This is a genomic window from Actinosynnema sp. NPDC002837, from assembly GCF_040295345.1.
Classification (GTDB): Bacteria; Actinomycetota; Actinomycetes; order Mycobacteriales; family Pseudonocardiaceae; genus Actinosynnema.
On sequence record NZ_JBEOVG010000063.1, the window covers coordinates 1 to 53149 of the forward strand.

Annotated in this window: 48 protein-coding genes, 1 pseudogene and 1 riboswitch; of the genes and pseudogenes, 28 read left to right on the plus strand and 21 right to left on the minus strand. The window is 72.1% G+C overall.

The features are described 5' to 3' along the window. Positions 1 to 63: 63 nt before the first annotated feature. The 4 genes from ABTZ99_RS31580 to ABTZ99_RS31595 all read right to left on the minus strand — a co-directional run bounded on the left by ABTZ99_RS31580 (position 64) and on the right by ABTZ99_RS31595 (position 5678). The gene (locus tag ABTZ99_RS31580) at positions 64 to 1227 is read right to left on the minus strand and encodes an acyl-CoA dehydrogenase family protein (RefSeq protein ID WP_498784428.1); all 1164 of its coding nucleotides are present in this window, start codon (positions 1225 to 1227) and stop codon (positions 64 to 66) included. 3 nt (positions 1228 to 1230) lie between these two features. Then, on the minus strand, positions 1231 to 3147 hold the full coding sequence (locus ABTZ99_RS31585; protein WP_499616540.1) for an acetyl/propionyl/methylcrotonyl-CoA carboxylase subunit alpha: 1917 nt from the start codon (positions 3145 to 3147) through the stop codon (positions 1231 to 1233). A gap of 20 nt (positions 3148 to 3167) precedes the next feature. Further along, positions 3168 to 4772, minus strand: coding sequence for a carboxyl transferase domain-containing protein (locus ABTZ99_RS31590; protein WP_498784430.1), 1605 nt, complete (start codon positions 4770 to 4772; stop codon positions 3168 to 3170). Positions 4773 to 4889: 117 nt separating this feature from the next. Continuing rightward, positions 4890 to 5678 carry an SGNH/GDSL hydrolase family protein gene (locus ABTZ99_RS31595; protein WP_498784432.1) on the minus strand — a complete coding sequence of 263 codons (789 nt, stop codon included), beginning with the start codon at positions 5676 to 5678 and terminating at the stop codon, positions 4890 to 4892. Positions 5679 to 5869: 191 nt separating this feature from the next. Between ABTZ99_RS31595 and ABTZ99_RS31600 the strand changes: the two genes are divergently transcribed. Together ABTZ99_RS31600 and ABTZ99_RS31605 are read left to right on the plus strand one after the other, a co-directional pair. Next, positions 5870 to 6454: an SACE_7040 family transcriptional regulator gene (locus tag ABTZ99_RS31600; protein ID WP_498784434.1), complete on the plus strand. Its 585-nt coding sequence runs from the start codon at positions 5870 to 5872 to the stop codon at positions 6452 to 6454. A 152-nt stretch (positions 6455 to 6606) separates the two neighbouring features. After that, positions 6607 to 8757, plus strand: a complete 2151-nt coding sequence (locus ABTZ99_RS31605; protein WP_499616458.1) for a phospholipase A2 — start codon at positions 6607 to 6609, stop codon at positions 8755 to 8757. A gap of 15 nt (positions 8758 to 8772) precedes the next feature. Here ABTZ99_RS31605 and ABTZ99_RS31610 read toward each other — a convergent pair. From ABTZ99_RS31610 to ABTZ99_RS31625, 4 genes and pseudogenes are all read right to left on the minus strand, one after another. Further along, positions 8773 to 9621 (minus strand): annotated as a pseudogene (locus ABTZ99_RS31610) (acyltransferase family protein); the annotation flags it as partial. Then, entirely contained in the window at positions 9618 to 10292 is a 675-nt protein-coding gene (locus ABTZ99_RS31615) for an alpha/beta hydrolase (RefSeq protein ID WP_499616461.1), read from the minus strand. The pseudogene ABTZ99_RS31610 and the gene ABTZ99_RS31615, both read right to left, overlap by 4 nt. Positions 10293 to 10355: 63 nt before the next feature. Then, the gene (locus tag ABTZ99_RS31620) at positions 10356 to 11003 is read right to left on the minus strand and encodes a response regulator transcription factor (RefSeq protein ID WP_498784440.1); all 648 of its coding nucleotides are present in this window, start codon (positions 11001 to 11003) and stop codon (positions 10356 to 10358) included. Then, positions 11000 to 12115: a sensor histidine kinase gene (locus ABTZ99_RS31625; RefSeq protein ID WP_499616464.1), complete on the minus strand. Its 1116-nt coding sequence runs from the start codon at positions 12113 to 12115 to the stop codon at positions 11000 to 11002. Before ABTZ99_RS31625 ends, ABTZ99_RS31620 begins: the two co-directional genes overlap by 4 nt. Positions 12116 to 12343: 228 nt before the next feature. Between ABTZ99_RS31625 and ABTZ99_RS31630 the strand changes: the two genes are divergently transcribed. The 4 genes from ABTZ99_RS31630 to rdmE all read left to right on the plus strand — a co-directional run bounded on the left by ABTZ99_RS31630 (position 12344) and on the right by rdmE (position 17339). Beyond that, complete coding sequence (locus tag ABTZ99_RS31630; protein WP_498784444.1) at positions 12344 to 12844, plus strand: hypothetical protein; 501 nt, start codon at positions 12344 to 12346, stop codon at positions 12842 to 12844. A 131-nt stretch (positions 12845 to 12975) separates the two neighbouring features. Further along, the gene (locus tag ABTZ99_RS31635) at positions 12976 to 14535 is read left to right on the plus strand and encodes a cellulose binding domain-containing protein (RefSeq protein WP_499616467.1); all 1560 of its coding nucleotides are present in this window, start codon (positions 12976 to 12978) and stop codon (positions 14533 to 14535) included. Positions 14536 to 14737: 202 nt separating this feature from the next. Beyond that, the gene (locus ABTZ99_RS31640) at positions 14738 to 15754 is read left to right on the plus strand and encodes a Gfo/Idh/MocA family protein (protein WP_499616470.1); all 1017 of its coding nucleotides are present in this window, start codon (positions 14738 to 14740) and stop codon (positions 15752 to 15754) included. Between the two features lie 43 nt (positions 15755 to 15797). Further along, positions 15798 to 17339, plus strand: a complete 1542-nt coding sequence (gene rdmE, locus ABTZ99_RS31645; protein ID WP_499616473.1) for an aklavinone 12-hydroxylase RdmE — start codon at positions 15798 to 15800, stop codon at positions 17337 to 17339. Positions 17340 to 17395: 56 nt separating this feature from the next. Here the strand turns inward: rdmE and ABTZ99_RS31650 are convergent, their stop codons facing one another. Further along, positions 17396 to 18667, minus strand: a complete 1272-nt coding sequence (locus ABTZ99_RS31650; protein ID WP_498784452.1) for an MFS transporter — start codon at positions 18665 to 18667, stop codon at positions 17396 to 17398. Positions 18668 to 18847: 180 nt separating this feature from the next. On the opposite strand from ABTZ99_RS31650, the gene ABTZ99_RS31655 reads away from it, so the two are divergent. The 7 genes from ABTZ99_RS31655 (at position 18848) to ABTZ99_RS31685 (ending at position 24055) form a co-directional block, all read left to right on the plus strand. Beyond that, a complete protein-coding gene (locus ABTZ99_RS31655; protein ID WP_498784454.1) occupies positions 18848 to 19201 on the plus strand; it encodes an SSI family serine proteinase inhibitor in 354 nt (117 codons plus the stop codon). Positions 19202 to 19492: 291 nt separating this feature from the next. Beyond that, the gene (locus ABTZ99_RS31660; protein WP_499616477.1) at positions 19493 to 21406 is read left to right on the plus strand and encodes an ABC1 kinase family protein; all 1914 of its coding nucleotides are present in this window, start codon (positions 19493 to 19495) and stop codon (positions 21404 to 21406) included. 31 nt (positions 21407 to 21437) lie between these two features. Further along, positions 21438 to 22199, plus strand: a complete 762-nt coding sequence (locus ABTZ99_RS31665) for a hypothetical protein (RefSeq protein WP_499616480.1) — start codon at positions 21438 to 21440, stop codon at positions 22197 to 22199. Next, complete coding sequence (locus tag ABTZ99_RS31670; protein ID WP_499616482.1) at positions 22192 to 22506, plus strand: transcriptional regulator; 315 nt, start codon at positions 22192 to 22194, stop codon at positions 22504 to 22506. Before ABTZ99_RS31665 ends, ABTZ99_RS31670 begins: the two co-directional genes overlap by 8 nt. After that, entirely contained in the window at positions 22503 to 22988 is a 486-nt protein-coding gene (locus ABTZ99_RS31675) for a glutathione peroxidase (RefSeq protein WP_498784462.1), read from the plus strand. Before ABTZ99_RS31670 ends, ABTZ99_RS31675 begins: the two co-directional genes overlap by 4 nt. Beyond that, positions 22985 to 23416, plus strand: a complete 432-nt coding sequence (locus tag ABTZ99_RS31680) for a hypothetical protein (protein WP_499616485.1) — start codon at positions 22985 to 22987, stop codon at positions 23414 to 23416. The genes ABTZ99_RS31675 and ABTZ99_RS31680 overlap by 4 nt, the downstream gene beginning before the upstream one ends. A 213-nt stretch (positions 23417 to 23629) precedes the next feature. Then, entirely contained in the window at positions 23630 to 24055 is a 426-nt protein-coding gene (locus ABTZ99_RS31685) for an NUDIX hydrolase (RefSeq protein ID WP_499616488.1), read from the plus strand. A 276-nt stretch (positions 24056 to 24331) separates the two neighbouring features. Here the strand turns inward: ABTZ99_RS31685 and ABTZ99_RS31690 are convergent, their stop codons facing one another. Next, positions 24332 to 25696 (minus strand): L-serine ammonia-lyase, encoded by a 1365-nt coding sequence (locus tag ABTZ99_RS31690; RefSeq protein WP_499616491.1) that lies wholly within the window; start codon positions 25694 to 25696, stop codon positions 24332 to 24334. A 4-nt stretch (positions 25697 to 25700) separates the two neighbouring features. Further along, positions 25701 to 26081, minus strand: coding sequence for a glycine cleavage system protein GcvH (gene gcvH, locus ABTZ99_RS31695; RefSeq protein WP_499616494.1), 381 nt, complete (start codon positions 26079 to 26081; stop codon positions 25701 to 25703). Positions 26082 to 26206: 125 nt separating this feature from the next. Next, positions 26207 to 26301: riboswitch (glycine riboswitch) on the minus strand. 195 nt (positions 26302 to 26496) lie between these two features. Between gcvH and ald the strand changes: the two genes are divergently transcribed. From ald to ABTZ99_RS31725, 6 genes are all read left to right on the plus strand, one after another. Further along, on the plus strand, positions 26497 to 27603 hold the full coding sequence (gene ald / locus ABTZ99_RS31700) for an alanine dehydrogenase (protein WP_498784470.1): 1107 nt from the start codon (positions 26497 to 26499) through the stop codon (positions 27601 to 27603). Positions 27604 to 27946: 343 nt separating this feature from the next. Beyond that, on the plus strand, positions 27947 to 28129 hold the full coding sequence (locus tag ABTZ99_RS31705) for a hypothetical protein (RefSeq protein WP_123745591.1): 183 nt from the start codon (positions 27947 to 27949) through the stop codon (positions 28127 to 28129). A 5-nt stretch (positions 28130 to 28134) separates the two neighbouring features. Next, positions 28135 to 28509 (plus strand): hypothetical protein, encoded by a 375-nt coding sequence (locus ABTZ99_RS31710; RefSeq protein WP_498784472.1) that lies wholly within the window; start codon positions 28135 to 28137, stop codon positions 28507 to 28509. 48 nt (positions 28510 to 28557) lie between these two features. Beyond that, positions 28558 to 29754 carry an ABC transporter ATP-binding protein gene (locus ABTZ99_RS31715; protein ID WP_499616499.1) on the plus strand — a complete coding sequence of 399 codons (1197 nt, stop codon included), beginning with the start codon at positions 28558 to 28560 and terminating at the stop codon, positions 29752 to 29754. Next, a complete protein-coding gene (locus ABTZ99_RS31720) occupies positions 29754 to 30626 on the plus strand; it encodes an ABC-2 transporter permease (RefSeq protein ID WP_498784476.1) in 873 nt (290 codons plus the stop codon). The genes ABTZ99_RS31715 and ABTZ99_RS31720 overlap by 1 nt, the downstream gene beginning before the upstream one ends. Positions 30627 to 30721: 95 nt before the next feature. Beyond that, complete coding sequence (locus ABTZ99_RS31725) at positions 30722 to 34477, plus strand: ABC transporter ATP-binding protein (protein WP_499616503.1); 3756 nt, start codon at positions 30722 to 30724, stop codon at positions 34475 to 34477. Between the two features lie 58 nt (positions 34478 to 34535). On the opposite strand, the gene ABTZ99_RS31730 is transcribed toward ABTZ99_RS31725, so the two are convergent. Continuing rightward, positions 34536 to 34862, minus strand: a complete 327-nt coding sequence (locus ABTZ99_RS31730; protein WP_499616506.1) for a rhodanese-like domain-containing protein — start codon at positions 34860 to 34862, stop codon at positions 34536 to 34538. Positions 34863 to 34947: 85 nt separating this feature from the next. Here ABTZ99_RS31730 and ABTZ99_RS31735 point away from each other — a divergent pair, with 85 nt between their 5' ends. The 3 genes from ABTZ99_RS31735 to ABTZ99_RS31745 all read left to right on the plus strand — a co-directional run bounded on the left by ABTZ99_RS31735 (position 34948) and on the right by ABTZ99_RS31745 (position 37786). Further along, entirely contained in the window at positions 34948 to 35532 is a 585-nt protein-coding gene (locus ABTZ99_RS31735; protein ID WP_498784490.1) for a TetR/AcrR family transcriptional regulator, read from the plus strand. 75 nt (positions 35533 to 35607) lie between these two features. Further along, positions 35608 to 36210 (plus strand): TetR/AcrR family transcriptional regulator, encoded by a 603-nt coding sequence (locus ABTZ99_RS31740; RefSeq protein ID WP_499616509.1) that lies wholly within the window; start codon positions 35608 to 35610, stop codon positions 36208 to 36210. 85 nt (positions 36211 to 36295) lie between these two features. Continuing rightward, positions 36296 to 37786 carry an FAD-dependent monooxygenase gene (locus ABTZ99_RS31745; RefSeq protein ID WP_499616511.1) on the plus strand — a complete coding sequence of 497 codons (1491 nt, stop codon included), beginning with the start codon at positions 36296 to 36298 and terminating at the stop codon, positions 37784 to 37786. Positions 37787 to 37843: 57 nt separating this feature from the next. Here ABTZ99_RS31745 and ABTZ99_RS31750 read toward each other — a convergent pair whose 3' ends face one another. Continuing rightward, on the minus strand, positions 37844 to 38329 hold the full coding sequence (locus tag ABTZ99_RS31750; RefSeq protein ID WP_499616513.1) for an SRPBCC family protein: 486 nt from the start codon (positions 38327 to 38329) through the stop codon (positions 37844 to 37846). Next, the gene (locus tag ABTZ99_RS31755) at positions 38326 to 38685 is read right to left on the minus strand and encodes an ArsR/SmtB family transcription factor (protein ID WP_498785674.1); all 360 of its coding nucleotides are present in this window, start codon (positions 38683 to 38685) and stop codon (positions 38326 to 38328) included. Before ABTZ99_RS31755 ends, ABTZ99_RS31750 begins: the two co-directional genes overlap by 4 nt. 370 nt (positions 38686 to 39055) lie before the next feature. Here ABTZ99_RS31755 and ABTZ99_RS31760 point away from each other — a divergent pair, with 370 nt between their 5' ends. From ABTZ99_RS31760 to ABTZ99_RS31770, 3 genes are all read left to right on the plus strand, one after another. Next, entirely contained in the window at positions 39056 to 42754 is a 3699-nt protein-coding gene (locus ABTZ99_RS31760; protein ID WP_499616516.1) for a multifunctional oxoglutarate decarboxylase/oxoglutarate dehydrogenase thiamine pyrophosphate-binding subunit/dihydrolipoyllysine-residue succinyltransferase subunit, read from the plus strand. Between the two features lie 72 nt (positions 42755 to 42826). Beyond that, a complete protein-coding gene (locus ABTZ99_RS31765; RefSeq protein WP_360788852.1) occupies positions 42827 to 43006 on the plus strand; it encodes a DUF6104 family protein in 180 nt (59 codons plus the stop codon). A gap of 176 nt (positions 43007 to 43182) precedes the next feature. Further along, complete coding sequence (locus tag ABTZ99_RS31770) at positions 43183 to 43719, plus strand: hypothetical protein (protein ID WP_498785680.1); 537 nt, start codon at positions 43183 to 43185, stop codon at positions 43717 to 43719. A 233-nt stretch (positions 43720 to 43952) separates the two neighbouring features. Here the strand turns inward: ABTZ99_RS31770 and ABTZ99_RS31775 are convergent, their stop codons facing one another. Continuing rightward, a complete protein-coding gene (locus tag ABTZ99_RS31775) occupies positions 43953 to 44945 on the minus strand; it encodes an aldo/keto reductase (RefSeq protein WP_498785682.1) in 993 nt (330 codons plus the stop codon). A 146-nt stretch (positions 44946 to 45091) separates the two neighbouring features. Here ABTZ99_RS31775 and ABTZ99_RS31780 point away from each other — a divergent pair, with 146 nt between their 5' ends. Together ABTZ99_RS31780 and ABTZ99_RS31785 are read left to right on the plus strand one after the other, a co-directional pair. Further along, positions 45092 to 46471, plus strand: coding sequence for an O-antigen ligase family protein (locus ABTZ99_RS31780; RefSeq protein ID WP_499616519.1), 1380 nt, complete (start codon positions 45092 to 45094; stop codon positions 46469 to 46471). Beyond that, positions 46468 to 46914, plus strand: coding sequence for a hypothetical protein (locus ABTZ99_RS31785; RefSeq protein WP_498785686.1), 447 nt, complete (start codon positions 46468 to 46470; stop codon positions 46912 to 46914). Before ABTZ99_RS31780 ends, ABTZ99_RS31785 begins: the two co-directional genes overlap by 4 nt. A 223-nt stretch (positions 46915 to 47137) precedes the next feature. Here the strand turns inward: ABTZ99_RS31785 and ABTZ99_RS31790 are convergent, their stop codons facing one another. Continuing rightward, positions 47138 to 48031 (minus strand): LysR family transcriptional regulator, encoded by an 894-nt coding sequence (locus tag ABTZ99_RS31790; RefSeq protein ID WP_499616522.1) that lies wholly within the window; start codon positions 48029 to 48031, stop codon positions 47138 to 47140. A gap of 70 nt (positions 48032 to 48101) precedes the next feature. Here ABTZ99_RS31790 and ABTZ99_RS31795 point away from each other — a divergent pair, with 70 nt between their 5' ends. Further along, positions 48102 to 48980 carry a dihydrodipicolinate synthase family protein gene (locus tag ABTZ99_RS31795; RefSeq protein ID WP_499616525.1) on the plus strand — a complete coding sequence of 293 codons (879 nt, stop codon included), beginning with the start codon at positions 48102 to 48104 and terminating at the stop codon, positions 48978 to 48980. On the opposite strand, the gene hutI is transcribed toward ABTZ99_RS31795, so the two are convergent. The 5 genes from hutI to ABTZ99_RS31820 form a co-directional block, all read right to left on the minus strand. Further along, a complete protein-coding gene (gene hutI / locus ABTZ99_RS31800; RefSeq protein ID WP_499616528.1) occupies positions 48940 to 50082 on the minus strand; it encodes an imidazolonepropionase in 1143 nt (380 codons plus the stop codon). The two genes, ABTZ99_RS31795 and hutI, sit on opposite strands and share 41 nt — an antisense overlap. Positions 50083 to 50229: 147 nt before the next feature. Next, positions 50230 to 50415, minus strand: coding sequence for a DUF397 domain-containing protein (locus ABTZ99_RS31805; RefSeq protein WP_499616531.1), 186 nt, complete (start codon positions 50413 to 50415; stop codon positions 50230 to 50232). Positions 50416 to 50427: 12 nt separating this feature from the next. Further along, positions 50428 to 50610 (minus strand): Scr1 family TA system antitoxin-like transcriptional regulator, encoded by a 183-nt coding sequence (locus ABTZ99_RS31810; protein ID WP_499616543.1) that lies wholly within the window; start codon positions 50608 to 50610, stop codon positions 50428 to 50430. After that, a complete protein-coding gene (locus ABTZ99_RS31815) occupies positions 50607 to 51875 on the minus strand; it encodes a formimidoylglutamate deiminase (protein ID WP_499616534.1) in 1269 nt (422 codons plus the stop codon). Before ABTZ99_RS31815 ends, ABTZ99_RS31810 begins: the two co-directional genes overlap by 4 nt. Further along, the gene (locus ABTZ99_RS31820; protein ID WP_499616537.1) at positions 51872 to 53050 is read right to left on the minus strand and encodes an allantoate amidohydrolase; all 1179 of its coding nucleotides are present in this window, start codon (positions 53048 to 53050) and stop codon (positions 51872 to 51874) included. The genes ABTZ99_RS31815 and ABTZ99_RS31820 overlap by 4 nt, the downstream gene beginning before the upstream one ends. Between the last annotated feature and the right edge of the window lie 99 nt (positions 53051 to 53149).

Below are 53149 nucleotides of genomic sequence, written 5' to 3' on the forward strand. Positions count from 1 at the left end.
GCCCCGGGTGTCCACCCCCCCGCCCGGGTGCCCGCCGCCACCGGCGCACCCGCGCGGGCTGGGTCAGGCGGCCGGCGGGAGGCCCAGTTCGCGGGCGATCAGCATCTTCTGCACCTCGCTCGTGCCCTCGCCGATCTCCAGGATCTTCGCGTCGCGGTAGAAGCGGCCCACCGGGTACTCGTTCATGAACCCGTACCCGCCGAAGATCTGCGTCGCCTCACGCGCGTTGTCCATCGCCGCCTCCGACGACACCAGCTTCGCGATCGCCGCCTCGCGCTTGAACGGCTCGCCGCGCAGCATCTTCGCCGCCGCCTGGTAGTACGCCAGCCGCGCGGTGTGCGTGCGCGCCTCCATCTCGGCGATCTTGAACTGGATGGCCTGGTACTCGCCGATCCGGTGCCCGAACGCCTCGCGCTGCCCCGCGTACTTCAGCGACTCGTCCACGCACCCCTGCGCCAGGCCGACGCCGATCGCCGCGATCGCCACCCGGCCCTCGTCCAACGTCTGCAGGAACTGCGCGTACCCGCGCCCGCGCTCGCCGACCAGGTTCCCCAGCGGCACGCGGCAGTCCTGGAACGACAGCTCACGCGTGTCCGACGCGTTCCACCCGACCTTGGAGTACTTGCGCGACACCGAGAACCCCGGCGTGCCCGACGGCACGATGATCGTGGAGATCTCCGGCCTGCCGTCCTCCCGCCGCCCGGTCACCGCCGCCACCGTCACCAACCCGGTGATGTCCGTGCCCGAGTTGGTGATGAACGCCTTGGCGCCGTTGATCACCCACTCGTCGCCGTCGACCCGCGCGGTGGTCCGCAGCGCGCCCGCGTCCGACCCGCTGCCGGGCTCGGTGAGCCCGAACGAGCCGAGCACCTCGCCGCGGCACAACCGGGGCAGCCAGGTCGCCTTCTGCTCGGCCGAGCCGAACCGGAACACCGGCATCGTCCCCAGCGAGACGCCCGCCTCCAGCGTGATCGCCACCGACGAGTCGACCCGGGCCAGCTCCTCCAACGCCAGGCACAACGCGAAGTAGTCGCCGCCCATGCCGCCGAACTCCTCCGGGAACGGCAGCCCGAACAGCCCCATCCGCCCCATCTTGGCGACGACCTCGTAGGGGAACTCCTCGCGCTCGTAGAACCCGCCGATGACCGGCGCGACCTCCTCGCGGGCGAACTCCTCGACGGTCTTGCGCAACGCCTCGTATTCCTCGTCAAGGCGGAAGTCCAACATCGTTCACTCCTCGTGGGGCACGACGACGGCAAGGGTTTCGTCCAGCGCGACCTGTTGGCCCGCCTGGACGTGCACTTCGGCGAGCACGCCCGCCACGGGTGACGTGACGGTGTGCTCCATCTTCATCGCTTCGACCACGAACAACGCCTGGCCGGCCGTCACGTGCTCGCCCTGGGCGACCCGCGCCACGAGCACCGTGCCCGGCATCGGGCTGGTCACCGGCCCACCGCTGCCCGCCGCCGACGACGCGGCGACCTCCGACGGCAGGGTCTCGGTCAACGCCCACGCGTGACCGTCCCGGCCAAGCCACAGCACGTCGCCCGCACGGGCCATCGCGTACCGCCGACCGCCGACCACCAGCCACGCGTCCTCGACGTGGGCCGCGAGCCGCACCGGTTCCCGGCCGTCGACGGACACCTCGTCGCCGCGCACCCGGACCTCGACGCCGTCGATCAGCCACTTCGTCCACGCGTGCTCGCCGACCCGCCACCCGCCGGTCCGCTCCCACGGGTCGTCGCCGCGCACCGCGAGCTGCCGCTCCAGCGCCGCCGCCGCCAGCACCTCGTCCGGCACGTCGTGGCGCGTCAACGACTCCAGCCCGCGCTCGACCAACCCGGTGTCCAGCGCACCCGCGCGCACGTCCGGGTCGCGCAGCAACGCCCGCAGGAACGGGATGTTCGTCGTCACGCCCAGCAGCACGAACCGCCCCAACGCGGCGTCCAGCCGGCGCAGCGCCTCCTCCCGCGTCGCACCGTGCGCGATCACCTTGGCCAGCATCGGGTCGTAGTCGCTGCCGACGGTCAGCCCCACCCGCAACGCCGAGTCCACCCGCACGTCGGAGGGCTCGTCCAGCGCGAGCACCGTCCCCCCGGTCGGCAGGAACCCGCGCGCCGGGTCCTCGGCGTAGACGCGGGCCTCGACGGCGTGCCCGGCCAGGTCCACCGACGTGAAGCCCAGCGGCTCGCCCGCGGCCACCCGCAACTGCCACTCGACCAGGTCGACGCCGGTCACCAGCTCGGTCACCGGGTGCTCGACCTGGAGCCTGGTGTTCATCTCCATGAAGAAGTAGTCGCCGGACGCGCCGTCCACGATGAACTCGACCGTGCCCGCGCCGACGTACCCGACGGCCTTCGCCGCCTCGACCGCCGCCGTGCCCATGGCCTCCCGCAGCTCCGGCGAGACCATCGGCGACGGCGCCTCCTCGATGATCTTCTGGTGCCGCCGCTGCAGGCTGCACTCGCGCTCGCCGAGGTGCACGACCCCGCCGTGCGCGTCGGCCAGCACCTGGATCTCGATGTGCCGCGGGTTGCCGATGAACCGCTCGATCAGCAGCGCGTCGTCGCCGAACGACCCGCGCGCCTCGCGCCGCGCCGACTCGATGGCGTCCCGCAGGCCGGCACCGGACTCCACCAGCCGCATGCCCTTGCCGCCACCGCCGGCGGACGGCTTGAGCAGCACCGGGAAGCCGATCTCGCCCGCCGCCTCGACCAGGTCGTCGTCGGTCATCCCGACCTCGGTCCGCCCCGGCACCACCGGCACGCCCGCCGCCGCGACGGTCAGCTTGGCGCGGATCTTGTCGCCCATCGCCTCGATCGCGTCCGCGGGCGGACCGATGAACACCAGCCCGGCCTTCTCGCACGCCCGCGCGAACTCCGCGTTCTCGGCGAGGAACCCGTACCCGGGGTGCACGGCCTGCGCGCCGGTCGAGAGCGCCGCCTCGACGATCCGCTCGACCGACAGGTAGCTCTCCCGCGCCGACGCGGGCCCGATGCGCACCGCCACGTCCGCCATCCGCACGTGCAGCGCGTCGGCGTCCGCGTCGCTGTGCACGGCCACCGAGCGGATCCCGAACCGCCGCAACGCGCGGATCACCCGCACCGCGATCTCGCCGCGGTTGGCCACCAGAACGCTGTCGAACATCTCCTGCCGAGACATCGCCCTCACATCCGGAAGACGCCGTGGGAAACCGGCTCGATCGGGGCGTTCGCCGCCGTGGACAGGGCCAGGCCGAGCACCGTGCGCGTGTCGAGCGGGTCGATCACGCCGTCGTCCCAGAGCCGGGCCGTGGAGTAGTACGGGTTGCCCTGGTCCTCGTACTGCTGCCGGATCGGCGCCTTGAACGCCTCCTCGTCCTCGGCCGACCACTCGTCGCCGAGCTGGTCGCGCCGCACCGTCGCCAGCACCGAGGCCGCCTGCTCGCCGCCCATCACCGAGATCCGGGCGTTGGGCCACATCCACAGGAACCGGGGCGAGTAGGCCCGGCCGCACATGGAGTAGTTGCCCGCGCCGAACGACCCGCCGATGACCACGGTGAACTTCGGCACCCGCGCGCACGCCACCGCCGTCACCATCTTCGCGCCGTGCTTGGCGATGCCCGCCGCCTCGTACTCGCGGCCGACCATGAACCCGCTGATGTTCTGCAGGAACACCAGCGGCACGCCGCGCTGGTCGCACAGCTGGATGAAGTGCGCGCCCTTCAACGCCGACTCGCCGAACAGCACGCCGTTGTTGGCCACGATGCCGACCGGGTGGCCGTGGATCCGGGCGAACCCGGTGACCAGCGTCGCGCCGTACTCCTTCTTGAACTCGTGGAACCGGCTGCCGTCCACGACGCGGGCGATCACCTCGCGCACGTCGTAGGGCGTGCGGCTGTCCGTCGGCACGACGCCGTACAGCTCGGCGGGGTCGACCGCGGGCTCCACGGTCGGCTCGACCTGCCACGGGCGCGGCGCGCGCGGACCCAGCGTGCTGACGATCGAGCGCACGATCCGCAACGCGTGCGCGTCGTCCTCCGCCAGGTGGTCGGTGACGCCGGACGTGCGCGAGTGCAGTTCGCCGCCGCCCAGCTCCTCGGCCGTGACGACCTCGCCGGTCGCGGCCTTCACCAGCGGCGGGCCGCCGAGGAAGATCGTGCCCTGGCCGCGCACGATCACCGCCTCGTCCGACATCGCGGGCACGTACGCGCCGCCCGCCGTGCACGAGCCGAGCACGGCGGCGATCTGCGGTATGCCGCGGGCGGACATGGTGGCCTGGTTGAAGAAGATCCGGCCGAAGTGCTCGCGGTCCGGGAACACCTCGTCCTGCTTCGGCAGGAACGCGCCCCCGGAGTCCACCAGGTAGACGCACGGCAGGTGGTTCTGCAGCGCCACCTCCTGGGCGCGCAGGTGCTTCTTCACCGTCAGCGGGTAGTAGGTGCCGCCCTTGACGGTGGCGTCGTTGGCGACGACCACGACCTCGCGGCCGGACACGCGGCCGACGCCCGTGATGACGCCCGCGGCGGGCGCCTCGTCGCCGTACAGGCCGTCCGCGGCCAGCGGCGACAGTTCGAGGAACGGCGAACCGGGGTCGAGCAGCGTGTCGACCCGGTCGCGCGGCAGCAGCTTGCCGCGCGCCACGTGCCGGGTCCGTGCCTTCTCCGGGCCGCCCAGGGCGGCTCGGCCGAGCTTGGCGCGCAGGTCCTGCACGAGTCGCGCGTGCTCGTCGTGGTAGCGCCGGAAGGCCTCGGCCGACTTGTCGGCCGTGCTGCGCAACACCGGGGCGTCCATCGAACTCCTCGCGGTTAGCCGTCGTTAACCTGAGGAGATGTTAGCGCTTGTTAACTCCTGTTCACAAGCCGGAGGGGGCCGCGGGTGCGGCCCCCTCCGGGGTGGTGCGGGTCCAGGTCAGCCGGTGACGGCGGTGAGCTGGGGCAGGTAGCCGAGGCGCTGGCCGTTGCGGTTGGGGTGGTAGGACTCCTCCACCGGCCACGACAGGCTGTTGAGCCACCAGTCCGACGAGCAGATCTCGTGCCCGGTGAACGCGGTGCGCAGGTCGCGGTAGGCGAACGACTTCGCGCCCGCCCGGGCGGAGATGACCTGGTGCAGGGTGTCGGCGGCGGAGTTGATCGCCGCGCGCTTGGTGTCGCTCAGGCCGACCGAGCAGCTGCCCGGCACCTTGTACAGGCGCGGGTAGCCGAGCACGACGACCGTGGCGGACGGCGCGCGGGTGCGGATCTGCGCGTAGACGTTGTCCAGCAGGCCGGGCAGCGTGCCGGTGGCGTAGGCCTTGGCCTGGTTGACCCGGTTGACGCAGGTCGAGTCGGAGCCGAAGGTGCACGTGGTGATCACGTCGGTGAAGCCGGCGTCGTTCCCACCGATCGAGATGCTGACCAGGGAGGTCGAGGCCGTCAGGGCGCTGACCTGGTTGGCGAGCACGTCGCCGGTCTTGGCGCCGGAGCAGGCCACGAACTTGAACGACGCGGGCGCGTGGGACGCCGCCCAGAGCGCCGGGTAGCTGTACTGGCTGCGCTTGCAGCTGCCGGAGTCGCTGTAGTACGAGCCGGTGCCCGTTCCGGACGAGTAGGAGTCGCCGAGTGCGACGTAGTTGGCGGCGGCCGCTTCGGCCGGCACGACGAGTGCCAGCGCGGCGACGATTGCCAGCGCCGCGCTGGACAGGGTACGGACAAGGCGCATCGGAGCCTCCCGGAGGGAAACAACGCAGGGTGTGATGCGGAGCACAACAAGGGTTACCAGTAAGTAGTCCTATATAAAAAGAGTGGGTCAAGAGTTAACTACGCGTTTCGGCCGCGGGGCGGTGATCGTTTGCCGACGGCCAGGTTAACGCCCGTTTACGTGGACCGGGCCGGCCGTTTAAGATGGGCGCCGTGCCAGCCGAGCCAGCGAAGCAGACCCGCCGTGACCAGATCCTGGCCGCCGCCGCCGAACTGTTCGCCCGGCACGGCTTCCACGGCGTCGGCATCGACGACATCGGTGCCGCGGTGGGGATTTCCGGGCCGGCGCTGTACCGGCACTTCCGCAGCAAGGACGCGATGCTGGGCGAGATGCTGACGTCCATCAGCGAGCGGTTGCTCGACGGCGGGCAGAACCGGGTGGCCGCGTCGGGCGACCCGGCGCACGCGCTTCGGGAATTGATCCGGTGGCACGTCGACTTCGCGTTGGACGACCCGGCGCTGATCACCGTGCAGATCCGCAACCTGGCGAACCTGACCGACCCGGACCGGCGGCGGGTGAGAGCGCTCCAGCGGCGTTACGTCGAGGTGTGGGTGGAGACGATCCGCAAGACGTCGCCGGAGGTGGACGAGCCGACCGCCCGTGCGGCGGCGCACGCCGTGTTCGGCCTGATCAACTCCACGCCCCACAGCGCGCACCTGGACCGCGACCAGATGGCCGCGCTGCTCTCGCAGATGGCGCTGGCGTCGTTGTCGGGCGCGTTGCCCGTGCACCCCTGACGCGCGGGGAAGGCGCAGGTCGCGGGTCCCGAGCGTTCGACTCGGGGGTGCTGGACGTCGGACATGCGGGGCCTTGACGTAGCACGCGGTGGTCCTGAGCGCAGGACACGCGGCGGGGTGGGTGGGGGAGTTTCGCGTACGCTGGGCTGCCAATGGGTGACGTGGCGGTGAAGACCACCGGGGGGTGGCCGGGGCTCCGGTTGCTCGCCCGCCTGCCCGCCTGGTTCAGGTTCGTGCTGGTGGCGCTGGCCGTGTTCGTCTGCGGCGTGATCGCGTCCAGGCCGGCGGGCGCGACCGACACCTCGCCACTGGAGGGTGACGTCGCGGTGGCGGCGCGGGCCGTCGAGGCGATGGCCAACCCCAGCGGGGCGAACCCGCTCCTCGGGTTCCCGGCCGACTTCGGCGAGGTGACCAACCGCGAGCCGGTGGTGGTCCCCGGGCCCGACGGGTCCACCCGGGCCGTCGACCCGAACGGCGGGTGCTCCGGCCCGGCGGGCGACACCGAGTGGGACTTCGGCACCGGCTGCAAGGCGCACGACCTGGGCTACGACCTGCTCCGCTACGCCGAGCACAAGGGCCGCCCGCTGGGCCAGGAAGCCCGCAAGTCCCTCGACGCCCGCCTCGCGGCCGACATGCACGCCCAGTGCGACGTGAACCCGCGCGGCCACGCCACGCGGTGCCACGCGACCGCCCAGCTCTACGCGGCGGGCCTGGAGTTCAACTCGTGGCGGCAGCGCTGGGGACCGCCCGGCCACGAACCCGTCCTCGCCTGGGGCTTCGGCAGCGCCGTCGTGGTGTTCCTGCTGCTCGCCCGCCTGCCGCGCAAGCGAGGACCCGACGAACCCGTCGACGCGCCCCGGCCACGGGCCACCCACGACCGCTACGCCACGTTCCTGCGGCTGAGCGCGCTCGCCCTGGTGGTGATCGGCCAGTCCGTGATCACCGTCCTGCACTGGGCGGGCGTGAGCGCGACCTGGCTGTGGCTGCTCACCTGGGCGCTCCAGGCCATCCCCGTCTTCTACTTCGCGGGCGGCCACGCCAACCTCGTCGGCTGGCACGCCGTGCAGGCCGACCACGGCGGCTACGGCCGCTACCTCGCCGCGCGGATCTCCTGGCTGCTGCGGCCCGTGCTCGCGTTCGTGCTGGCCTGGCTGGTCCTGCCGCTGCCGCTGGAACTGCTCGACGTGGACAAGTCGCGGGTGGAGATGTTCGGCCGGCTCATCGCGCACCCGCTGTGGTTCCTCGGCCTGTACCTGGTCGCGGTCGCCGCCACCCCGGTCATGGCCTGGCTGCACCGCAACGCCCGCCTGGCCACGCCGGTCGCGCTCGTCGCCGCCATGATCGTGGTCGACCTGGCCCGCATCGGCTTCGCCTGGCGCACCGGCGGCTACCTCAACCTGGTGCTGGGCGCGCTGCTGCTGCAACAGCTCGGCTTCCACTACGCCGACGGCAGCCTGCAGCGCGTCTCGCGCAAGGTGCTCGGCGCCCTCGCGCTCGCCGCCGTGCCCGCGCTACTCGCGCTGATCACGTTCGGCGGCTACCCGCGCACGATGATGCCGCTGCCCGGCGAGGGCGGCTCGAACCTCAGCCCGCCCACCGTGTGCCTGCTCGTGCTCGGCCTCGCCCAGATCAGCGTGGTGCTGCTGCTCAAGCCCCGCGTCACGGCGTGGCTCGCGGGCAGCGGGCCGTGGCGGGTCGTGGAGTTCGCCCGGACCGCGCCCATGACGGTCTACCTCGGCTACCTGACCGTGCTGGCCGCCGTGATCGGCGTGCTCGGCCTGCTCGACTCGCCGGCCACGTTCGACTGGGTCGCCACCAAGCCGCGCTGGCTGGCCGTGCTGGTGCTGCTGCTCCTGCCCGTCCTGGCCGTGTTCCACCGCTTCGAGCGGAACGCCGCGCTCAGCCCCTGCCGCACCCGCGAGACCCACCGCACCCGGCTCGCCGTCACGCTCGGCGCCGGCTACGGGGTGCTCGGCGTCCTCGGGTTCGTGGTGACCGGGTTCGCGGGCGCGGCGGGCACGCTGGTCGTGCTCAAGGTCGACCCGCTGCAGAACCTGATCCACCTGCTGCTGGGCTGGTACCTGCTGCACACCGCGCACGCCGGCACGTGCCACGGCCGCCGCCCCTGGCTGCTCACCGCCTTGGCCTGCGTGCCGCCGCTGCTGGTGCTGGAGCCCACCGGCGCGGTGGTCGTCCTGCACGGCGCGACGATCGTCGTCGCCCTGGCGGCGGCCATACCGAAGCAGGACCAGGCACACGCAGGTGAACACCGGCAGCCACGTCCCGCGTTCCAGCACCCATAGCGCGTCCGACGGCGGCGTGTGCAGGCCGCGCAACGAGCCGAACACCGATCCCGCCAACGTCACCACCAGCAACGCGCTCTGGTGCACCAGGAAGATCGGCAACGCCCGCGCGTTCAGCCGCCGCGCCGGGAACGACGGCCGGACCAGCAGCACCAACCCCACCTGCGCCAGCGCCAACGCCAGCGCCGCGGCCGACGGCGGCGACAGGTTCGACTCCGCCGCGCCCGGCACGCCGACCGCACTGGCCGGGTACCCGGCGGCCAGCAGCAGCGCGAACGCCACCCCGCCGGCCGCGAACAGCACCGCACCCCACGAGCGGTGGTGCCCCCGCTGGGCCACGAGCACGCCCACCTGCCACGGCGCCCACCACACCGCGACCACGTTCACCCAGCCGACGTCCACCGCCACCAGCGCGACCGGGACCACCACGCCCCACCACCCCAGCCGGCGCAGCAACGGCGTGAACGCCGACAGCACGACGTACACGACCAGGAACCACAACGGCGTCACGACGAGGTACCCGACGGTCATCACGGTCTGCTGCGGCAACCCGCGCATCGACAGTCCGAACAGGACCGCGGCCCACGCGCCCAGCAGCACCACCACCGGCGGCACGAGCTTGCGCGCCCGCGACCACCACGGCACGCCCGACCGCACCGCGCCGAACCCGCCGGCGAAGAAGAACAGCCCCAACACCTGGAGCACCCAGGTCAGCGGCGCCAGCTCCGGCATCCACCGCAACGGGCTGTCCACCACCAGCCCGTCACCGGTGAGCACCACGGCCGTCACCAGCCAGTGCCCCAGCACCACCCCGACGACGGCGATCGCGCGCGTCGCGTCGATCACCGGGTCCCGTTGCGTCACGGCGTCTCCCCCACCGCGATCCGGGACAGGGCGCGCAGCGACGGCGTGCCCTCCCGGAAGTACTCGTCGTGCCCGATGTCGCCCGCGTCGAGCACCCGCGCGCCGAACGCCGGGTCGACCGGGTCGGGGCCGTGCCCCAGGTCGCCCAGCCGCACCGAGGGCACCCACCGCGTCCAGTCCCGGCCGCCGCGCGCCGCCCACACCCGCGCGGCGGACGTCACCGAGTCCACCCGCACGCCGGGTGAGCCGAGGAGCACCACGTCGTCGACGCGTGGCCGGGCCAACCCGCACACCACCGACCCGTAGCTGTGGCACATCAGGTGCACGTGCCCCGGCAACGTGCGCACGTACTCGTCCAGCGCGACCGCGCCCGCTCGCGCCAACCGGCCGCCGGCCGCGTCCACCCCGAGCCCGGACGGCGTCCGGTACCCCAGCCACGCGACCACCGCGACGTCGTCCCGCCCGACGGACGCGTGCAGGTCGCGCGCCATCCGCCCGACCGTGCGGTCGAACCGCCGGTCGTCCACATCGGACCCCGGCACGACGACCGCGACGTGCGCGGCCCGGGCGAGGTCGCCGTGCACCTCGACCCTGGGCGTGAACGGCGGCGGGTCGCCACCCGGCACCGCCAGGACCAGCAGCGCGGCCACCAACGCGATCTTCTTCGGCATGGCGCCGAAACTAGGAAGGCCACACCCCTCGCGGCGTCACCCCGCGGTGCCGTTCCCCGGGCCCTACCCGGGTACCACGAGGCCGGACTCGTAGGCCGCGATCACGGCCTGCGCCCGGTCGCGCAGGCCGAGCTTCATCAACACCCGGCTCACGTGCGTCTTCACCGTCTGCTCGGCCAGCACCAGGTGCGCGGCGATCTCGCCGTTCGACAGGCCCTGGGCGATCAGCCGCAGCACCTCGGTCTCCCGCTCGGTCAACGCGGTCAGCGCGGCGGGCTTGACCACCCGCACCGGCTGCGCCTTCACGAAGTCCTCGATGAGCCGCTTGGTCACCGAGGGGGCCAGCAACGCGTCGCCGCGCGCCACCACCCGCACCGCGGCCAGCAGCTCGCTCGCGGGCGCGTGCTTGAGCAGGAACCCGCTCGCACCGGCCCGCAACGCCTCGTAGACGTAGTCGTCCAGGTCGAACGTGGTCAGCACGAGCACCTTGACCGGGTCGTCGGCCAGCAGCCTGGTCGCGGTCAGCCCGTCCATCTCCGGCATCCGCACGTCCATCAGCACCACGTCCGGCCGCAGCCTGCGGACCTCGCCGACTGCGGCGACGCCGTCGCCGGCCGACCCCACCACGCTGATGTCCGCCTGGGCGTCCAGCAGCGCGGAGAAGCCCTCGCGCACCATCTCCTGGTCGTCGGCGACCAGCACCCGGATCACCGCTGCCCCACCGGCACGATCGCCCGCACTTCGAACCCCCCGTCCGCGGTCGGCCCGGCGGTCAGCGAACCGCCGTGCACCGCCACCCGTTCCCGCATGCCCCTGAGCCCGTGCCCGCCGCCACCGCCGAGCGACGGCCCGCCCGCCGCGTTCCGCACGACGACCCGCAGCGCGTCGTCCACCAGGTAGACGGTGACCGACGTGGTCGCGCCCGGCGCGTGCCGACCGGCGTTCGTGAGCGCCTCCTGCACGATCCGGTACGCGGTCAGCCCGACGGCCTCCGGCACCTCGGCGTCGGTGACGGACGCGTCCGCGTGCAGCGACCGGATGTCGGCCAAGCCCGGCTGCGGCGTCCGGTCGGCCCGCCGGTCGGACTCGCGCAGCACGCCGAGCAGCTGCTGCATGTCCGTGATCGCGGCCCTGGCCGCCGCGCCGAGCTCGGCGAACTCCTGCCTGCCCGCCTCGGGCAGGTCCGCGATCCGGTAGGGCGCGGTCTCGCACCGGACCACGACCAGCGACATGTGGTGCGCGACCACGTCGTGCATCTCGCGGGCGATCCGGGCGCGTTCGACCAGCGCCGCCTTCTCGTCCTGCTCGGCGTGGAACCGCCGCTCGGCCCGCCCGCGCGCGCCGAACGCGTACCCGAGCAGGAGCACCAGCAGCAGCAGGCCGATGGTCGGCAGGGCCCCGCCCGACCGCTCCACCCAGAGCACCACGCCGGACGTGATCAACGCCACGAGCAGCACGACCCGGCCGCGGTGCACGGTCGCGACCGCCAGCAGCACCGGCACGTACCACCACCACTGCCAGCCGCCCAGGGCCGCGGGTTCCGAGGGCGTCAGCAGCCGCATGACCACCAGACCGGCCGTGGCCAGCCGCCACGCCACGAGCGTGGAGCGCAGGGTCAGCGCGGTGCTGCCGGCGACGATCGCGAACAGCAGCGGCCACCAGCCGTCCGGTTCCTCCCGCGTGACGTAGTCGGAGCTCACCCCGATCGCGATGATCAAGCCGTGGAGCAGCACCAACGCCGTCAGCGGGTGGCGGAAGCGGAAGCCGTCGAAGACCCGCGAGCGGTCGCGGAACAGCACGACCTGGAGGAGAGTGCGGATCACGGCCCCGATGCTATGCGGCGGGCCGCGACGACACATGCCACCACGGTCTGTCATACCCGGGTACGACCCGCCCACACCGGGGAGCGCACGCACGGGAGGACCGCCCGCGCCGAAGGCCGCCCATACCGGACAGGCGGCGCACCGGACAAGCCGTTGCGGTGGGCGAACACCACCGGGTAGGCAATATGCAGAGCTGTGCGCCCCTACTCCGTGTTGGAAGATGGCTGAATGCACCCGCAGCAAGATCCGGATCGCTGGTCGCGGCTCCAGGCCGTGGCCGGCGAAGCCCTGACCGCGGCCAAGGTCGGGGAGGACGCGGTCGCGGTCGACCTCGTCACCGGGTACCTCAGCGGCTCGCCCGAGGGCAACGAGGAGATCCGGGAGCTGGTCCTCCTGCTGTTCTCCGAGTGCAGCGCCATGGTCGCCGCCCTGGGCTCGGGCGGCGCGACACCGGTGAAGATGCAGGTCTTCGACGAGGACGGGCAGGAGGTGCCGATCGACGACGCCGACCCGCCGGTCCGCACCGCGATCCGCACGCTGCTCGCCGAGGTGCACGGCGACCAGGAGGCCGCGGCCGAGCAGATCGAGATCGCGCTGGCCAACGGGCAGCCCCAGGAGCTGGCCACGGTGGTGCTCCAGGCCCTGCGGTGGACGGTGAAGCTGGCCGTGGAGTGCGGGCTGCGCGACCTCCCCGTGTCGCCCTGGATCGCGACCGCGCTGGAGGAATAGTCCCGTTCGCCCGGTTCGGCCGCCCTCTTCCACCGACGGAACCGTAAAGAACCTTGCCTTTTTATTTGGTCTAGACCACTCTCCGAGGTGGGCGCGATTCACCCTGCCGATCCCGCCGAGGAGGACTCTTCATGTCACGACGAACGAGCGCGCTGCTCGCAGCGAGCGCGCTGGCCATAGGTTCACTGGTCGCGGGTCCGGCCGCCCAAGCGGCGCCGGGCGTCACCGCCACCTTCGCCAAGACCCAGGACTGGGGCAGCGGCTTCGAGGCCCGGTTCACCGTCGCCAACGGCGGACCGTCCGCCATCACCTCGTGGCGCATCGAGTTCGACCTGCCCGCGGGCACCGCGCTCGGGTCGTACTGGGACGCACTTGTCACCCGATCGGGTGATCATTACGTGGCGACCAACCGCGAGTACAACGGCAACGTGGGTGTCGGCGCGTCGACGAGCTTCGGCTTCGTCGGCACCGGTTCCGGCGCGCCGCTCAACTGCACCGTCAACGGGGCTCCCTGCACCGGTGGCGGCGGCGGTGACACGGCCGCGCCCAGCGCGCCCGGCTCCCTGCGCGTCACCGGCACGACCAGCAACTCGGTCTCGCTCGCGTGGACCGCGTCGACCGACAACGTCGGCGTGACCGCGTACGACGTGTACCGCGGCACCTCGGTCGCCACCGCGGTCAGCGGCACGACGGCCACCGTGACCGGCCTGAACGCGTCCACCTCGTACACGTTCACGGTGCGGGCGCGCGACGCCGCGGGGAACACCTCGGGCCCGTCCGACCAGGTCTCCGCGACCACCCAGCCGGGCACGAACCCGACCGGCGGCCGGGGCGCGCCGTACCTGTTCCTGGGCTGGGGCAACCCGCCCGCGCCGGCCACGATCATGAGCACGACCGGCGTCAAGTGGTTCACCATGGCGTTCGTGCTGTCGTCGGGCGGCTGCAACCCGGCGTGGGACGGCAACCGGCCGCTGACCGGCGGCATCGACGCGCAGGCGATCCAGCAGATCCGGGCGGCCGGTGGCGACGTCGTGCCGTCGTTCGGCGGGTGGAGCGGCAACAAGCTCGGCCCCAACTGCTCGACCCCGCAGGCGCTGGCCGGCGCGTACCAGCAGGTCATCAACGCCTACGGGCTCAAGGCCATCGACATCGACATCGAGAACACCGACGAGTTCGAGAACGCCGCCGTGCAGGACCGGATCCTGGAGGCGCTCAAGATCGTCAAGGCGAACAACCCGGGCATCCAGACCATCGTCACGTTCGGCACCACGACCACCGGCCCGAACTCCTGGGGCAACCGGCTGGTCGAGCGGGCGGCGGCGATCGGGGCGGGCGTCGACGTGTTCACGATCATGCCGTTCGACTTCGGCAGCTCGAACATCGGCGCCGACACCGTCAACGCCGCCACCGGGCTCAAGGACAAGCTGAAGGCCACGTTCGGGTGGTCGGACGCGGAGGCGTTCCGGCACGTCGGCATCTCGGGCATGAACGGCCTGTCCGACCAGCGCGAGGTGACGACCACCCAGACGTGGACGCAGCTGCGCGACTGGTCGAAGTCCAACGGCCTGGCCCGGTTCGCGTTCTGGGCCGTCAACCGCGACCGCGGCGGGTGCGACGGCCAGGTCGCGTCGAACTGCAGCGGCATCCCGCAGGCGGACTGGGAGTTCACCCGGATCACGGCCGGGTTCTGAGCGGTTCGCCGACCGGTTTCGACACCTGGCCGAACTCCATGATGCACGCGTCGCGGCCGTGAGGTCGCCACGCGCTGGTCGCCGGCGCCGGGAACGGCGTCGGCGACCTCGGAGGGCACCTGTCGGGCACGGGGTTTCGGGCGCTCCGAAGACACCGCGCGCGACAGGGCGTCCCGGTCTTGGGCCGCTTAGGGTTCGGGTCATGCGCACCGCACTGATCGGTTACGGGCTCGGCGGAGCCGCCTTCCACGCACCGTTCCTGTCCACCACGCCCGGCTTGGCGCTGGGCGCCGTCGTCACCGGGAACCCGGAACGGCAGGCGGAGGTGTCGTCCCGCTACCCGGAGGCCGAGCTGATCTCGTCGGTGGACGAGGTGTGGCGGCGGGCCGACGAGTTCGACCTGGTCGTGGTGACCACGCCGAACCGGTCGCACGCCGCGCACGCCCGTGCCGCGTTGGAGCACGGGCTGAACGTCGTGGTGGACAAGCCGTTCGCGCCGTCGGCCGGCGAGGCGCGGGAGCTGGCGGACCTGGCGGCGGCACGCGGGTTGCTGCTGGCGCCGTTCCACAACCGGCGCTGGGACGGCGACTTCCGCACCGTGGCGCGGCTGGTCGGCGAGGGCGCGTTGGGGCGGGTGCACCGGTTCGAGTCGCGGTTCGAGCGGTGGCGGCCGGAGGTGAAGGGGAGCTGGAAGGAGTCCGGCGACCCGGCCGACCTCGGCAGCATCGTGTTCGACCTGGGCACGCACCTGGTGGACCAGGCGGTGGCGCTGTTCGGGCGTCCGACGAGCGTGTACGCGGAGGTGCGGACGTTGCGGGCCGGCGCCCGCGCGCACGACGACGCGTTCCTGGCGCTGACCCACTCGTCCGGCGCCGTGTCGCACCTGTGGGCGTCGGCGTTGGCGGCGTCGCCGGGGCCGCGGTTCCGCGTCCTGGGCGACCGGTCGGCGTACGTGAAGCACGGGATGGACCCGCAGGAGGAGGCGTTGAAGGCGGGCGAGGTGCCCGGCGGGGAGGGGTGGGGCGAGGACGCGGTGGAGCAGTGGGGCGTGCTCGGCACGGAGCCGGTGCACACGGAGCCGGGGGCGTACCAGGACTTCTACGCGGCCGTCGCCGCTGGTCAGGCCCCTGTTCCGGTGGCGGACGCGGTCGCCGGGCTGGAGGTCGTCGAGGCGGCGTTCGCGTCGGCGCGTTCGGGTGAGGTCGTCCCACTGCCCTAGGTGTCTTGCCGGCCGAATCTCTCAGTGACTAAGATTCTTTGTCATGAGAGACGACAGGCGTGTGCAGGTGCTGGTGGTCGGCGCGGGGCTCAGCGGGTTGACCGCGGCGTTGTTCCTGGCGCAGCGGGGCGTTTCGGTGCTGGGGATCTCGAAGCACCGGGGCACGTCGCCGCACCCGAAGGCGACGGGGCAGACCCACCGCACGATGGAGGTGCTGCGGCGGGCCGGCGTCGCGGACGAGGTGCTGGCGGGTGGCGCGGGGCTCGACGGCGGGCTCGTGATCAAGGTCGCGGAGAGCCTGCGCGGGCGGGTGTTTCACACGATCGTGCACGAGGACGACACGTGGGAGACCCCGCTCAGCCCCGAGCGCTCCGGCATGGCGAGCCAGGACCACGTGGAGCCGGTGTTGTTGCGGCGGGCGCGCGAACTGGGCGCCGAGGTGCTGTTCGAGACCGAGCTGGTGTCGTTGGCGCAGGACGACGACGGGGTGTCGGCGGGGGTCCGCTCGGCCGGGGGCGAGTACACCGTCCGGGCGGACTACGTGATCGGGGCCGACGGGCACCGCGGAGTGGTGCGCTCGGCGGCGGGCATCGGGCGGCAGGGCCCCGGTGAGCTGTCGAGCCACGTCGGCGTGGTGTTCGACGCGGACCTGACCTCGCACATCGCGGCCGACAAGTTGACGTTGTACTACCTGCGGAACCCGGCGTTCACCGGTGCGTTCGTCGGCACGAACACCGCGCGGCGCAACGTGTTCACGATCGAGTACGACCCGGCGCGCGAGTCGGCGGCGGACTACCCCGTGCGGCGGTGCGTCGAGCTGCTGCGGATCGCCACGGACGCGCCCGACCTGGAGCCGGAGATCCTCGAGGTCACGGCGTGGGAGATGGCGGCGTGGCTGAGCGACCGGTTCCGGGCCGGGCGGGTGTTCCTGGTCGGTGACGCGGCGAAGGTGACGCCGCCGACCGGCGGGCTCGGCGGCAACACCGCGATCGGCGACGGGTACGACATCGCGTGGAAGCTGGCGGAGGTGCTCGACGGCGAGGCCGGTGAGGGGCTGCTGGACAGCTACGAGGCCGAACGGCGGCCGTACGCGAAGCTGGTGGTGGACGGGTCGTACGCGAACTACGTGCAGCGGTTCGCGCCGCACCTGGCGGGCCCGGACGTGCCGGCGGAGGTCGACCACCTGCACCTGACCCTGGGCTACCGCTGCCGTTCGAACGCCGTGCTGATCGACGACACCGACCCGGCGCCGGTGGAGGACCCGGCCACCCCGTCCGCCCGCCCCGGCTTCCGCGCACCGCACGTCGTGGTGACCCACCACGGCCGCCAGGTGTCCACTCTGGACCTGTTCACCACCTGGACCCTCGTCACGCTGAACCCCGAGTGGCGCGATACCGCCGTGCCGTCCCTGCACGTCCCCACCATCACCGACCACACCGACACCCTGGCCACGCGCTACCGCATCGGCCCCGCGGGCGCCGCCCTGATCCGCCCCGACGGCGTCATCGCCTGGCACACCACCAATCCCCCCACCTCCCCCGCTCCGGACCTCTCCACCACCCTCCGCACCCTGAAATCCCTCTGACCCCCGCGCGTGTCCTGCGTTCGCGTCCCGCGTTCCGAACGCAGGACACGCGCGGGTCAGGAGGCGGTGCGGCGGAGGGTCTCGCCGATGGCGAGCAGGGAGAGGGCGCTGATCAGGGCCCCCACGATCAGGTACAGGGAGATCGGCCACGAGTCGTGGGTCGGGGTCACGCCCAGGAGCCACGTCGCGATCACGGGCGACAGGCCACCACCCAGCACGGCGCCCAGCTGGTAGCTCAACGACACCCCGCTGTACCGCACCCGCGTGCCGAACAGCTCGGCGTAGTAGGCGGGCATCGGCCCGAACACCGCCGCCGAACCGGCGAACGCCACCACCATCGCCAGCACCACCAGCCCCGGCGACCGCGTCTCCAACAGCCAGAACAACGGGAACGCGAACACGCCCAGGAACGCCGCCCCACCGAGCATCACGGGCAGCCGCCCCACCCGGTCGGACAGCCGCGCGAACACCAGGATCGCCAACGCCTGCGCGAACGCGCCGATCAGCCCGGCGGTCAACAGCGTCCCCCGCGCCATCCCCAGCTGACGCGTCCCGTACGACACCGCGAACGTCGCCACCACGAAGATGAACATGTTGAACCCGAGGTTCACCCCCGCGCCGAGGAGCACCTTCCGCCACGACTCGCGCAGCACCACGGCCACCGGCAGCCGCACCGCGCCCGCCTTCTCCCGCGCCTCGCGGAACACCGGGCTCTCCTCGACCGACAGCCGCACGTACAGCCCGACACCGACCAGCACCAGGCTCGCCAGGAACGGCAACCGCCAGCCCCAGCTCAGGAACGCGTCGCCGGACACCGCGGTCGACGCCGCCATCGCGCCGTTGGCCAGCAGCAACCCGACGGGCGATCCGAGGAACGTCCAGCTGCCGTACCACCCCGTGCGCCCGACCGGCGCGTGCTCGACCGCCATCAACGTCGCGCCGCCCTGCTCGCCGCCCAGGAAGAAACCCTGCACCACCCGCAGCAGGACCAGCAGCAACGGCGCGGCCAGCCCGATCGAGGAGTACGTCGGCAGCAACCCGATCGCCGCCGTGCACAAGCCGGTCGCGGTCAACGTCAGCACCAGCATCGACCGCCGCCCGATGCGGTCGCCGAAGTGACCGATCACCACCCCGCCCAGCGGCCGGGCCAGGAAACCCGCGCCGAACGTGGCGAACGCCAGCAGCGTGCCGATCCTGGGGTCGAAGGAGGGGAAGAACAGCTTGTCGAACACCAGCGCGGACGCGGTGCCGTAGAGCAGGAAGTCGTACAGCTCGACCGCGTTCCCGGCGGAGCTGGCGAACGCCACCCGGCGCACTTCGGAAGCCATCCACCCACCCTGGCCCGCACGGGCGCGCGACCCACCTCGACCGTGAGCCACGTCACACACCCGCCGCTACCGACGGGTACCGCAACCCCGGCCCGCCGAACCGGTTCGATCTTGCCGGAAACCACACGATCCGGTGAGATGCCTGGAGTTGAGCCGTAATCGGCCGCCACCCTGTGGAGCATGGCACCACTCCCGCTGTTCGCGGCGATCGCCGCGCTCATCCCCTCGTTCACCAACCCGGAGTCGAGTTTCGTGCTCAGCGTGCAGCGCGGCGAATCGCTCCTGTTGTCGAACCTGACCTGCGAACCCGCCGGCGGCCTGCACCCCAGGGCGGACGAGGCGTGCCTCGCCTTGTCCGGTGTGGACGGACAGATCGACGGCCTGTCGACCGACCAGGGCCTGTGCACGCTGGAGCACGACCCGGTGCGCGTCACGGCGTCCGGCACGTGGCGCGGCGAGACGCGGTCGTTCGAGGCGGAGTTCCCGAACCCGTGCGTGATGCGCGCGCAGACCGGTCCGGTGTTCGACTTCTGACCCGGCAGGGGCGCAACCCGTGGAGGGCCCGCGACACCGCCGCCGAAGTCGTGGCCCCTCCACGGGGTCCTGCGAAGGTCCTCGGACCTCTCAGGCGACCGTAGGGACCCGAGGACCTGATCGTCAACCTTCTTCACATTCGTGAAACGAGGTCGCCGCACCCCTCTGCCCAGACCATTACCGGGTGAACACCTCCTTGAGCCATCCGAGTGATCGGATCTCTGGTTCTGGGTGCGCACCGTCTCAGGCAGACCGTTCTATCCTCCGCGCGAACCGCTTGGGGGAAGACGTATGGGTGATTTCCTGCTGTACACGATCGCCGTTCCGGTGACGTTCCTGTCCTTGGTGCTCGGCATGGCCCTGGCCGCGCGCCGCATCCTCGGGCTCCACGTCGGGCTCATCCGCACGACGCTCGCGTGCATGGTCGGCCTGTCGGCGAGCGAGGCGGCGCTGAACGCGATGCCGGGCCCGGAGACCACGCCCGCGCTGGCGACCGTGCAGATCGGCGTCGCGCTGCTGATGATGATCGCGCTGCTCACGTTCGCCGAGATCGTCGTGCCGACCGGCTCGATCCCGCCGCCGACCGAGTGGTGGCGCGCGCTGCGCGGGCGGGTCTCGCGCACCCGCCGCTACTCCCGGATCACCGCGATCGCGTTCCGCCACGGCCTGGGGCCGTACCTGCGCGGCCGGGAGCGCACCGACACCCGGCTGGCCCGGTCGCTGCGGCTGGCGCTGGAGGAGGGCGGCGTCACGTTCGTCAAGCTCGGCCAGGTGCTGTCCACGCGGCCGGACCTGCTGCCGCCGGACGTGGTCGACGAGCTGGCGCTGTTGCAGGACAAGGTGCCCGCCGCGCCGTGGCCGGCGGTGCGCGAGGTGCTGGTGGCCGAGCTGGGCCTGCCGCCGGAGGAGGTGTTCGCCGAGTTCGACGAGCGGCCGATCGCCGCCGCGTCGGTCGCGCAGGTGCACCGGGCGCGGCTGAAGTCCGGCGAGGACGTGGTGGTGAAGGTGCAGCGGCCGGGCGTGCGGCGGGTCGCCGAGGGCGACCTGGACATCGTGAACCGGCTCGCGTCGACGTTGCACGACAAGACCCGGTGGGGCAAGGCGATCGGCGTGCGCGACCTGGCCGCCGGGTTCTCCGCCGCGTTGCGCGAGGAGCTGGACTTCCGGGTCGAGGCGCGCAACCTGGCGGCCGTGCGGGCGGCGTCCGACGGCAACGACGTGGTGCTGCCCGCCGTGCACGAGGACCTCTGCACGGCACGCGTGCTGGTCATGCAGCGGCTGGACGGCGCGCCCGTGCGGTCGGCGTCCCTGGAGTCGGTGGACCGGGACGCGCTGGCCCGCACGCTGCTGGACGCGCTGCTGCGCCAGGTGATGCTCAACGGCGTCTTCCACGCCGACCCGCACCCCGGCAACATCATGCTGCTGGGTGACGGCCGGCTCGGCATGCTGGACTTCGGCTCCGTCGGCCGGATCGACGCGCAGCTGCGCGCGGCGCTGGGCAAGCTGCTGCTGGCCATCGACCACGGCGACCCGGCCGGCCTGCGCGACGCGCTGCTGGAGCTGGTGGCCCGGCCGGACGAGATCGACGAGCAGCAGCTGGAGCGCGCGCTCGGGCAGTTCATGGCACGGCACCTCAGCACCGGGATGCGGCCGGACGTGGAGATGTTCGGCGACCTGTTCAAGCTGGTCTACCGGTACGGGCTGAGCATCCCGCCGGAGATCGCGGCGGTGTTCCGGGCGCTGGCCACGGTGGAGGGCACGCTGGCCGCGCTGTCGCCGGGGTTCAACATCGTGGTCGAGTCGCGGTCGTTCGCGGACAAGCAGTTCAGCGCGCACCTCACGCCGGAGTCGCTGAAGCGCACGGTGACCGAGGAGCTGCACGCGCTGATGCCCATGCTGCGGCGCCTGCCACGACGGGCGGACCGGATCTCCAGCGCGTTGGAGCAGGGTCGGCTGGGGCTGAACATGCGGCTGTTCGCCGACGAGCGCGATCGGCAGTTCATCGTCTCGCTGCTGCACCAGGTGATGCTGACCGTGCTGGGCGCGACGGCGGGCGTGATGGCCGTGCTGCTGCTGGGCGCGGACGGCGGGCCGCACGTCGGGCCGGACCTCTCGCTGTTCCAGGTGTTCGGCTACAACCTGCTGGTCATCAGCGTGCTGCTCGGGCTGCGGGTGGTGGTGACGATCTTCCGGCCACGCGGTTGACGCGGTTGGTTTGCGGTGCAAACCTGACCGGGTGGCAGACCTGCTGGGTGACCTGGCCGAACTGCGCCGTCGGGCGCGGGAGGACCGGCACGCCTACCCGTTCCCGCTGCTGTTCTTCGGCGTCGCGTCGTTCCTGGCCGTGCCCCTGTACGCGCCGTCACCGGGGGCCGCGGCGGCGTGGAGCCCGTTGACGGTGCTCGGCGCGCACCCCGAGGTGCGGCACCCGACGCTGCTCGGCCTGTACTGGCTGGTCGTGCTGGTGGTGGGCGGGCTCGCCACGGCGTGGTGGTACCGCAGGCGCGGCGCGAGGGTCGGCATCGAGACGTCCACGGCGGGCTACCTCGGCGCGTTGGCGATCGGGTTGAGCGCGCCGGTGGTCGGCGTGGTGCTGGCGGTCGTCCTGCCGGGTCACCGCGTCGGCGCCTCCTGGCCGTGGTCGGGCACGGCGATCGGGCTGATCGTGCTGGCCGTGGCCACCGTGCTGTGGCGCCGCCGCGCGCCGCTGGTGCCGACGGCGGCCGCGGCGGTGCTCGGCACGGCGGTGCTCCAGTACGACCAGGGCCCGATCGGGCAGTTCATCGCGATCGGCCTCGGCCTGGTGGTGCTGGCGGCGGTGGAGCGCAGCACCCGGTTCACCACCATCACGGCGGGGTACCTGGTCGCGCTGTGCGTGTCGGCCGGCTTCACGCCGCCGGCCGCGGTCGACCCCGGCACGTGGTCGTTGGGCAGCGTGGTCGTGCTGCCCGGGTTGGTGCTCCTCGTGGGCGGTGTGGTGGGCTTGCGGCGTGGCTGAGCACCCCACCGCGTCGCTGGACGACGTGGTGCACCAGAGGCACCGGCTGGGCATCCTCACCGTGGCGGCGGAGGCGAAGCGGGTCGAGTTCGGCTACCTGCGGTCCACTTTGGAGCTGACGGCGGGCAACCTGTCGCGGCACATCGCCGTGCTGGAGGAGGCCGGGCTGGTGGCCGTGGAGAAGGGGTACGACGGCAAGCGGCCGCGGACGTGGGTCGGCGTGACGGCGGCGGGGCGGGCCGCGCTGGCGGCGGAGATGGCGGCCCTGCGGGCGCTCGTCGAGCGGCACGTAGCCTCGCAGCCATGAGCATCCACGACATCCCGCTGCGCACGCTGTCCGGTGAGCCGTCGAGCCTGGGCGCGTTGGAGGGCAAGGCCTTGCTGGTGGTGAACGTCGCCTCGAAGTGCGGGCTGACGCCGCAGTACCAGGGCTTGGAGCGGTTGCAGGAGCGGTTCGCGGGGCAGGGGTTCTCCGTGGTCGGGTTCCCGTGCAACCAGTTCGCCGGGCAGGAGCCGGGCACGGCGGAGGAGATCGCCACGTTCTGCTCCACCACGTACGGCGTGACGTTCCCGCTGTTCGAGAAGGTCGAGGTGAACGGCCCGTCCCGGCACCCGCTGTACGCCGAGCTGACGTCGTTCGCGGACCTCGACGGCGCGGCCGGCGACGTGCAGTGGAACTTCGAGAAGTTCCTGCTCGCCCCGTCCGGCGAAGTCGTCGCCCGGTTCCGGCCGCGGACCGAGCCGGAGGACGAGGCGGTCGTCAAGGCCATCGAGTCGGTGCTGCCTTGACCGCGCGGGCGGAGTTGGAGCGCCTGGCCCGGCAGGCGCGCGACGAACTGGCCGCCGCCGGCCTGCCCCTGTCGCACGAGGGGCTGGCGCCGGACCTGCAGTGCGGCGTCACGGTCCGGGTGACCATGTGGGAGCCGGACGACGGCGTGGTGCACGCGGACTGGCGGCCCAGCCCCCGGCTCAGCCGGGTGGCGGTCGACGCCCTGCGCCACAAGCACCTGGACCACCCGGCCCTGCACCGGCAGGGAGCCGTGTCGCAGGCCATGGCCGACGCCGTCATCACCATCCTGACCGCCGTCGGCTTCACCGCCCGGCACACGACGAACGACTACCTCCCGTACGGCGTCGACGTCCTCGCCGCACCCGAAGGCCCGCCCGCGTGGGCGGTCCACGACGACGAGCTGACCATGCCGGGCTGGTCGGGGTGACCGAGGCCGGGCCCGCCCTCCGCAAGGGCAGCCCCGGCCTCGGTTCAGCACTCGATGACGTTCACGGCGAGGCCGCCGCGGGCCGTCTCCTTGTCCTTGACCTTCATTGCGCAACACCCTGACCAGCACGAATGCCGCCAAGACGTCTTACTGGCCGTCCCCAGGCCGTCACAGCGGAGCAGCACCCTCGCGAAGATCAAGGAAACCGGAAGAATGGGCCGCACACCCCGCCATTCGGTCAGCGTCGCCGGAGTCGTGGTCAACGATTCGGGGCAGGTGCTCGTCATCCGGCGCAGGGACAACGGCCACTGGGAGCCACCCGGCGGAGTGCTCGAGCCGGCCGAGACGTTCGAAGACGGCCTCAGGCGAGAGGTCCTTGAGGAGACCGGCATCTCGGTCCAGGTCGAACGCTTGACCGGCGTCTACAAGAACATGCGACGCGCCATCGTGGCCTTGGTCTACCGCTGCACCCCGCTGGACGAGCCCGACCAGGCCACCACCGAAGCAGCCGAGGTTCGTTGGATGACGCTGGACGAAGTCCGCGAAGCGATGTCACCGGCCTACGCGGTGCGAGTAACCGACGCGTTCGAGTCCGAATTGCACACTCGCGCTCACGACGGCGTGAACCTCCTCCCGTAGCCGCTGCTGAATTCTGCTGTGCTGGATCAAGGCGCGCCGACCTGAGGGCGCGACAGCTGGCAGCAGCAGCAGTCGGGACGATCGCGTGGTCGAGAAGTGTTGTGCGGCATCGAGGTTCAGGCCGAAGACGCGCGAACGGGCTCCACCCCGCGTTACGAGGTGGAGCCCGTCAGGTGCGGCTCAAGATCAGGCCGTCTCCAGGCCGTGGGACGTCAGGCAGTGGCGAGAACCATCGAGCAGCGATGGAAGCCATCCGCCCTGGTCAGCGGCCGGTTATCAGCACTCGATGACGTTCACGGCCAGGCCGCCGCGCGCGGTCTCCTTGTACTTGACCTTCATGTCCTTGCCCGTCTCACGCATGGTCTTGATGACCTTGTCCAGCGACACGAAGTGGGAGCCGTCGCCGCGCAACGCCATCCGCGCCGCCGTGATCGCCTTGATCGACGCCAACGCGTTGCGCTCGATGCACGGGATCTGCACCAGTCCCCCGATCGGGTCGCACGTCAGCCCCAGGTTGTGCTCCATGGCGATCTCGGCCGCGTTCTCCACCTGCTCCGGCGTGCCACCCAGCACCTCGGCCAGCCCGCCGGCCGCCATCGAGCACGCCGAGCCGACCTCGCCCTGGCACCCGACCTCGGCTCCGGAGATCGACGCGTTCTCCTTGAACAGCACGCCGACCGCACCCGCCGTCAGCAGGAACCGCACCACACCGTCGTCGGACGCGCCCGGCACGAAGCGGGTGTAGTAGTGCAGCACCGCGGGCACGATGCCGGCCGCGCCGTTGGTCGGCGCGGTCACCACGCGGCCACCCGCGGCGTTCTCCTCGTTCACCGCCAGCGCGAACAGGGTCACCCAGTCCATCACCCGCAACGGGTCCGTGGCGTAGTGCTCGGCGGCCATCCGCTGCCGCATCTCGGCCGCCCGCCGCCGCACCTTCAAGCCGCCGGGCAGCACCCCGGTCCGCGTGCAGCCGCGCTCGACGCACTCCTGCATCACGTCCCAGATGCGCAGCAGCCCCGAGCGCACCGACTCCTCGTCGCGCCACGACCGCTCGTTGGCCAGCATCACCTCGCTGATCGACAGCCCGGTCTCCCGGCACCGCGCCAGCAGCTCGTCACCGGTCCGGAACGGGTGCCCGACCGGCGTCTCGTCGGGCTTGATCCGGTCCGCCCCGGTGGCCGTGTCGTCCACCACGAACCCGCCGCCGACGGAGTAGTACACCGCCGAGTCGACCACGACGTCACCCGAGTGGGCGGTGAAGCTCATGCCGTTGGGGTGCAGCGGCAACGACTTCCGCCGGTGCATCACCAGATCGGCGTCCTCGGTGAACGCGATCTCCCGCACCCCGGCCAGCCGCAGCCGCCTGGTGGCCCGGATTTCCGCCAGCCGCCGCTCGGCCTCCTCCGGGTCGACCTCCTCCGGCCGGCTGCCCTCCAGGCCCAGCACCACCGCCTTCGGGCTGCCGTGCCCGTGCCCGGTCGCGCCGAGCGACCCGAACAGCTCCACGTGCACCCGGTCGACCGAGGCCAACGAGGGCCGCAGCCGTTGCGCGAACATCATCGCCGCGCGCATCGGGCCCACCGTGTGCGAGCTCGACGGTCCGATGCCCACGGAGAACAGGTCGAACACGCTGATCGCCATGACGTCAGTCCCCGGTCAGTTCCGCGTACTTCGCCGCGGTCAGCAACCCGGACGCGTCCGTCACGGCCACCTTGAACAGCCACCCGGCCCCGTACGGGTCGTTGTTGATCAACGACGGGTCGTCGACCGCGGCCCGGTTGACCTCGACCACCTCGCCGCTGATCGGCGCGTACAGGTCGCTGACCGACTTGGTCGACTCCAGCTCGCCGCACACCTCGCCCGACTTCACCACGGCGCCGACCTCGGGCAGCTCCACGAACACGATGTCACCCAACGACTCCGCCGCGTACGACGTGATGCCGACCGCCACGGGCTCCTGGGTACCCGGCGCCCAGTCCACCCACTCGTGCTCGGGCGTGTACAGCAGGTTGTCCGGAAAAGTCACGACAGCGCTCCCTCACGGCAAGGTCCACCAGAGCCCCACTCTGTCCTGGGACCTGAGAGCTTCACCGACGCCGGAGCGGCGGCTTGCACCGTGGGTGCGCGGACTTGCGCGCTTTCCAGAGTCGCCTCACCCGAGCGGTTCTCGCTGCCTGAGAGTGTGCGGGGTACTTGCTCCTTCGGCGCCCCGGCACGTTCACCGAGGTCTCTCCCGCGCGGGTTCCGGCGCTCCTGGCGCGCCGCGGCCGATGTTCAGTTGGTTGGCCCGCACGCTAGGTGCCGGGCCCGACGGGTGTCAACGCACCGTCGGGCTTGTTCGATCAGCACAGTGGCGCAAGGGTGCGTTCGTGCCGGCCGCACGATGACACCGAATACCCGTTACCGGACCTTTGGTGTAACAACGGCCGAAGGAGCCCACCGTGCGGATCGCCGTCCCCCGCGAGATCAAGAACCACGAGTACCGCGTCGCGCTGACCCCGGCGGGCGCGCACGAGCTGACGCAGCGCGGCCACGACGTGGTGGTCGAGGCCGGCGCGGGCCTCGGTTCGGCCATCACCGACGAGGAGTACCTGGCCGCGGGCGCGAAGGTGCTGGCGGGCGCGGACGACGTGTGGGCCGAGGGCGACCTGGTGCTCAAGGTGAAGGAGCCGATCGCCGAGGAGTACCCGCGGCTGCGCAAGGGCCAGGTCCTGTTCACGTACCTGCACCTGGCCGCCGACCGGCCGCTGACGCAGGCGCTGCTGGACTCGGGCACCACCGCCGTCGCCTACGAGACCGTGCAGACCGCGAACGGCGCGCTGCCGCTGCTGGCGCCGATGTCCGAGGTGGCGGGCAGGCTCGCGCCGCAGGTGGGCGCGTTCTCGCTGATGAAGCCGTCCGGCGGGCGCGGCGTGCTGCCCGGCGGCGTGCCCGGCGTGCACCCGGCGCGGGTGGTCGTGATCGGCGGCGGCGTGGCGGGCCTGAACGCGGCGGCGATCGCCGTCGGCATGGGCGCGGACGTGCAGATCCTGGACACCAACGTGGACCGGCTGCGCCACATCGACGCCCTCTACCAGGGCCGCCTGCGCACCGTGACGTCCAACCGGTACTCCGTCGAGCAGGCCGTCCGCGAGGCCGACCTGGTCATCGGCGCGGTGCTGGTGCCCGGCGCGAAGGCGCCGAAGCTGGTGAGCAACGAGCTGGTCGCCGACATGAAGCCCGGCTCCGTCCTGGTGGACATCGCGATCGACCAGGGCGGCTGCTTCGCCGACTCGCGCCCGACCACGCACGCCGACCCGACCTACCAGGTGCACGACACCGTCTTCTACTGCGTGGCGAACATGCCCGGCGCCGTGCCGCGGACGTCGACCTACGCGCTGACCAACGTGACGCTGCCGTACGCCGTCGCGCTGGCCGACCAGGGCTGGGAGGCGGCGCTGCGGGCGGACGCGTCGCTGGCGCTCGGCCTGAACGCGCACGAGGGCCTGCTGACCAACCTGCCGGTCGCGCAGGCGCACGGGATGACCCACACGCCGCTCGACTTCTGAGGACCCACCGCGAAGGGCCCCGCTCACGTGCTGTGAGCGGGGCCCTTCGGCGAAAGAAAGACGGCCCGCTCAACCAGCCTGGGGGTCACTGGGAGCGGGCCGCGTCGCCAATCTTAGCCGGGAACGGGGGTCGCTGCCCAGTGACCCCACCGATCCGGCCGAGATTCCCACCCGGCGGTGGCGACGCGCTGTGCCCAAACTCAAGCAATCGAGTGAACTTGGGTGATAACGGGTAAGTCACGACGGCCCCGCGACCGATGCACAGGGCGGGAACCCCGCGGCTACCCGGCGGGGTCGTCCGCTCGCGCGGCGCTCTGCCGCGCCACCTCCGATCGGAGCGCAGATGGCTGAACCCGAGGGCTGGATCGACTGCCACGACCCGTTCGGGCGGGACCGGTCGATGACCGTGCTCGTCGAGGACGACCGAGTTCTGCTGGTCGCGCCGCCCGGCGAGTCCGCCGTGATGTCCGTCACGCAGACGCGCAGGCTGCACCGCCTGCTCGACCAAGTCGCCGACAGGATGTGACGGCCGTGGACGAAGCGCTGCGGGCCGCCGTGATGCGCCGGCTGGCGCTGCTGGACGAGGCCGCCGAGACCGGCGAGGCGGACGCCCTCGTGCCGCTCGCGCGGTCCGAGATCCACCGCCTGGCCGACGGCTGGCGGCTGCTGCTGACCGTGCACCAACCGGATCCGGACGGCCGCTGCGGCGCGTGCCCCGGCATCCTGCGGCACAAGAAGTGGCCGTGCCAGGTGTGGACGATGGCCCACCAGCACCTCATCGGCGACGGCCTGCCGCACCGCGAACGCCGCCGTCCGCTGCGCACGCTGCGACATTCGAAGGAGGTCGAGACGACGGCCGAGATACCCAGGGTCGCGTCGAAACCGCGGCATGCCCTCCCCGAGTGACCCTCCTAGGGCAGGATGACGCCCGGTAGGAGTACTCGGGAGGGACGCGTGCACGACGGCAGTGGCCGCATCGTGGTGCAGAACTTGACCAAGCAGTTCGGTCCGGTCGCAGCGGTGCAGAATCTCAGCTTCACGGTGGAACCCGGTTCGGTGACCGGCTTCCTCGGCCCCAACGGGGCCGGCAAGACGACGACGCTGCGCATGCTGCTCGGCCTGGTGACCCCGACCGCGGGCACCGGACTGATCAACGGCAGGCCGTTCGCCCAGCTCGGCAACCCGGCGCGGGTGGTCGGCGCGGTGCTGGAGGCGCAGGGCTTCCACCCCAAGCGCACGGCGCGCAACCACCTGCGGGTCTACGCGGCCGCGATCGGCGTGCCGGACTCGCGCGCCGACCAGGTGCTCCAGCTGGTGGGCCTCGGCGCGGCCGGCGACCGCAAGGCGGGCGGGTTCTCGCTGGGCATGAAGCAGCGGCTGGCCCTGGCCACCGCGCTGCTCGGCGACCCGCAGATCCTGGTGCTCGACGAGCCGGCCAACGGGCTCGACCCGGAGGGCATCGCGTGGCTGCGGACGTTCCTGCAGTCCTACGCGCGCAGCGGGCGGACCGTGCTGATCTCCAGCCACCTGCTGGCGGAGGTCGAGCAGACCGTCGACCAGGTGGTCGTCATCAGCCGCGGTCAGACCATGTACTACGGCTCGCTCGACCAGCTGCGCGACCAGCAGCAGGGCCGCGTGCTCGTGCAGCCGTCGGACACCGGCGCGCTGGTCGCGGCGTTGCGCGAGGACGGGATCAGCGCGATCGAGCAGCTGCCGGACGGCCGCATCGCGGTGACCGGCGTGGAGGCCAGGCAGGTCGCCGACACCGCGTTGAAGGCGGGTGTGTCGGTCTACGGCATCCAGGAGGAGAAGGTCGACCTGGAGCGGCTGTTCTTCCAGCTCACCAACGGCCAGTACGCGGCGCCGGGCCAGTACGCCCAACCCGGCGGCTACCAGCAGCAGCCGCCCGCCGGGTACCAGCAGCAGCTACCGGCCGGCTACCAGCAGCCGTACCAGACACCGCCGCAGGGCTACCAGCAGCAGCCGCCGCCGGGCTACCAGCAGCCGCCCGGCTACGAGCAGCAGTACCAGCAGCAGTACCAACAGCCCCCGCAGGGCTACGAGGCGCCACCACCGGGGTCCCAGCCGCCGCCGCAGGACAATCCGTACGGACAGCAACACGGTCAGGGCGGCCTCGGGGGCGGTGCGTGATGGGCAACCTGATCAAGTCGGAGTTCCGCAAGACGACCACCACGGGCCTGTGGTGGGGCCTGATGATCCCGACCGTGCTGCTCGCGTTCGGCTGGGCGCTCGGCACCGGGGCCATCTTCAAGACCGTCTCGGACATCATGAACAACGACGAGGCGGCGGAGCTCACCGCGCTGCTCAACGTGGACCCGTCGCAGTGGCAGATGTCGGTGTTCGGGATCGCCCGCAGCATCAACGTGGCGACGATCTTCCCGATGATCTTCGGCGGCCTGGCGATCGCGAACGAGATCAACCGCAAGACGATCACCACGACGTTCCTGACCTCGCCCAACCGGGTCTCCGCGCTGGCCGCGAAGATGATCGTCTACATCCTGTGGGGCGCGATCTTCGGCATCGCCATCGTCGCGTCGGTGAGCATCGGCATCGCGCTGACCTCGAACTCGGGCTCGTTGCCCGACGCCGGCGGCTGGCTCGCGCTGGCCGGTGTCGGCGTGCTGTCGTCGATCCTGATGACCATGTTCGGCGTCGGCGTCGGCGCGCTGATGACCAGCGTCGTCGGCACCACCGTGGTGCTGCTGCTCTACATGCTGATCGTGGAGAACGGCATCCAGCTCGTGCTGGCGTCGCAGGGCCTGCCGGAGATCATCGGCTTCCTGCCCAACGGCGCGGTGAACGGCATGACCGGCTCGGTGGCGTCGTCGCTGTTCCTGTCGAACGCCGGCGTCGTGCCGGAGGACATGGTCGAGTTCCTGCGGGCGATCGCGGGCGCGCTGGGCGCGTTCGACTGGTGGTTGAGCGGCCTGGTCTTCCTCGTCTGGACGGCGTTGTTCTTCCTCGGCGGCTGGGCGGCCACTCAGCGCAAGGACATCACCTGATCGCGTGTTCTTGATCGGCTGACGGAGGCCGCCCCGAAGGTTCGGGGCGGCCTTCGTCACCTCCAGGGGGGCCGACACCGTCGGTGGTCCGACCTATGTTGGACCTCGTGACTTCTCCCGACGGCTGGATCCGCAGGCTCGCCAAGGCGTGCTGGCAGCACCGCGCCCTCGTGGTGCTCTCGGTGCTCGCCGCCGTCGTCGGCGTCGGGTTGCAGGCCGTCGGTCCATTGTTGATCAAGGTCGCCGTCGACGACGCGATGGCCGGCCGCACGGACCGCCTGACCTGGCTCGCGATCGTCCTGGTCGGCTTGGAGCTGCTGACCTTCGGCACCGCGTTCGTGCGCCGGTTCCTCGGCGGCCGGCTGGCCGTCGACGTGCAGCACGACCTGCGGCAGGCCGTGTTCGGCGCGGTGCAGCGGTTGGACGGGCCCAAGCAGGACGCGTTGCGCACGGGCCAGGTGGTGTCCCGCTCGATCACCGACCTCCAGCTGGTCAACAGCCTGCTGTCGATGACGCCGCTGGCGTTCGGCACGGTCGTGTTCGCGGTCGCGGCGATCGTGGCGATGTTCTGGCTGTCGCCGCTGCTGACCGTGATCGCGCTGGTGATCACCCCCGCCGTCGGGGTGGTCGCGGCGCGCAGCAGGCTGACGCTCTTCCCGGCCACCTGGTCGGCCCAGCAGCGCGCGGCCGACGTGGCGCAGCACGTGGAGGAGACCGTCACCGGCGTGCGCGTGGTGAAGGGGTTCGGCCAGGAGGCCCGCGAGGTCTCCCGGCTGGAGTCCCGCGCCAAGCTCCTGTTCGCCGAGCGGATGCGCGCGGCCCGCCTGACCGCCCGCCCGTCCGCGACGCTGAACGCCCTGCCCTACCTCGGCCAGGTGGCGGTCCTGGCGCTCGGCGGCTGGATGGCGCTGCGCGGGGAGGTCACCCTCGGCACGTTCCTGGCGTTCGCGACCTACGTGGCCACCCTCGTCGGCCCGACCCGCCTGCTGGCGAGCCTGATGGTGACGGCGCAGCTGGCGCGGGCCGGCGTGGAGCGCGTGTACGAGCTGGTCGACTCGCAGCCGACGGTCGTGGACGGCGACCGCGAAGTGCCCGCCGGTCCGGTGGCCGTCGAGCTGCGGGACGTGACGTTCGGCTACACGCGCAGCGAACCGGTGCTCTCGGGCGTGTCCCTGCGCGTGGAACCGGGCGAGACCCTCGCGGTCGTCGGCACCGCGGGCTCCGGCAAGTCGACCGTCTCGCTCCTGCTGCCCCGGTTCTACGACGTGCACGAGGGCGCGGTGTCGGTGGGCGGGGTGGACGTCCGGGACCTGCGGCTGTCCTCCCTGCGCCGGACCGTGGGCACGGTGTTCGAGGAGGCGTTCCTCTTCTCCGACACCGTCCGCGCGAACATCGCCTACGGCCTGCCGGACGCCTCCGACGAGCAGGTGGAGGCGGCGGCGCGGGCGGCCGAGGCGCACGAGTTCGTCCAAGCCCTGCCGGACGGCTACGACACCGTGGTCGGCGAGCGCGGCCTGACCCTCTCCGGTGGTCAGCGCCAGCGCGTCGCCCTGGCCCGCGCCCTGCTCTCCGACCCGCGCGTCCTGGTCCTGGACGACGCGACCTCGGCCGTGGACAACGCCACCGAGGCGGCGATCCACCGCACGCTGGCCGCCGTGACCGCCGAGCGCACGACGCTCCTGATCGCGCACCGGCGGTCGTCGCTCGCGCTGGCCGACCGCATCGCCGTGCTGGACGCGGGCCGGGTGGTCGACGTCGGCACCGACGCCGAGCTGCGGGAGCGCTGCCGCCTCTACCGCGAGCTCCTCGCCGGACCGGGCGAGGCGATCGAGCACGTCGACCCCCGTGCCGACGCCAGGCTGGAACCGGGCCCGGACGGCACGACCCCGGACCTCTGGCCCGAGAGCGACGACGACGACCTGGCCGTGCGCGCGGCGAACCGGGCCGTCGGCGCGGCCAAGGTCTCCCGGGGCGGCGGTGGCACGTCGGCGCTGCTGGGCGGCACCCCGCCCACCCCGGAGCTGATGGCCCGCGTCCACTCCCTGCCGCCCGCCGACGACGTGCCGACCCTGAACGGCGAGGACCCGCGCGCCCCCGACCCGGGCTTCCGCCTGCGCACCCTGCTGCGGCCCGTCCGCTGGACGATGCTGGGCGTGGGCGGTCTCCTCCTGATCGACACCGCGCTGGCCGTCGCCTCGCCGAACCTGGTGCGCCTGGGCATCGACAAGGGCGTCGTCGGCGGCCAGGTCGGCTGGCTCTGGACCGCCGCCGCGATCAGCTTCACGCTGGTCGTGCTGGGCTGGGTGTCGGCGGCGGCGGGCACCGTCATGACCTCCCGGCTCGGCGAGCGCCTGCTGTACCTGTTGCGCGTGCGCAGCTACGCCCACCTGCAACGACTCGGGCTGGACTACTACGAGCGCGAGATGGCCGGCCGGATCATGACCCGGATGACCACCGACGTGGACGCCCTGTCCAGCTTCCTGCAGACCGGCCTGACCACGTTCGTGATCAGCGTGCTGACCGTCGTCGGCATCGCGGTGGCCCTGGTCGTCACCGATCCGGGCCTGGCGCTGGTGGCGCTGAGCGTGCTGCCGATCCTGCTGATCGCGACGGTGGTCTTCCAGCGCCTCTCGTCGGCGGCCTACGCGGAGGCGCGCGAACGCGTCAGCGCGGTCAACGCCGACCTCCAGGAGAACGTCTCGGGGCTGCGCGTGTCGCAGGCGTACACGCGGGAGGCGCGGTCGGCCGAGGCGTTCGCCGAGCGCAGCGACGCCTACCGCCGCTCCCGCATCCGGGCGCAGCGGTACATCGCCACCTACTTCCCGTTCCTGTCGCTGCTCTCCGGCGTCGCGCAGGCGGGGATCCTCGTGGTCGGCTCGTACCGCGTGGCGGAGGGCACCCTGTCCCCCGGCGTGCTCCTGGCGTTCGTGCTGTACCTGGGCCTGTTCTTCTCGCCGCTGTACCAGCTCTCGGGCGTGTTCGACGGCTACCAGCAGGCCAGGGTGGGCCTGAGCCGCATCGGCGACCTGCTGCGCACCCCGACCACCGTCCCGCCGGCCGACGACCCCGTGCCGGTGCCCCACCTGCGCGGCGAGGTGGAGCTGCGCAACGTCACGTTCGCCTACCAGGGCACCACCCGTCCCGCGGTGGAGGACATCTCGCTGCACGTCTCGCCGGGCGAGACCGTCGCCTTCGTGGGCGCGACCGGTGCGGGCAAGTCGACCCTGGTCAAGCTGGTGGCGAGGTTCTACGACGCCACCGAGGGCGCGGTGCTGGTCGACGGCGTGGACCTGCGCTCCTACGACCTGGCGGCGCTGCGCCAACGGCTGGGCATCGTCCCGCAGGAGGCGCACCTGTTCGGCGGCGACATCGCGGAGAACGTCGCCTACGGCAAGCCCGACGCGACCAGGGCCGAGATCGAGGCGGCGGTCCGGGCCGTCGGCGCCATGCCCGTGGTGGCCGCCCTGCCCAACGCGTTCCACCAGCAGGTGGGCGAGCGCGGCCAGGGCCTGTCCGCCGGCCAGCGCCAACTGGTCGCGCTGGCCCGCGCCGAGCTGGTCCAGCCGACGATCCTGCTGCTGGACGAGGCCACCGCCGCCCTCGACCCCGCCACGGAGTCCGCGGTCCTGGAAGCCAGCGACCACCTGGCCGGGGCCCGGACCACGTTCGTCGTCGCCCACCGCTTGGCCACCGCCGCCCGCGCCGACCGGATCGTGGTCCTGTCCGAGGGCCGGATCGTGGAGCAGGGCACCCACGCCGAGCTGCTCGAGGCCAACGGCCACTACGCCCGGCTCTGGTCCCACGGCGCCGACGTCGCACCGGACGCCGGCGAGCTCACCCCGAGCCACTGACCCGTCCGGGGGCCGCGGCCGGACCACGGCCCCCCGGAGTCCTCGTCCGCGTGGACCCTCAGGCGGATTCGGTGGGCAGGCCGGCCTCCGTCCAGTCCTCGATGCCCTCGCGGTACTTGCGGACGTCGGTGTAGCCGAGCGCGGTCAGCCGGTCGGCGACCTGCCCGCTGTTGGGGCACGCCGGGTTCGAGCAGTAGGTGACGATCGCGGCGTCGCGGTCGGGGAGCAGGGCCGGCGCCAGGGTGTCGACGTCGGCCAGGACCAGCGCGAGCGCGCCGGGCAGGTGCCGCTTGGCGTAGTAGTCGCCGCCCAGCGCGTCGAGGACGGTCACGGTGCCCGCGTCGATCGCTGCCTTCAGCTCGTCGCGGGTGATGAGTGCGGTCATCCCACTGCCTTCCGGAAGAGAATCGGACTATAGTCCGCTTGTGCCTCACGACGATAGCGGACCGCAGTCCGGTTCTGCAATCCCCCTGGAACTGCTGCGCACCCCGCCACCCAAGGAGCGAACGGACGCGGCGCGCAACCGCGTCGCCGTCCTGGAGGCCGCCGCCCGACTCTTCGCCGAGCACGGCGTCGAAGCGGTGTCCATGGACCAGGTGGCGACCGCCGCCGGCGTCGGCAAGGGCACCCTGTTCCGCCGCTTCGGCGACAAGTCCGGACTGGCCGCCGCCCTGCTGGACACCCGGGAACGCGTGCTCCAAGAGGCGATCCTGCACGGACCACCGCCGCTCGGCCCCGGCGCGCCGCCCGTCGAACGCCTCGTCGCGTTCATCGACGCCTACCTCGACTACCTGCTGGAACACCTGGCCCTGGTCCGGATGTCGGAGACCGCGGTGCCCGGCGCCCGGTACCGGATCGGGGCCTACCGGTTCTGGCACCGCCACGCGGCGATCCTGCTCGACACCACACCCGACCCCGACCACACCGCCCACGCCCTGCTCGCCGCACTGGCCGCGGAACACGTGGCCTCGCTCCTGCCCGAACTCGGCGAACGGCGGATGCGCGCCGGCCTCGCCCGCCTCGCCCGCTCGGCGATGCGACCCGACGGTTCGTGAGACCCGAGCCTCACCGACAAAACTTTCCGGATCGGCAAGTTTGCAGATCCGGAAAGTTTCGCTAGGCTGATCCGCATGGCGACGGAAGGGCTGCGTGAGCGCAAGAAGCGGGAGACGCGGTTCGCGTTGAGCCAGGCCGCCATCCGGCTCACCCTGGAACGCGGGTGGGACAACGTCTCGGTGGAGGACATCGCCGCCGCGGCGAACGTGTCCGAGCGGACCTTCCGCAACTACTTCGCCAACAAGGCCGAGGCGATCGTCGCCACCCACGTCGAGCGGGGCCGGCGCATCGCCGAGGCCCTCCGCGACCGCCCGGCCGACGAACCGCTCTGGGACGCGCTCGTCGACGCCGTCGCCGGGCAGTTCGAGCCACCGCCGGGCAGCGCCCCGGCGCCGTCCGGTTACCCCGACGCGCTGCAGCAGCTGCTCGCCGAGCCGGCCGTGCAGTACGAGGTGTTCCGCGCCCACGCCGCCGCGCAGGACGAGCTGACCGCCGCCATCGCCGAGCGCACCGGCACCGACCCCGGCGACCTGTACCCGGGGATCGTCGCCGCCGTGGTCAGCGCGGGCCTGGGCGCCGCGCTCACCCGGTGGACCCGGAACCCCGCCGGGTCGATCACACCACTGCTGCGCGAGGTCTTCGACCAGATCCGCGCCGGGTTGCCCGCCCCGCGCTGACCGCGCCGTCCGCCCCGCAGACCGACGCCCGCCCGACGGGCTCCCCCGGCATGCCCGAAAACACCCGAAGCAGAGGAGTGACGCCATGGACGTGGTCATCGTCGGCGGTGGACCGAACGGGCTCATGCTCGCGTGCGAGCTCGCCCTGGGAGGCGTCCGGCCGGTCGTGCTGGAACGCCTCCTCGAACCCGCCGCGGAACCCCGGTCGAACGGCCTGGTCGGCCAGGTCGTCCGCCTGGTCGACCGCCGCGGCCTGTTCGAGCGGCTCAGCGGGCAGCCCGGCCCGCCGGCGCCCAACGGCAGCTACTTCATGTTCGCCGCGATGCCGCTCGACCTCGGCCTCCTCGCCGACAGCCCGATCTACAACCTCCCGGTGCCCGAGGCGGCCACCGTCCGGGTCCTCGAAGAACGCGCGACCGAGCTGGGCGTCGAGCTCCGCCGCGGCCACGAGTTCACCGGGCTCGTCCAGGACGCCGACGGCGTCACGCTCACCGTCGACGGCCCGGACGGGCCCTACGAGCTGCGCACCCGGTACGTCGTCGGCGCCGACAGCGCGCACAGCCCGGTCCGCAAGGCCGCCGGCATCGGTTTCCCGGGCGTCACCTACGACCGGTCCACCACCCGCACCGCGCACGTGACCGTGCCGCCGGACCGGCTCGACCCCGCGACCGGCGCGCTGGACGTGCCCGGCCACGGCCCCGTCCTGCCGTTCCTGCCCGTCCGGACCGCCCGCGGCGGCTTCTCCTACGCGCCGCTGCCCGGCCGCCCACCGCTCGTCGCCACCACGGAGTGGGACGAGCCGGCAGCGACCGCTCCGATGAGCTTGGACGAGATGCGCGCCAGCGTCGCCCGCGTGCTGGGCGTCGACGTGCCGCTCGGCCCGCCACCCGGCGCCGGCCCGCACGTGCTGCGCAGGCTCAACGGCGGCAACACCAGGGTCGCCGAGCGGTACCGCGACGGTCGGGTGTTCCTGGTCGGCGACGCCGCCCACGTGTTCGCCGCCGGCGGCACCGGCCTCAACGTCGGCCTCCAGGACGCGGTGAACCTGGGCTGGAAGCTCGCCGCGGCGGTCAACGGCGCCGCCGACGTCCTCGACACCTACGAGGCCGAGCGCCGACCGGTCGCCGACCGGACCATCACCTACTCGCAGGCGCAGTCCGCCCTGCTGTCACCGGGCGAGGACGTGACCGGGCTGCGCCGGCTGTTCGGCGAGCTGCTCGCCCAGCCGGGTGTCGTGCGGGTGGTGGCCGACCTGGTCGCCGGCGCGGACGTCCGCTACCCGGTCGGCGAGGACGCCCACCCGCTGGCCGGCCTGCCCGCCCCCGACCTCGACCTGCGCACGTCGGCCGGCACGGTCCGGCTCGCCGAGCTGGTCAGGACGGCGCGGCCGCTGCTGATCGATCTGACGGGGAGCGGCGACCTGCGCGCCGACGGCGTCGAGGTCGTCCGCACCGAGGCGGACACCGACGTCACCGCCCTGCTGCTCCGCCCCGACTCCTACGTGGCGTGGGCGTCGGACGACGCACACCCGGACCAGGACGAGCTCCGGCAGGTCGCCGCGCGCTGGTTCGGCTGACCGCGGGCACGAGGCCGCCCCGCAGCCCGTGCGGCCTGCGGGGCGAAGAGCGGTCGCTCAGCCCTCGGCGAGCATCTCGTCCAGCCGCTCGTACCCCTCGACCACCCCGGTCTCCATGCCGCTGGCCAGCATCATGTCGCGGGCTTCCGTCGTCGCGAACACGCTGGCGCCGTGCAGCCGGGTCCGGCCGTCGCCCAGGTCCTCGAACGTCAGGGTGTCCAGCGAGACGCCGTCCGGAAAGCCCTCGAACGTGAACGTCTGCACGATCCGCTCACCGGGCCTGACCTCGTGGAACGAACCGTAGAACCGGTACTCCTCGTCACCGTGGCTGTGCACGAAGCGGTAGGCGCCGCCGGTCGACGCGTCCCACCGCTCCACGCGCATCTCCAGGTAGCGCGGGCCCTGCCACTTCACCACGAGGTCGGGGTCGACGTGCGCGCGGAACACCGCGTCCACCGGGGCGTTGAACTCGCGGGTGATGTGGATGACCGGCGCGGCCGGGTCGGCGCTGATGCTGGTCTCGGGGTGCGTGGTCGTGGTCATGATGCTTCTCCTTCGACTCGGGTCTGTCGGGTGTCCTCGCTCGCCATCTCGGCGAGCACGGCGTCCAGCCGCCGGTAGCGCTGCTCGGCCTCCTGCCGGTAGCGCTCGATCCACTTCGTCATCAGGTCGAACACCTCCGCCTCGAGGTGGACGGGCCGTCGTTGCGCCTGCTTGCTGCGACTGACGAGCCCGGCGTCCTCAAGGACCTTGAGGTGCTTCGACACGGCCTGCACGGTCACGGAGTACGGCTCGGCCAACTCGTTCACGGTCGCGTCGCCCACGGCCAGCCGCGCCACCATGTCGCGCCGGATCGGGTCGGCCAGGGCCGAGAAGACCCGCGACAACTGGTCGTCCACCGCCATCTCCTTACTCAACCTCTCGGTTGAACAAACCATACGACCTCCACCCAACCAAGTCAACCAAAAGGTTGAAGACGCAGGTCAGAGCCGGACCGGCTGCCACGCTTCAGCCGGCTGAACACCTCACACCGCACCGACCGCGGCCGTGCGCACAACTACTCCCAGTCGAAGCACCGCCAGACGTGTGACGGGCTTAACCTCAAGTGATGCTCAAGCACCCATAACACGAACCGATGACCTGACCGATTCTGTGAGAGAACACTCGGTGCGCTGCCCCTCCTGTGTGTGAACTGCACCAGACGGGGGACTAGCCTGACCATGAGTGAGTCATTACCAAGAGCGAGATGGATAGAGGCGAGCGCCAGCCGTGTCCAGCAGCAGTCCTGCTTCTCAGTTCGGCCCCAATGAGTGGCTGGTCGAGGAGATGTACGAGCAGTTCCTCGCCGATCCGTCGTCCGTGGACCCGGCCTGGCACGACTTCTTCGCCGACTACAAGTCGACGCAGCGGTCGGGCAACGGGGCGGCGACGGCCGCGGAGAGCGGCACCACGACCGCCACCAGGACCGCTCCGGCCCAGGCCGCGCCGTCCGCCGCGCCGACGACTCCGAAGCAGCCGCAGCAGCCGCCGAAGAGCCAGCCGACCGCGACGGCCCAGCCGGCCCAGAAGCCCGCGGCCAAGCCCGCGCCCGCCCAGGCCGCCAAGGCCGCGCCGGTGCAACAGGCGAAGGGCGAGGAGCAGAAGCAGCTGCGCGGCGCCGCCGCCGCCATCGCGAAGAACATGGAGCTCTCGCTCACCGTTCCGACCGCGACGAGCGTGCGCGCCGTGCCCGCCAAGCTGCTGGCCGACAACCGCATCGTGATCAACAACCACCTCAAGCGCACCCGCGGTGGGAAGGTCTCCTTCACCCACCTCATCGGGTACGCGGTGGTGCGGGCGCTCAAGGCGTACCCGAACATGAACCGGCACTTCGGCGAGGTCGACGGCAAGCCGTTCGTGATCACGCCGGAGCACGTGAACTTCGGCCTGGCGATCGACCTGCCCGGCAAGGACGGCGCCCGCACGCTGGTCGTGGCCTCGATCAAGGGCTGCGAGAACATGACGTTCACGCAGTTCTGGCAGGCCTACGAGGACCTGATCCGCAAGGCGCGGACGGGCTCGCTGACCACCGAGGACTTCTCCGGCACCACCATCTCGCTGACCAACCCCGGCACCATCGGCACCAACCACTCGGTGCCGCGCCTGCAGGCGGGCCAGGGCACGATCATCGGCGTCGGCGCGATGGAGTACCCGGCGCACTTCCAGGGCACCAGCGAGCAGGCCCTGACCGACATGGGCGTCAGCAAGGTCATCACGCTGACCTCCACCTACGACCACCGCGTCATCCAGGGCGCGGAGTCGGGCGAGTTCCTGCGCCGCATCCACCAGCTCCTGCTGGGCGAGGACGGCTTCTACGACGACGTCTTCACGTCGCTGCGGCTGCCGTACGAGCCGATCCGCTGGGTCGCCGACATCCCCGAGGGCGCGGTCGACAAGACCGCCCGGGTGATCGAGCTGATCGACGCGTTCCGCACCCGCGGCCACCTGATGGCCGACACGGACCCGCTGAACTACCGCCAGCGCAGCCACCAGGACCTCGACGTCCTGTCGCACGGCCTGACCCTGTGGGACCTGGACCGGGAGTTCCCGGTCGGCGGGTTCGCGGGCCAGGAGCGGATGAGGCTGCGCGACATCCTCGGCGTGCTGCGCAACTCGTACTGCCGCACGGTCGGCGTCGAGTACATGCACATCCTCGACCCGGAGGAGCGCCTCTGGATCCAGGAGCGCGTCGAGGTGCCGCACGAGAAGCCGCCGGCCACCGTGCAGAAGTACATCCTCTCGAAGCTCAACGCCGCCGAGGCGTTCGAGACCTTCCTGCAGACCAAGTACGTCGGCCAGAAGCGGTTCTCGCTCGAGGGCGGCGAGACCGTCATCCCGCTGCTCGACGCGGTGCTGGACAAGGCCGCCGAGCACGAGATCGACGAGGTCGTCATCGGCATGCCGCACCGCGGCCGGCTGAACGTGCTGGCGAACATCGTCGGCAAGCCGATCTCGCAGATCTTCCGCGAGTTCGAGGGCAACCTCGACCCCGGTCAGGCGCACGGCTCCGGTGACGTCAAGTACCACCTGGGCGCCGAGGGCAAGTACTTCCGGATGTTCGGCGACGGCGAGACGAAGGTGTCGCTGACCGCGAACCCGTCGCACCTCGAAGCCGTCGACCCGGTGCTGGAGGGCATCGTCCGGGCCAAGCAGGACATGCTCGACAAGGGCGGCGAGGGCTTCACCGTGCTGCCGGTCGCGCTGCACGGCGACGCCGCGTTCGCGGGCCAGGGCGTGGTCGCCGAGACGCTGAACCTGGCGCTGGTGCGCGGTTACCGCACCGGCGGCACGGTGCACGTGGTCGTGAACAACCAGGTCGGCTTCACCACCGCGCCCGAGCACTCGCGCTCGTCGAAGTACTCGACCGACGTGGCGAAGATGATCGGCGCGCCGGTGTTCCACGTCAACGGCGACGACCCCGAGGCGTGCTACTGGGTCGCCAAGCTGGCGGTGGACTACCGGCAGGCGTTCAACAAGGACGTCGTGATCGACATGGTCTGCTACCGCCGCCGCGGCCACAACGAGGGCGACGACCCCTCGATGACGCAGCCGGCGATGTACGACGTGATCGACACCAAGCGCTCGGTGCGCAAGACCTACACCGAGTCCCTGATCGGTCGCGGCGACATCTCGGTCGAAGAGGCCGAGAAGGCGTTGCAGGACTTCTCCTCGCAGCTGGAGCACGTGTTCAACGAGGTCCGGGAGCTGGAGAAGCACCCGATCAAGACCTCGCCGTCGATCGAGGAGGAGCAGCAGGTCCCGACCAAGCTGCCCACCGGCGTCGACCGGTCGATCATCGAGAAGATCGCCGACGCGCACGTGAACCTGCCCGAGGGCTTCACCCCGCACCCGCGGGTCAAGCCGGTGTTGGAGCGGCGCGCCAAGATGGCCCGCGAGGGCGGCATCGACTGGGCGTTCGCCGAGCTGCTGGCGTTCGGGTCGCTGGTGCTGGAGGGCCGCACGGTCCGGCTGGCCGGGCAGGACTCGCGGCGCGGCACGTTCGTGCAGCGGCACGCCACGCTGGTGGACCGCAAGCGGTCCGAGGAGTACACGCCGCTGCAGAACCTGGCCGAGACCCAGGGCAAGTTCATGGTGTACGACTCGGTGCTGTCGGAGTTCGCGGCGCTGGGCTTCGAGTACGGCTACTCCGTGGCCAACCCCGACGCTCTGGTGCTGTGGGAGGCGCAGTTCGGCGACTTCGTCAACGGCGCGCAGCCGATCATCGACGAGTTCATCTCGTCCGGTGAGGCGAAGTGGGGCCAGGTGTCCGACGTCGTGCTGCTGCTGCCGCACGGTCACGAGGGCCAGGGCCCGGACCACACGTCCGGCCGGATCGAGCGGTTCCTCCAGCTGTGCGCGGAGGGCTCGATGACGATCGCGGTGCCGTCGACGCCGGCGAACTACTTCCACCTGCTGCGGCGGCACGCGCTGGACGGCGTGAACCGGCCGCTGGTGGTGTTCACGCCGAAGTCGATGCTGCGCCTGAAGGCCGCGGTCAGCCCGGTCGAGGCGTTCGTGGACGAGAAGTTCCAGTCGGTGATCGACGACCCGACCGGCGTCGACCCGAGCGCGGTGCGCAAGGTCCTGCTGTGCAGCGGCAAGATCTACTACGAGCTGCTGGCCGAGCAGGAGAAGCGGGGCGTCAAGGACGTCGCCGTGGTGCGCGTCGAGCAGCTGTACCCGGTGCCGGCGCGCAAGCTGACCGCCGCCCTGGACCGCTACCCGAACGCCACCGAGGTGCGCTGGGTCCAGGAGGAGCCCGCGAACCAGGGCGCGTGGCCGTTCTTCGGGCTGGCGCTGCCCGAGCTGCTGCCGTCGCGGTTCGCGGTGAAGCGCGTGTCGCGCCGTCCGATGGCCGCGCCGTCGGCGGGTTCGTCCAAGGTGCACGAGGTCGAGCAGCGCGAGCTGATCGCGAAGGCGTTCGAGTAGGACCTGATGGGTTGAGCCGAGCCGTCGAGACCTCCGGGTGTCGACGGCTCGGCCCGTTGGCGGAGGAAGACCGTGTACTTCACCGATCGCGGCATCGAGGAACTGGAGTCCCGGCGGGGTGAGGAGGAGGTCACGTTCGCGTGGCTGGCCGACAAGCTCCGGGCGTTCGTCGACGCGAACCCGGACTTCGAGACGGCCGTGGAACGCCTGGCCACCTACCTGGCGCGGGACGACGAGGACTTCGAGGACTGACGACGGCCCCGGCCGGAAGGCGGTAGGTGCGCGTAGACGTCGACGAGGTGACGGGTTGTCGGAGGCCTGGTGGATGATGTAGGTCACGCATTCCTCCGAGAGGCCTGACCATCAGCGACCCGACTCCCCGCCGCGCGTTCACCGACGAGTCCTACCTCGAAGCGTGTGCGGACAACGTGGGGTTCTACGTGCTGGCGTCAGCGGTGTTCGAGCCGGACCAGCACCTGGAAGCACGTGAAGTGCTGTTGGGTCTGCGAGGCGACCGCAGCACGGCGAAGCTGCATTGGAACGAGATGGACAAGCACCAAAAGCGAACAGCGGCGCAGCGACTGGCAGACGTCGAAGGCTTGCACCTCGTCGCCATCGGCGCTCCGCTTCCCATCAGGCGGCAGGAACGGGCACGGGCGGCTTGTCTGCGGCTACTGGTGCACGAACTGCACGCCTACGGAGTCGGCGAGCTGCTGATCGAGTCCCGGACGAACGAACTTGACAGGCGCGATGTCGCCACGGTGCGCGGTGCCCGCTACGAGCTGCCCAAGGGAACGCAGTTCAGGGTGGAGCACCAGATAGGTGCCAAGGAGCCGTTGTTCTGGGCTGCAGACATCATCGCCGGGTGCGGTACGAAGTCAGCTGATGGGAGACAGCACCTATCAGGACATACTCGCGGAGCGCCTGTACGACGTGACCGTCATGACCGAGTGCTGACCTGGTAAGTCGGGCAGCCTGCGGACATGCTTAAGGCCAGGGTCCCGGTCTGCCCCAGGTGCACCTGGCCTTGCGACTCGCCTGAGCACCCGCGGTGCCAAGCTCCGACATCGATGTTACTCGGCGGTGAGAGGTTTGGCGAGCCGGCGGATCCCGGCTCACCAAACCGTCTTTCCTGGTCAAACCATGCCGAGACGTGTGCCGGCGTCCCGTCGCCCGATCGGGCGACGACCGGCCGGCGTCACCAGGCGTAGGCCTCGGGTGCCGGCTTGGCGCCGTTCGGGCCCGGGGGCGGGAAGAGGTCGTCCAGCTTGGCCAGGACCTCGTCGTCGAGCTTGATCTCGGTGGACCGCAGTGAGCCGTCCAGCTGCTCCAGGGTGCGGGGACCGATGATCGGCGACGTCACGCCTTCCTGGTGCAGGAGCCACGCCACGCCGACGTGCGCCGGGTCCTCGCCGAGGTCCGCGGACAGCTTCTCGTAGGCCTCGATGGCGTCACGGTGCTTCTCCAGGCCTTCCTGGCTGCGGCCGGTGTTGCCGCGGGAGCCGCCGCCCTCGCGCTGCTTGCGCAGCACGCCACCGAGCAGGCCACCGCCCAGCGGCGACCACGGGATCACGCCGACGCCGTAGTGGCGCGCCGCCGGCAGCACCTCCAGCTCGACGAACCGGTTGACCAGGTTGTAGATCGACTGTTCGCTGACCAACCCGAGGAAGTGGCGTTCCCGCGCCGCCTGCTGAGCCTGCGCGATGTGCCACCCGGCGAAGTTGGACGACCCGAAGTAGATCACCTTCCCCTGCTGCCGCAGCACGGAGAAGGCCTCCCAGATCTCGTCCCACGGCGTGGCCCGGTCCACGTGGTGCATCTGGAGCAGGTCGATGTAGTCGGTCTGCAACCGCCGCAGCGACGCGTCCGCGGCCCGCCGGATGTGCAGCGCGGACAGCCGCTTCTCGTTCGGCCAGTCCCCCATGTCGCCGTACAGCTTGGTGGCGAGCACGGTCTTCTCCCGACGCCCGCCGCCCTGCGCGAACCACCGGCCGATGATCTTCTCGGTGACGCCCTCGCCCCGCTGCCACCCGTAGACGTCGGCGGTGTCGAAGAAGTTGATGCCGTGCTCGTGGGCCCGGTCCATGATCGTGTGGCTGTCGGGCTCGGACGTCTCCGGACCGAAGTTCATCGTGCCGAGGCACAAGCGGGACACGGACAGGCCGGAACGGCCGAGCTGGGTGTACTCCATGCGGCCAGCCTGCCTCAAGTCGATCGCCGGGACCACCCGACCGACACGACCGCGTTCCGGCGAAACCGCTCCGCCGCAACGGATCCCGAGGTTAAGATCCGCGCCTACCCCGCCTCGGGCGGGCATGGGGGCTGGGGGAGGCCTGCATGGGGGGAGTCGCGCACGACCACGTCCGGGCACGGGACGGGGTCGCCCTTCCGCACGCCGTGCTGCTCGTGCTCGCCGCGATCGCCGCCGCCGTCGTCGCCCAGGGCGGCTACTACCTGCCCGGTCGGCTCTTCACCGGCGCGCTCGTCGCGTTCGCCCTGGTCCTGGCCCTGCGCGACCGCCCGGCGTTCGGGCTGGTCCCGATGGCGTGCGCGGGGCTCGCGGCGTGGGCCGTCCTGCGCGCGGCCCTGAACGGCGAGGTCACCCGGTCCCTGCCCGCGGTCGCGGCCGTCGGCTGCCTGGCCGCGGCGGTGGTCGTGGTCCGGGGCGCCGACGCCAGGCAACGGGAGCTGTGCGCGTCGGTGCTGGTCGGGGTGGGCGCGCTGGTCGCGCTGACCGGCTGGGTGGCCGTCGTCTGGCGGGTGCCGTCGTGGTCGGCGGTGGCCGACGGCCTGGCCCGCGCCGCCTCCACCCTCACCTACCCCAACGCCGCCGCCGCGCTGCTCGCCGCGCTCACCGTCCTGGCCCTGGCCCTCAACACCGCCCACCCGGACTCGTTGCCGCACGCCGGCGCGGTGTACGCGCTGGTCGTCGGCGTCGGCGCGACGCTCAGCCGCGCCGGCCTGCTGGCGCTGCTGGCCGGGTTGGTGGCGTTGGCCGTCTTCAACGGCGTCCGCACCACCCTGCGGCACGCCGGTCCGCCCGTCCTCGGCGCGCTGATCGCCCTGGGCGCGCTGGCGCCGTCGTTCCCGGTTGCCGAACCGGCCAACCTCCCGCTCGCGGTCGCCGGCCTCGTCGTCGGCCTCGCCGTCACCCTGGGCCTGAACCGGGTGAAGCCGGTGGTCCGGTCGGTCGGCGTGGTGGCCGGGCTCGTCGCGGCCGGGCTCGGGGCGCTCTTCGCGTACGACCTGGGCAAGCTGCTCACGGGCCGGATCTCGACCAGCTCGCCGGACCGGGCCGGCGCGACGGGCGCGGCGCTGGACCTCGTCGCCGCACGGCCCTGGACGGGCGTCGGACCCGGCAACGGGTGGTTCGCGTTCACCGGGCCCCGCGGCGAGTCCCGGGTGATGCGGTACGTCCACGACGAGTACCTCCAGGTCCTGGTCGAGCTCGGCGCGATCGGGCTCGGCCTGGTGCTGCTGGTCCTGGCCGCGCTGGCCGTCGCGGTGTGGCGCGGGCGCGCCGGGTCGACGTGGGCGGGCGCCGCCGCCGGGCTCGTCGTGCTGCTGGTGCACAGCGGTTTCGACTTCCTGTGGCACCTGCCCGTGATCGTGCTGACCGCCGGGCTGCTCGCCGGCCTGGCCTCCCCCGAAGCCGAACCCGAACCCGCTGCCCGCGCAGCCGCGCTGGTCGCACCCACCACAGAGGAGAACCGATGAAGGTCCCATCCATCCGCAACCTGCGCCCGGCCAAGGCCGCGGCCGTGCTGGCCGTCGTCGCGGGCGCGATCTTCGCGTCCGTCCTGCCCTCCAGCGCCGACGTGGGCGCCCAGTCGCCGTCGCAGCCCGCGATCCAGGTCCAGACGCAGGCGGAGAGACTGGCGCGCGGCGCGGCGGTCCAGGTCGACGTGCAGATCGTCTGCCCGCCGCCGGGCTACGCCTACGTCAACGTCCGGCTCACCCAGCGCGTCGGTCCCGCCGTCGCGAGCGGCTCGGGCTACGCGCAGCCGTTCTGCACCGGCGGCACGCAGACCGTCACCGTCTCGGTGCACGCCTCGGAGTTCCCGTTCCGCGCGGGCACGGCCTTCGCCTCGGCCATCCTGTCGGGTCCGTTCAACGGCCAGGTCTCGGACGACCGCGAGGTCACGATCGTCAACCCGTGACGTGACGGGGGCTCGTCACCGCGACGAGCCCCCGGTCACGCCCGCCTCAGCGCGCGCCCGGCACCGCGAGGCCGAACTCGTAGGCCGCCCAGAAGACGCCGTGGGTCAGGACGAGCAGCGGTGCGGCGACGAACTCTGGGCGTTTGATCGTGGTCATGCGGTGAATCCCGCGGATCGCGCGACCGGAACTGATCGCTCGTGCGAGCGGTCTTCGGCCTCACTCTCAAGAGGGAGGAGCCAGGTAGGCGCGGGTCGAGGACTCCAGCGCGGCCACGCACGCCGCGACCACGGGGTGACCGCCCGCGCCGCGGCGGTAGGCGATGCGGGTGCGGCGGTGGACGTCCAGCGGGACCAGCCGGACGTCGGCGGGCGGGCGCGTCGCGCCGAGTTCGGGCACGAGCGCGACGCCTTGACCGGCGGCGACGAGCGCGAGCACGGCGGTGAAGTCGTCCGCGTGGTGACGCACCCTGGCGGTGAACCCGGCGGCCTGGCAGACCCGCATCGCCACGGTGTGGCAGAGCGTGCCGGGGGTGCCGACGATCCACGCCGCGTCCCGCGTGCTCGCGATCGTCCCCTCCGGCCCTTCGGTGGGCACGGCGAGGAACACCTTCTCGTCCAGCAGCCGCACCGAGTCCACGCCGGGGTCGGGCTCGACCGGCGCGATGTCGTAGTCGTGCCACAGCGCCACGTCCAGCCGCCCGTCGCGCAACGCGTCCGGCATGTCGACCGGGTCCAGTTCGGTGACCATGAGGTCGAGCGCCGGGTGGTCGCGGCCCAGCGCGACCAGCGCGGCCGGCAGCAGGGTCGGCACGGCGCTGGGGAACGCACCGATCCGCACGGTGCCGGACAGGCCGGTGCGGGCGGCGGCCAGCGTGGCGGTCGCGGCTTCCAGGGCGGCCAGGACCGTCTCGGCGTGCCCGACGAGCGCGGTGGCGGCGGGCGTGAGGCTGACGCTGCGACCGGTGTGCTCCAGCAGCGGCACGCCCGCCTCGCGTTGCAGGGCGGCGAGCTGCTGGGACACGGCGGACGGCGTGTAGGCGTGCGCCTGGGCGACGGCGGCGATCGTGCCGAGGCGGGCCAGGTCGCGCAGGAGCCGCAGGCGGCGGACGTCGAGCATCAGTTCAGCTTACGGTTGCCATGAGGAACGCGAACTGGTGCTTCACGGTCCGGGCGGGCACCGTGGCGGTATGACGCTCACCGGCCTGCACGTACCGCTGATCACGCCGTTCGACCGGTCGGGGGCCGTGGCCCTCGACGCCCTGGAGTCCCTCGCCCACCAGGCGTTGGACGACGGCGCGCGTGGCCTGGTGGCGTTGGGCACGACGGCCGAGCCCTCGTCGCTCACGCCGGTCGAGCAGCAGGCCGTGCTCGGCGTGGTGACCCGGGTCTGCCGTGAGCGCCACGCGCCGCTGGTGGTCGGCGCGAACACCCCGCAGGCCCTCCAGGCGTTGGCCGACCACCCGGAGGTGGTGGCGTCGCTGACCGCGGTGCCGTCGTTCGTCCGGCCGGGCGAGGAGGGCGCGCTCGCGCACCTGACCCGGCTGGCCGCCGACAGCCCGGTGCCGCTGGTCGTCTACGACATCCCGTACCGGACGGGCCAGTACCTGTCCGCGGCCGCGTTGCGGCGGCTCGGGGACGTGCCCGGCGTGGTGGGCCTGAAGTACGCGGCGGGCGGGATCAACGCCGACACGGTGGAGCTGTTCGCCGACGTGCCGGACCTGGCCGTGCTCGGCGGTGACGACACGTTCATCTCGCCGCTGCTGGCGCTCGGCGCGCACGGCGGCATCCTGGCTTCGGCGCACGTCGCCACCAGCGAGTTCGTCCGACTGATCGACGCGTGGCACGCCGGTGACGTCGCCGAGGCGCGCGCTCTGGGCGGCCGGCTGGGCCGCCTGTCGGCCGCGCTGTTCGCCGAGCCGAACCCGACCGTGATCAAGGCCGTGCTGCACGCGCAGGGCCGCATCCCGACCCCGGACGTCCGCCTGCCGCTGCTGGCCGCCGGGCCCGACAGCACGTCGGCCGCCCTCAGCGCTGTCGAACGCCTGCTCGCCACACCGCGTGCGTGAGCGGGACGCCCGGCCGGTACGCCAGGTGGGTGGTGGAGGGGGCGTCGAGGACGTGGACGTCGGCGCGGGCGCCCGGTGACAGGTGCCCGACGTCGGTGCGCCGGAGGGCTTTCGCGCCGTTGAGGGTGGCGGCGGTGACGGCCTCCTCGACGGTCATGCGCATCTGGAGGACTGCCGTCGTGATGCAGTAGGCCATCGAGGTCGTGTAGGAGCTGCCGGGGTTGCAGTTGCTGGCGAGGGCCACCGTCGCGCCCGCGTCCAGCAGCGTCCGGGCGGGTGGCAGCGCCTGGCGGGTCGACAGGTCGCACGCCGGGAGCAGGGTGGCGACGGTGGACGAGCCCGCCAACGCGTCCACGTCGGCGTCGGACAGGTACGTGCAGTGGTCGACGCTCGCCGCGCCCAGCTCCACGGCCAGCCGGACTCCCGGCCCTTCGCCCAGCTGGTTGCCGTGCACGCGCAGGCCCAGCCCTTTGGCCTTGGCGGCTTCCAGCACGGCCCGTGACTGATCGGCGTCGAACGCGCCCTGCTCGCAGAACACGTCCGCCCACCGCACGTGCGGCGCGACGGCGTCCAGCATCTCGCCGATCACCAACGCCACGTACTCGTCCGCGTCCGCACCCGGCGGGACGAGGTGCGCGCCCAGGAAGGTGACCTCGTCGGCCACGCCCGCCGCGATCCGCGCCGACCGCACCTCGTCCTCGACGGTCAGCCCGTAGCCGGTCTTGGTCTCGATCGTCGTCGTCCCCTGGGCGACGGCCTCGGCGACCAGGCGCCTCAGGTTCGCCGCCAACTCCTCGTCCGACGCCGCCCGCGTGGCGCCGACCGTGACCGCGATGCCGCCCGCCGCGTACGCCTGACCGGCCATGCGGGCTTCGAACTCGGCCGTCCGGTCCCCCGCGAACACCAGGTGCGTGTGGCTGTCCACCCAACCGGGCAGGACCGCTCGCCCTTCGACGTCCACGCGCGTGTCGGCGGCCGGCGCGGAGGAGGAGGGTCCGACCCACTCCACGCGGTCGGTGAAGACGAGGGCGGCGTCGGTGAGGCGCCCCAGCTCGGGGTCGTTCGTGGTCAACTCACCGATGCCGGTGATGAGGGTGCTCATTCGTCGTCCAACCGTCGGAAGATCTGCGGGAACTCGCCGTCCTCGATCAGACCGCCGATGACGTGCGCCATGTTCATCACCCCCGCGTCCTGGACGCGAACCGCTCGCACCGAACGCGGTACCAAGGCGCGTCCCACCACCCCTCCATCACCGACGCAGAAACCGCTGCCAGGCCGAAGCCGGGAACGCCACCACACCCAACCCCGGGTTCTTCGAGTCCCGCACCGCCACCTCGGGAGCGGAGAAGGCCACCTCGACGCAGTTGTCGTTGTTGCCGTCACCGCTGTAACTGCTCTTCCGCCACACCAGACCAGCGGGGTCCACAGTGGACACGAAGACCGCCTCTCATTCGCGCCCGGCAACGATCCGCTCGATCAGGGCGATCGAATCCTCCGGACCGAGCGCCCGCTCGAGCAGGTGGTCGATCAGCATCCTAGCCCGCCGAACCTGTTCCGGATCTTCGATGTGGAGCGAACCTGATGATGGTGAACGGGACCGACACCCTTGGGATTCCCAGCACTCGATCAGTCGATCGCCTCGACCAGGAGCCTGGACACGTCACCCAGCTGCTCGTGCACGCCATCGCGGGCTACGACCTTCCCCCCTACTACTACGACAGCGACGTCCGAAGCAGTGGCGGCCAGGAGGATCTGCTCGGGGTCGGTGCCGGCGGTGCGGACCGAGTTCACCCGAATGGCCACGAGGTCCGCTGGGGCGCCGACCTCCACCCGACCGGCTTCCGGCCAGCCGATGGACGCGTGGTTCGTCAGTGCCGCAACGAGGTCCGCCGGTGCGAAACGGCCGCGTTCGCCCGTGCGCAGGCGTTCGTTGTGCTCCAGGGCGCGCACCTCCAACAACGGGTCGATCACCGCGTGCTGGTCGCTGCCCAACGACAACGGCGACCCCGCCTCGACCAGCTCGCGCGCCGGGCCGATGCCGTCCGCCAGATCAGCTTCCGTCGTCGGGCAGAAGCACACGCCGGTGCGCGTCGAGCCGAGCAAGCCGATGTCCTTAGCGGACAGGTGCGTCCCGTGCACGGCCGTCGTGCGCGGCGTGAGGGCGCCGGCCTCGGCCAGCAGCTCGGTCGGGGTGAGCCCGTACGCCGCCAGGCACGCCTCGTTCTCGGCCGGCTGCTCCGACAGGTGCACGTGCAGCGGCCGGTCGGGGAACGCGCCCGCCACCAGCGACAACGTGTCACGCGGCACCGCGCGGACCGAGTGGATCGCGGCGCCGATCCTGGTGTTCGCGTCACCGCGCAGCTCGGCGACCCGGTCCAGCCACCGGTCACCGGTCCCGTCGGAGAACCGCTCCTGCACCCCGCGCACGGGCTGCCCGATCCCGCCCGCCAGGTAGCAGGCGTCCAGCAGGGTGAGCCTGATCCCGGCGTCACGCGCCGCCTGGCGCAACGCCTCCGCCATCTCGTTGCCGCCGTTGTGCAGGTAGTGGAACTCGCCCACCGCCGTCACCCCGGCCACGGCCATCTCCGCGTACACCGCCGTGGCCAGCTCCAGGTACGAGTCGGGCGTCAACCGCTCCGCCACCGCGTACATCCGGTCGCGCCACGTCCAGAACGTGCCGCCGTCGGCGTTCGTGCGCCCCCGCAACGCCCGGTGGAACGCGTGCGAGTGCGCGTTGGCGAAACCCGGGAACACCAGCCCGTAGAGCCGTTCCACGCCGAGCGGAATGGTGTCCACTGTGGACACGGAGGCGATGACCCCGTGGTCCACGCGCACCAGCACGCGCGCCGCGATGCCGTCCGGCAGCCACACCCGCTCGCACCAGAAGCTCTTCATCGCGCCAGGTGCTCCAACGTCGTCGCCAGCGCCACCACGCCCGCCGCGCAGTCGTCCGCCTCGGCGAACTCCTCCGGCGCGTGGCTGATCCCGGTCGGGTTGCGCACGAACAGCATGGCGGTCGGCACGTGCGACGCGAGGATCCCCGCGTCGTGCCCGGCGCCGGTCGGCAACGCGGGCGTGTCACCGCCGAGCGCGTCCCGGACCCGCGCCATCAGGCCGGGGTCGAAGTGCACCGTCCCGCCCCAGCTCTCCTCGGTCACGCGCACCTCGCAGCCCTCCGACTCGGCCGCCTCACGGGCCGCCGACGTGATCTCCGAGACGACCTCGCGGGTGCGCGGCTCGTCGTCGGCCCGCGCGTCCAGCCACACGTCCACCGACGACGCGATCACGTTGGTGCCGCCGGGGTTCGGCACGAGCCGGCCGACCGTGGCCCGCGCACCTGAGGTCGCCGCGCGGCGGGCGGCCAGCACCATCCGCGCGGCGGGCAGCATCGGGTCGCGCCGGTCCTCGATCAGCGTCGCGCCGGCGTGGTTGCCCTCACCGCTGAACGTGTAACGCCACCGACCGTGCGCCAGGATCGAGCTCGCCAGCCCCACCGGCACGTCCAGCCCGCGCCCCTGCTCCACGTGCAGCTCGACGAACGCGCCGACGGAGGACAGCGCGCGCTCGTCCCGACCCATCCGCAACGGGTCGAACCCGGCGGCGTGCGCGGCCTCGCCGAACGTGATGCCGTCCGCGTCCACCAGCCTGGCCGCCGCCTCGGCCGTGATCGCGCCGGTCATCAGCCGCGACCCGAGGCACGCGACGCTGAACCGCCCGCCCTCCTCCTCCACGAACACGACGATCGCCAGCGGCTTCGAGGGCGCGAACCCGCGAGCGCGCAGCAGGTCGAACGCCTGCAACGCCGACACCACGCCCAGCGGCCCGTCGAACGCGCCGCCGCCGGGCACCGAGTCGAGGTGGCTGCCGGTGATCACCGCGTCCGGCCCCGGCGCGCCCCACCACGCCCAGAGGTTGCCGTTGCGGTCGGGCCGGACGTCCAGCCCCCGCCGTTCGGCCTCCTCCACGAACCAGGCGCGCAGCTCCAGCTCGACCCGGTCGAAGCCGTGCCGCGAGTAGCCGCCGCGCTTCGGGTCGCGCCCGACGTCGGCGATGTCCGCGAGGTCAGTCATCCCCACCTTCTTTCCTGGGTCGGTTCGGGCCAGTCGTAGGGTCCGGAGGCCCAGGGGTGTCGGGTGTGGCTTTCAGTCATCTGCCGTGGGTGTGGCTTG

Excerpts from the sequence above, each read along its gene's own strand:
- ABTZ99_RS31745 (WP_499616511.1), top strand. The coding sequence starts at position 36,296 with ATGGACGTGGTCATCGTCGGCGGTGGACCGAACGGGCTCATGCTCGCG.
- ABTZ99_RS31815 (WP_499616534.1), bottom strand. The coding sequence starts at position 51,875 with ATGAAGAGCTTCTGGTGCGAGCGGGTGTGGCTGCCGGACGGCATCGCG.
- ABTZ99_RS31675 (WP_498784462.1), top strand. The coding sequence starts at position 22,503 with ATGAGCATCCACGACATCCCGCTGCGCACGCTGTCCGGTGAGCCGTCG.
- ABTZ99_RS31705 (WP_123745591.1), top strand. The coding sequence starts at position 27,947 with ATGGCTGAACCCGAGGGCTGGATCGACTGCCACGACCCGTTCGGGCGG.
- ABTZ99_RS31690 (WP_499616491.1), bottom strand. The coding sequence starts at position 25,696 with ATGGCGATCAGCGTGTTCGACCTGTTCTCCGTGGGCATCGGACCGTCG.
- ABTZ99_RS31655 (WP_498784454.1), top strand. The coding sequence starts at position 18,848 with ATGGCACCACTCCCGCTGTTCGCGGCGATCGCCGCGCTCATCCCCTCG.
- ABTZ99_RS31780 (WP_499616519.1), top strand. The coding sequence starts at position 45,092 with ATGGGGGGAGTCGCGCACGACCACGTCCGGGCACGGGACGGGGTCGCC.
- ABTZ99_RS31590 (WP_498784430.1), bottom strand. The coding sequence starts at position 4,772 with ATGGACGCCCCGGTGTTGCGCAGCACGGCCGACAAGTCGGCCGAGGCC.
- hutI (WP_499616528.1), bottom strand. The coding sequence starts at position 50,082 with ATGAGCACCCTCATCACCGGCATCGGTGAGTTGACCACGAACGACCCC.
- ABTZ99_RS31750 (WP_499616513.1), bottom strand. The coding sequence starts at position 38,329 with ATGACCACGACCACGCACCCCGAGACCAGCATCAGCGCCGACCCGGCC.
- ABTZ99_RS31640 (WP_499616470.1), top strand. The coding sequence starts at position 14,738 with ATGCGCACCGCACTGATCGGTTACGGGCTCGGCGGAGCCGCCTTCCAC.
- ABTZ99_RS31820 (WP_499616537.1), bottom strand. The coding sequence starts at position 53,050 with ATGACTGACCTCGCGGACATCGCCGACGTCGGGCGCGACCCGAAGCGC.
- ABTZ99_RS31595 (WP_498784432.1), bottom strand. The coding sequence starts at position 5,678 with ATGCGCCTTGTCCGTACCCTGTCCAGCGCGGCGCTGGCAATCGTCGCC.
- ABTZ99_RS31660 (WP_499616477.1), top strand. The coding sequence starts at position 19,493 with ATGGGTGATTTCCTGCTGTACACGATCGCCGTTCCGGTGACGTTCCTG.
- ABTZ99_RS31650 (WP_498784452.1), bottom strand. The coding sequence starts at position 18,667 with ATGGCTTCCGAAGTGCGCCGGGTGGCGTTCGCCAGCTCCGCCGGGAAC.
- ABTZ99_RS31720 (WP_498784476.1), top strand. The coding sequence starts at position 29,754 with ATGGGCAACCTGATCAAGTCGGAGTTCCGCAAGACGACCACCACGGGC.
- ABTZ99_RS31730 (WP_499616506.1), bottom strand. The coding sequence starts at position 34,862 with ATGACCGCACTCATCACCCGCGACGAGCTGAAGGCAGCGATCGACGCG.
- rdmE (WP_499616473.1), top strand. The coding sequence starts at position 15,798 with ATGAGAGACGACAGGCGTGTGCAGGTGCTGGTGGTCGGCGCGGGGCTC.
- ABTZ99_RS31630 (WP_498784444.1), top strand. The coding sequence starts at position 12,344 with ATGCACCCGCAGCAAGATCCGGATCGCTGGTCGCGGCTCCAGGCCGTG.
- ABTZ99_RS31605 (WP_499616458.1), top strand. The coding sequence starts at position 6,607 with ATGGGTGACGTGGCGGTGAAGACCACCGGGGGGTGGCCGGGGCTCCGG.
- ABTZ99_RS31725 (WP_499616503.1), top strand. The coding sequence starts at position 30,722 with ATGTTGGACCTCGTGACTTCTCCCGACGGCTGGATCCGCAGGCTCGCC.
- ABTZ99_RS31615 (WP_499616461.1), bottom strand. The coding sequence starts at position 10,292 with ATGCCGAAGAAGATCGCGTTGGTGGCCGCGCTGCTGGTCCTGGCGGTG.
- ABTZ99_RS31740 (WP_499616509.1), top strand. The coding sequence starts at position 35,608 with ATGGCGACGGAAGGGCTGCGTGAGCGCAAGAAGCGGGAGACGCGGTTC.
- ABTZ99_RS31635 (WP_499616467.1), top strand. The coding sequence starts at position 12,976 with ATGTCACGACGAACGAGCGCGCTGCTCGCAGCGAGCGCGCTGGCCATA.
- ABTZ99_RS31580 (WP_498784428.1), bottom strand. The coding sequence starts at position 1,227 with ATGTTGGACTTCCGCCTTGACGAGGAATACGAGGCGTTGCGCAAGACC.
- ABTZ99_RS31785 (WP_498785686.1), top strand. The coding sequence starts at position 46,468 with ATGAAGGTCCCATCCATCCGCAACCTGCGCCCGGCCAAGGCCGCGGCC.
- ABTZ99_RS31685 (WP_499616488.1), top strand. The coding sequence starts at position 23,630 with ATGGGCCGCACACCCCGCCATTCGGTCAGCGTCGCCGGAGTCGTGGTC.
- ABTZ99_RS31795 (WP_499616525.1), top strand. The coding sequence starts at position 48,102 with ATGACGCTCACCGGCCTGCACGTACCGCTGATCACGCCGTTCGACCGG.
- ABTZ99_RS31775 (WP_498785682.1), bottom strand. The coding sequence starts at position 44,945 with ATGGAGTACACCCAGCTCGGCCGTTCCGGCCTGTCCGTGTCCCGCTTG.
- ABTZ99_RS31790 (WP_499616522.1), bottom strand. The coding sequence starts at position 48,031 with ATGCTCGACGTCCGCCGCCTGCGGCTCCTGCGCGACCTGGCCCGCCTC.
- ABTZ99_RS31585 (WP_499616540.1), bottom strand. The coding sequence starts at position 3,147 with ATGTTCGACAGCGTTCTGGTGGCCAACCGCGGCGAGATCGCGGTGCGG.